Annotated in this window: 58 protein-coding genes and 1 tRNA gene (1 of these 59 cut by a window edge); 29 read left to right on the top strand and 30 right to left on the bottom strand. The window is 56.3% G+C overall.

Annotation, left to right across the window (positions count from 1 at the left end; translation table 11 throughout):
- The 3 genes from ACFO5Q_RS08530 to ACFO5Q_RS08520 all read left to right on the top strand — a co-directional run.
- Nucleotides 1-836, top strand: the 3' portion of a protein-coding gene (locus ACFO5Q_RS08530) for an adenylosuccinate synthase (protein ID WP_068152139.1). 457 nt of this gene lie to the left of the window's left edge; only the last 836 of its 1,293 coding nucleotides appear in the window; its start codon lies off the left edge, out of view; it ends in the stop codon at nt 834-836.
- A gap of 211 nt (nt 837-1,047) precedes the next feature.
- A complete protein-coding gene (locus ACFO5Q_RS08525; protein ID WP_068152144.1) occupies nt 1,048-3,075 on the top strand; it encodes a hypothetical protein in 2,028 nt (675 codons plus the stop codon).
- Nucleotides 3,076-3,109: 34 nt separating this feature from the next.
- Nucleotides 3,110-3,649: a hypothetical protein gene (locus ACFO5Q_RS08520; protein ID WP_068152152.1), complete on the top strand. Its 540-nt coding sequence runs from the start codon at nt 3,110-3,112 to the stop codon at nt 3,647-3,649.
- A gap of 20 nt (nt 3,650-3,669) precedes the next feature.
- Here ACFO5Q_RS08520 and rpoH read toward each other — a convergent pair whose 3' ends face one another.
- Both rpoH and ACFO5Q_RS08510 read right to left on the bottom strand, forming a co-directional pair.
- Nucleotides 3,670-4,566, bottom strand: coding sequence for an RNA polymerase sigma factor RpoH (gene rpoH, locus ACFO5Q_RS08515; protein ID WP_068152153.1), 897 nt, complete (start codon nt 4,564-4,566; stop codon nt 3,670-3,672).
- 85 nt (nt 4,567-4,651) lie between these two features.
- A complete protein-coding gene (locus ACFO5Q_RS08510) occupies nt 4,652-5,632 on the bottom strand; it encodes an RluA family pseudouridine synthase (protein ID WP_068152158.1) in 981 nt (326 codons plus the stop codon).
- 11 nt (nt 5,633-5,643) lie between these two features.
- Between ACFO5Q_RS08510 and ACFO5Q_RS08505 the strand changes: the two genes are divergently transcribed.
- The 3 genes from ACFO5Q_RS08505 to ACFO5Q_RS08495 all read left to right on the top strand — a co-directional run bounded on the left by ACFO5Q_RS08505 (nt 5,644) and on the right by ACFO5Q_RS08495 (nt 8,243).
- Nucleotides 5,644-6,063, top strand: a complete 420-nt coding sequence (locus ACFO5Q_RS08505) for a hypothetical protein (RefSeq protein WP_068152161.1) — start codon at nt 5,644-5,646, stop codon at nt 6,061-6,063.
- Nucleotides 6,048-6,491, top strand: coding sequence for a M67 family metallopeptidase (locus tag ACFO5Q_RS08500; RefSeq protein ID WP_068152164.1), 444 nt, complete (start codon nt 6,048-6,050; stop codon nt 6,489-6,491). The genes ACFO5Q_RS08505 and ACFO5Q_RS08500 overlap by 16 nt, the downstream gene beginning before the upstream one ends.
- 123 nt (nt 6,492-6,614) lie before the next feature.
- Nucleotides 6,615-8,243: a long-chain-fatty-acid--CoA ligase gene (locus ACFO5Q_RS08495; RefSeq protein WP_068152166.1), complete on the top strand. Its 1,629-nt coding sequence runs from the start codon at nt 6,615-6,617 to the stop codon at nt 8,241-8,243.
- Between the two features lie 58 nt (nt 8,244-8,301).
- Here ACFO5Q_RS08495 and ACFO5Q_RS08490 read toward each other — a convergent pair whose 3' ends face one another.
- Nucleotides 8,302-8,517 carry a DUF2842 domain-containing protein gene (locus ACFO5Q_RS08490; protein ID WP_068152168.1) on the bottom strand — a complete coding sequence of 72 codons (216 nt, stop codon included), beginning with the start codon at nt 8,515-8,517 and terminating at the stop codon, nt 8,302-8,304.
- A gap of 2 nt (nt 8,518-8,519) precedes the next feature.
- The gene (locus ACFO5Q_RS08485) at nt 8,520-8,990 is read right to left on the bottom strand and encodes an NUDIX hydrolase (protein WP_068152567.1); all 471 of its coding nucleotides are present in this window, start codon (nt 8,988-8,990) and stop codon (nt 8,520-8,522) included.
- Nucleotides 8,991-9,055: 65 nt separating this feature from the next.
- Between ACFO5Q_RS08485 and ACFO5Q_RS08480 the strand changes: the two genes are divergently transcribed.
- Together ACFO5Q_RS08480 and ACFO5Q_RS08475 are read left to right on the top strand one after the other, a co-directional pair.
- Nucleotides 9,056-9,748 carry an SOS response-associated peptidase gene (locus ACFO5Q_RS08480; RefSeq protein ID WP_068152170.1) on the top strand — a complete coding sequence of 231 codons (693 nt, stop codon included), beginning with the start codon at nt 9,056-9,058 and terminating at the stop codon, nt 9,746-9,748.
- Nucleotides 9,749-9,784: 36 nt separating this feature from the next.
- Nucleotides 9,785-10,597: an enoyl-CoA hydratase/isomerase family protein gene (locus ACFO5Q_RS08475; protein ID WP_068152172.1), complete on the top strand. Its 813-nt coding sequence runs from the start codon at nt 9,785-9,787 to the stop codon at nt 10,595-10,597.
- Here ACFO5Q_RS08475 and ACFO5Q_RS08470 read toward each other — a convergent pair.
- Entirely contained in the window at nt 10,594-11,439 is an 846-nt protein-coding gene (locus ACFO5Q_RS08470; protein ID WP_068152174.1) for a hypothetical protein, read from the bottom strand. The genes ACFO5Q_RS08475 and ACFO5Q_RS08470 overlap by 4 nt on opposite strands.
- Nucleotides 11,440-11,580: 141 nt before the next feature.
- Between ACFO5Q_RS08470 and ACFO5Q_RS08465 the strand changes: the two genes are divergently transcribed.
- Complete coding sequence (locus ACFO5Q_RS08465; RefSeq protein WP_068152178.1) at nt 11,581-12,378, top strand: SDR family oxidoreductase; 798 nt, start codon at nt 11,581-11,583, stop codon at nt 12,376-12,378.
- Nucleotides 12,379-12,474: 96 nt separating this feature from the next.
- On the opposite strand, the gene ACFO5Q_RS08460 is transcribed toward ACFO5Q_RS08465, so the two are convergent.
- The 7 genes from ACFO5Q_RS08460 to ACFO5Q_RS08430 form a co-directional block, all read right to left on the bottom strand.
- The gene (locus tag ACFO5Q_RS08460) at nt 12,475-13,113 is read right to left on the bottom strand and encodes a PAS domain-containing protein (protein ID WP_068152180.1); all 639 of its coding nucleotides are present in this window, start codon (nt 13,111-13,113) and stop codon (nt 12,475-12,477) included.
- 86 nt (nt 13,114-13,199) lie between these two features.
- A complete protein-coding gene (locus tag ACFO5Q_RS08455; protein WP_068152182.1) occupies nt 13,200-13,685 on the bottom strand; it encodes a nuclear transport factor 2 family protein in 486 nt (161 codons plus the stop codon).
- Between the two features lie 57 nt (nt 13,686-13,742).
- On the bottom strand, nt 13,743-15,188 hold the full coding sequence (locus ACFO5Q_RS08450; RefSeq protein WP_068152570.1) for an alanine/glycine:cation symporter family protein: 1,446 nt from the start codon (nt 15,186-15,188) through the stop codon (nt 13,743-13,745).
- 237 nt (nt 15,189-15,425) lie between these two features.
- Nucleotides 15,426-16,577 carry a TonB family protein gene (locus ACFO5Q_RS08445; protein ID WP_068152184.1) on the bottom strand — a complete coding sequence of 384 codons (1,152 nt, stop codon included), beginning with the start codon at nt 16,575-16,577 and terminating at the stop codon, nt 15,426-15,428.
- Between the two features lie 73 nt (nt 16,578-16,650).
- Nucleotides 16,651-17,181 carry a molybdenum cofactor biosynthesis protein B gene (gene moaB, locus ACFO5Q_RS08440; protein WP_068152186.1) on the bottom strand — a complete coding sequence of 177 codons (531 nt, stop codon included), beginning with the start codon at nt 17,179-17,181 and terminating at the stop codon, nt 16,651-16,653.
- Nucleotides 17,168-18,964 carry a lytic transglycosylase domain-containing protein gene (locus ACFO5Q_RS08435; protein ID WP_068152189.1) on the bottom strand — a complete coding sequence of 599 codons (1,797 nt, stop codon included), beginning with the start codon at nt 18,962-18,964 and terminating at the stop codon, nt 17,168-17,170. Before ACFO5Q_RS08435 ends, moaB begins: the two co-directional genes overlap by 14 nt.
- The gene (locus tag ACFO5Q_RS08430; RefSeq protein WP_068152190.1) at nt 18,961-19,782 is read right to left on the bottom strand and encodes a uracil-DNA glycosylase; all 822 of its coding nucleotides are present in this window, start codon (nt 19,780-19,782) and stop codon (nt 18,961-18,963) included. The genes ACFO5Q_RS08435 and ACFO5Q_RS08430 overlap by 4 nt, the downstream gene beginning before the upstream one ends.
- A 323-nt stretch (nt 19,783-20,105) precedes the next feature.
- On the opposite strand from ACFO5Q_RS08430, the gene ACFO5Q_RS08425 reads away from it, so the two are divergent.
- The 5 genes from ACFO5Q_RS08425 (at nt 20,106) to ACFO5Q_RS08405 (ending at nt 25,643) form a co-directional block, all read left to right on the top strand.
- Nucleotides 20,106-21,761, top strand: a complete 1,656-nt coding sequence (locus ACFO5Q_RS08425; RefSeq protein WP_068152192.1) for an electron transfer flavoprotein-ubiquinone oxidoreductase — start codon at nt 20,106-20,108, stop codon at nt 21,759-21,761.
- 23 nt (nt 21,762-21,784) lie between these two features.
- On the top strand, nt 21,785-23,509 hold the full coding sequence (locus tag ACFO5Q_RS08420) for a tetratricopeptide repeat protein (RefSeq protein WP_068152195.1): 1,725 nt from the start codon (nt 21,785-21,787) through the stop codon (nt 23,507-23,509).
- Nucleotides 23,506-24,414, top strand: a complete 909-nt coding sequence (locus ACFO5Q_RS08415; protein WP_068152197.1) for a 4-(cytidine 5'-diphospho)-2-C-methyl-D-erythritol kinase — start codon at nt 23,506-23,508, stop codon at nt 24,412-24,414. The genes ACFO5Q_RS08420 and ACFO5Q_RS08415 overlap by 4 nt, the downstream gene beginning before the upstream one ends.
- 113 nt (nt 24,415-24,527) lie before the next feature.
- Nucleotides 24,528-24,602 (top strand) — tRNA-Gln (locus ACFO5Q_RS08410).
- 93 nt (nt 24,603-24,695) lie between these two features.
- Nucleotides 24,696-25,643: a DUF1835 domain-containing protein gene (locus tag ACFO5Q_RS08405; RefSeq protein WP_197421295.1), complete on the top strand. Its 948-nt coding sequence runs from the start codon at nt 24,696-24,698 to the stop codon at nt 25,641-25,643.
- An 11-nt stretch (nt 25,644-25,654) separates the two neighbouring features.
- On the opposite strand, the gene ACFO5Q_RS08400 is transcribed toward ACFO5Q_RS08405, so the two are convergent.
- The 5 genes from ACFO5Q_RS08400 to ACFO5Q_RS08380 all read right to left on the bottom strand — a co-directional run bounded on the left by ACFO5Q_RS08400 (nt 25,655) and on the right by ACFO5Q_RS08380 (nt 29,574).
- Entirely contained in the window at nt 25,655-26,485 is an 831-nt protein-coding gene (locus ACFO5Q_RS08400; protein ID WP_068152204.1) for a hypothetical protein, read from the bottom strand.
- 71 nt (nt 26,486-26,556) lie between these two features.
- The gene (gene kynU, locus ACFO5Q_RS08395; protein WP_082720063.1) at nt 26,557-27,798 is read right to left on the bottom strand and encodes a kynureninase; all 1,242 of its coding nucleotides are present in this window, start codon (nt 27,796-27,798) and stop codon (nt 26,557-26,559) included.
- A complete protein-coding gene (kynB, locus tag ACFO5Q_RS08390) occupies nt 27,795-28,433 on the bottom strand; it encodes an arylformamidase (RefSeq protein ID WP_068152206.1) in 639 nt (212 codons plus the stop codon). Before kynB ends, kynU begins: the two co-directional genes overlap by 4 nt.
- Nucleotides 28,430-29,290 carry a tryptophan 2,3-dioxygenase gene (locus ACFO5Q_RS08385; RefSeq protein WP_068152208.1) on the bottom strand — a complete coding sequence of 287 codons (861 nt, stop codon included), beginning with the start codon at nt 29,288-29,290 and terminating at the stop codon, nt 28,430-28,432. Before ACFO5Q_RS08385 ends, kynB begins: the two co-directional genes overlap by 4 nt.
- A gap of 80 nt (nt 29,291-29,370) precedes the next feature.
- Nucleotides 29,371-29,574, bottom strand: coding sequence for a hypothetical protein (locus tag ACFO5Q_RS08380; RefSeq protein WP_068152212.1), 204 nt, complete (start codon nt 29,572-29,574; stop codon nt 29,371-29,373).
- A 155-nt stretch (nt 29,575-29,729) separates the two neighbouring features.
- On the opposite strand from ACFO5Q_RS08380, the gene ACFO5Q_RS08375 reads away from it, so the two are divergent.
- Nucleotides 29,730-30,383: an MBL fold metallo-hydrolase gene (locus ACFO5Q_RS08375; RefSeq protein ID WP_197421297.1), complete on the top strand. Its 654-nt coding sequence runs from the start codon at nt 29,730-29,732 to the stop codon at nt 30,381-30,383.
- A 77-nt stretch (nt 30,384-30,460) separates the two neighbouring features.
- Complete coding sequence (locus ACFO5Q_RS08370; RefSeq protein WP_068152217.1) at nt 30,461-31,930, top strand: DUF3667 domain-containing protein; 1,470 nt, start codon at nt 30,461-30,463, stop codon at nt 31,928-31,930.
- A gap of 39 nt (nt 31,931-31,969) precedes the next feature.
- Here the strand turns inward: ACFO5Q_RS08370 and ACFO5Q_RS08365 are convergent, their stop codons facing one another.
- The 3 genes from ACFO5Q_RS08365 to sppA form a co-directional block, all read right to left on the bottom strand.
- Nucleotides 31,970-32,572, bottom strand: a complete 603-nt coding sequence (locus ACFO5Q_RS08365; protein WP_068152218.1) for an FMN-dependent NADH-azoreductase — start codon at nt 32,570-32,572, stop codon at nt 31,970-31,972.
- Between the two features lie 114 nt (nt 32,573-32,686).
- The gene (gene msrB / locus ACFO5Q_RS08360; RefSeq protein WP_068152219.1) at nt 32,687-33,085 is read right to left on the bottom strand and encodes a peptide-methionine (R)-S-oxide reductase MsrB; all 399 of its coding nucleotides are present in this window, start codon (nt 33,083-33,085) and stop codon (nt 32,687-32,689) included.
- Between the two features lie 2 nt (nt 33,086-33,087).
- Nucleotides 33,088-34,929: a signal peptide peptidase SppA gene (sppA, locus tag ACFO5Q_RS08355; RefSeq protein ID WP_068152220.1), complete on the bottom strand. Its 1,842-nt coding sequence runs from the start codon at nt 34,927-34,929 to the stop codon at nt 33,088-33,090.
- A 147-nt stretch (nt 34,930-35,076) separates the two neighbouring features.
- Here sppA and ACFO5Q_RS08350 point away from each other — a divergent pair, with 147 nt between their 5' ends.
- Together ACFO5Q_RS08350 and ACFO5Q_RS08345 are read left to right on the top strand one after the other, a co-directional pair.
- The gene (locus ACFO5Q_RS08350) at nt 35,077-35,928 is read left to right on the top strand and encodes a TIGR00266 family protein (protein WP_068152221.1); all 852 of its coding nucleotides are present in this window, start codon (nt 35,077-35,079) and stop codon (nt 35,926-35,928) included.
- A 54-nt stretch (nt 35,929-35,982) separates the two neighbouring features.
- On the top strand, nt 35,983-36,435 hold the full coding sequence (locus tag ACFO5Q_RS08345) for a PaaI family thioesterase (protein WP_068152226.1): 453 nt from the start codon (nt 35,983-35,985) through the stop codon (nt 36,433-36,435).
- On the opposite strand, the gene ACFO5Q_RS08340 is transcribed toward ACFO5Q_RS08345, so the two are convergent.
- The 3 genes from ACFO5Q_RS08340 to ACFO5Q_RS08330 all read right to left on the bottom strand — a co-directional run bounded on the left by ACFO5Q_RS08340 (nt 36,432) and on the right by ACFO5Q_RS08330 (nt 40,366).
- Nucleotides 36,432-37,757, bottom strand: a complete 1,326-nt coding sequence (locus ACFO5Q_RS08340) for an FAD-dependent oxidoreductase (RefSeq protein WP_068152227.1) — start codon at nt 37,755-37,757, stop codon at nt 36,432-36,434. The genes ACFO5Q_RS08345 and ACFO5Q_RS08340 overlap by 4 nt on opposite strands.
- A gap of 139 nt (nt 37,758-37,896) precedes the next feature.
- Nucleotides 37,897-39,489 (bottom strand): hypothetical protein, encoded by a 1,593-nt coding sequence (locus ACFO5Q_RS08335; protein WP_068152230.1) that lies wholly within the window; start codon nt 39,487-39,489, stop codon nt 37,897-37,899.
- Nucleotides 39,490-39,622: 133 nt separating this feature from the next.
- The gene (locus ACFO5Q_RS08330; protein WP_068152233.1) at nt 39,623-40,366 is read right to left on the bottom strand and encodes a methyltransferase family protein; all 744 of its coding nucleotides are present in this window, start codon (nt 40,364-40,366) and stop codon (nt 39,623-39,625) included.
- A 174-nt stretch (nt 40,367-40,540) separates the two neighbouring features.
- Here ACFO5Q_RS08330 and ACFO5Q_RS08325 point away from each other — a divergent pair, with 174 nt between their 5' ends.
- The 6 genes from ACFO5Q_RS08325 to ACFO5Q_RS08300 all read left to right on the top strand — a co-directional run bounded on the left by ACFO5Q_RS08325 (nt 40,541) and on the right by ACFO5Q_RS08300 (nt 47,189).
- Nucleotides 40,541-41,182: a hypothetical protein gene (locus ACFO5Q_RS08325; protein ID WP_156432061.1), complete on the top strand. Its 642-nt coding sequence runs from the start codon at nt 40,541-40,543 to the stop codon at nt 41,180-41,182.
- Nucleotides 41,183-41,189: 7 nt separating this feature from the next.
- Nucleotides 41,190-41,948 (top strand): class I SAM-dependent methyltransferase, encoded by a 759-nt coding sequence (locus ACFO5Q_RS08320; RefSeq protein WP_068152240.1) that lies wholly within the window; start codon nt 41,190-41,192, stop codon nt 41,946-41,948.
- A gap of 58 nt (nt 41,949-42,006) precedes the next feature.
- A complete protein-coding gene (locus ACFO5Q_RS08315; RefSeq protein WP_068152243.1) occupies nt 42,007-43,197 on the top strand; it encodes a TraB/GumN family protein in 1,191 nt (396 codons plus the stop codon).
- Nucleotides 43,198-43,339: 142 nt separating this feature from the next.
- Nucleotides 43,340-43,627, top strand: coding sequence for a co-chaperone GroES (gene groES / locus ACFO5Q_RS08310; RefSeq protein ID WP_068152246.1), 288 nt, complete (start codon nt 43,340-43,342; stop codon nt 43,625-43,627).
- 63 nt (nt 43,628-43,690) lie between these two features.
- On the top strand, nt 43,691-45,337 hold the full coding sequence (gene groL / locus ACFO5Q_RS08305; RefSeq protein ID WP_068152247.1) for a chaperonin GroEL: 1,647 nt from the start codon (nt 43,691-43,693) through the stop codon (nt 45,335-45,337).
- A gap of 568 nt (nt 45,338-45,905) precedes the next feature.
- Entirely contained in the window at nt 45,906-47,189 is a 1,284-nt protein-coding gene (locus ACFO5Q_RS08300; RefSeq protein ID WP_068152253.1) for an OprO/OprP family phosphate-selective porin, read from the top strand.
- 89 nt (nt 47,190-47,278) lie between these two features.
- Here ACFO5Q_RS08300 and ACFO5Q_RS08295 read toward each other — a convergent pair whose 3' ends face one another.
- Nucleotides 47,279-47,437 (bottom strand): YqaE/Pmp3 family membrane protein, encoded by a 159-nt coding sequence (locus tag ACFO5Q_RS08295; RefSeq protein ID WP_074519490.1) that lies wholly within the window; start codon nt 47,435-47,437, stop codon nt 47,279-47,281.
- A gap of 271 nt (nt 47,438-47,708) precedes the next feature.
- Here ACFO5Q_RS08295 and ACFO5Q_RS08290 point away from each other — a divergent pair, with 271 nt between their 5' ends.
- The 5 genes from ACFO5Q_RS08290 to ACFO5Q_RS08270 all read left to right on the top strand — a co-directional run bounded on the left by ACFO5Q_RS08290 (nt 47,709) and on the right by ACFO5Q_RS08270 (nt 51,049).
- Entirely contained in the window at nt 47,709-48,266 is a 558-nt protein-coding gene (locus ACFO5Q_RS08290; RefSeq protein WP_068152264.1) for a GNAT family N-acetyltransferase, read from the top strand.
- Between the two features lie 81 nt (nt 48,267-48,347).
- Nucleotides 48,348-48,920: a DUF1285 domain-containing protein gene (locus ACFO5Q_RS08285; protein WP_068152266.1), complete on the top strand. Its 573-nt coding sequence runs from the start codon at nt 48,348-48,350 to the stop codon at nt 48,918-48,920.
- Nucleotides 48,917-49,540, top strand: a complete 624-nt coding sequence (locus ACFO5Q_RS08280) for a CoA pyrophosphatase (protein ID WP_068152269.1) — start codon at nt 48,917-48,919, stop codon at nt 49,538-49,540. Before ACFO5Q_RS08285 ends, ACFO5Q_RS08280 begins: the two co-directional genes overlap by 4 nt.
- Entirely contained in the window at nt 49,537-49,896 is a 360-nt protein-coding gene (locus ACFO5Q_RS08275) for a hypothetical protein (RefSeq protein WP_068152272.1), read from the top strand. Before ACFO5Q_RS08280 ends, ACFO5Q_RS08275 begins: the two co-directional genes overlap by 4 nt.
- On the top strand, nt 49,877-51,049 hold the full coding sequence (locus ACFO5Q_RS08270) for a CCA tRNA nucleotidyltransferase (RefSeq protein WP_197421301.1): 1,173 nt from the start codon (nt 49,877-49,879) through the stop codon (nt 51,047-51,049). Before ACFO5Q_RS08275 ends, ACFO5Q_RS08270 begins: the two co-directional genes overlap by 20 nt.
- Nucleotides 51,050-51,091: 42 nt before the next feature.
- Here ACFO5Q_RS08270 and ACFO5Q_RS08265 read toward each other — a convergent pair whose 3' ends face one another.
- The 6 genes from ACFO5Q_RS08265 to ACFO5Q_RS08240 all read right to left on the bottom strand — a co-directional run bounded on the left by ACFO5Q_RS08265 (nt 51,092) and on the right by ACFO5Q_RS08240 (nt 54,458).
- A complete protein-coding gene (locus ACFO5Q_RS08265; protein ID WP_231727343.1) occupies nt 51,092-51,652 on the bottom strand; it encodes a lipid-binding SYLF domain-containing protein in 561 nt (186 codons plus the stop codon).
- Between the two features lie 74 nt (nt 51,653-51,726).
- Nucleotides 51,727-52,182 (bottom strand): nucleoside deaminase, encoded by a 456-nt coding sequence (locus ACFO5Q_RS08260; protein WP_068152277.1) that lies wholly within the window; start codon nt 52,180-52,182, stop codon nt 51,727-51,729.
- Nucleotides 52,183-52,230: 48 nt separating this feature from the next.
- Nucleotides 52,231-52,677: a YqaA family protein gene (locus ACFO5Q_RS08255; protein WP_068152281.1), complete on the bottom strand. Its 447-nt coding sequence runs from the start codon at nt 52,675-52,677 to the stop codon at nt 52,231-52,233.
- A gap of 6 nt (nt 52,678-52,683) precedes the next feature.
- Nucleotides 52,684-53,109 (bottom strand): bleomycin resistance protein, encoded by a 426-nt coding sequence (locus ACFO5Q_RS08250; protein ID WP_068152282.1) that lies wholly within the window; start codon nt 53,107-53,109, stop codon nt 52,684-52,686.
- Nucleotides 53,110-53,113: 4 nt separating this feature from the next.
- On the bottom strand, nt 53,114-53,980 hold the full coding sequence (hemF, locus tag ACFO5Q_RS08245) for an oxygen-dependent coproporphyrinogen oxidase (RefSeq protein ID WP_068152285.1): 867 nt from the start codon (nt 53,978-53,980) through the stop codon (nt 53,114-53,116).
- Nucleotides 53,981-53,984: 4 nt separating this feature from the next.
- Complete coding sequence (locus tag ACFO5Q_RS08240) at nt 53,985-54,458, bottom strand: tRNA (cytidine(34)-2'-O)-methyltransferase (protein ID WP_068152288.1); 474 nt, start codon at nt 54,456-54,458, stop codon at nt 53,985-53,987.
- Between the last annotated feature and the right edge of the window lie 252 nt (nt 54,459-54,710).

Genomic DNA, 54,710 nt, shown 5'->3' with positions numbered 1-54,710 from the left:
AGTCCCGCGAGATGGTTGAGGCGCGTCTTGAAGTGGCACTGACGCATCATAACGCTGTTCGTCGCGGCCTTGGCCATGACGAGATCGACGGCAATGCTATCGCTGACGAGCTGATGGAAATGGCGGCTGAGATTCTGCCCTATGTAACCAACGTATGGCGCACGCTTGATGATGCCGACAAGGCAGGCAAGAAGGTTCTGTTTGAAGGCGCGCAAGGCACGCTTCTGGACGTTGACCACGGTACGTACCCCTTTGTGACGTCGTCCAATACCATCGCAGGCCAGGCTGCTGGCGGTTCCGGCATGGGGCCGTCGTCACTGGGATATGTTCTCGGTATCACCAAAGCATACACAACCCGCGTTGGCTCGGGCCCGTTCCCGAGCGAACTGAACGACGAGATTGGTCAATATCTGGGCGAAAAGGGCCACGAGTTCGGTACCGTTACCGGCCGTTCCCGCCGCTGCGGTTGGTTCGATGCCGTGCTAGTTCGTCAGAGCCTGACCATTGGTGGTGTGACCGGTATCGCTCTCACCAAACTGGATGTGCTTGACGGACTTGAGGAACTCAAGGTCTGCGTGGGGTACAAGCATAAGGGCGAAGTGATTGATTATCTGCCATACGGCATGGAAGATCAGGCCGAGGTTGAGCCTGTTTACGAGACGCTGGAAGGTTGGCAGGAAAGCACGTTTGGCGCCCGCAGTTGGGCGGATTTGCCGGCGACCGCAGTGAAATATATTCGCCGTATCGAAGAGCTGATTGGTGTGCCTGTGGCGCTTTTGTCCACAAGTCCTGAGCGGGATGACACCATTCTGGTGCGCGATCCATTCCTGGATTAATGCGTTTGCTGCATTTCCCAGCTTAAGCGAAATAGACACAAAACGCCGCTAACTCCCCGGAGAGGCGGCGTTTTTTTTGTGGAACTATTGCATCTAAAGGTAATATGATTTTAATGTTAACTGTATTCCCGCATAACGGGGTACAGAATAGAAGTCTAGCGCTGTCATGGGGCACGAGAGCGCCGGCTTTTGCATGTAAGGGGATTTGGGCTTGAGTGGTGATAATACACCAGTTCCGGGCGGTCAGAGCGCTTTCGGTGACCGGTACGACGTGAAGACGTCTGCGCCGCTGCCCGAATTCACCACGTATGGCGGCGATGCCTTCATGGCTGTCGACAAGGAGCGACCGGGCAAAGATATCTATGCCCTAGTGCAGCACCCCACCATTCCTGTTCGGAATGAAGTCTATAAAAGCTTGAAAAGCCGCCCCGTTGCCAATGTGGTGAACCCCATTGATCGCGGCCTGATGAACTTGGATATGGGCGGGCAGCGTCAGCGATTGGTTACTATCTTTGAGCGTCCAACCGGTGGTGCCTTGTTCGGACCGGATGGCAAGGTGCATCCGCGCGTCAACACCAACAAGCTAAGGCAGAGCATCGTCCTTTCAGCGCTGAAGGCAATTGCGGCGGTTCACAAGCGTGGCTTTACCCATCGCAGTATCAAGCCTACCAACCTGTTTTTTGCCGCGCCCGATGGTGACGAAGTCTGTATCGGTGAATGCTATAGCGCCCCGCCGGGTTTCAAACACCCTTTTGCGCTGGAGCCGCTGAAGCTTGCGCTCGCGGACGAAACTGCGCGTGGCGATGGCGATATCGAAAGCGATTTTTACCAGCTGGGCGCCTGCCTGCAGAGCCTTTATTTCGGTGAAGCGCTTTGGCAAGGCAAGGACCGGGACAGTCTATTGATGGCACGGGTCAACCAGAGTTCATTTTGGGCGTTGGGGGGTGGCCGTGAAATACCTGGCGCTCTGGGGAACCTGATCCGGGGCCTCATGGCGGATGATGAAGATGAACGATGGGGCGCGGAAGATATCCTTGACTGGTTCGAGGGCGTAGGCAAACCGAAGCGGACAAGCATGAAGGCCTGGTCCATGAACCGGCCCACCAGCTTCAAGGGCGTGGCCTATGTGGACCGAAGGCTCCTGGCCGATGCTTTCGCACGTGACCCGCGGGAGGCAGCAAACTTTCTGAAGGGAATCGATTTCCCGGCTTGGGTGCAATTGTCCTTCCGTGACGAGATATTGACCGAGCGGCTCGAAGCGACGCTCAATGTCGTGCCAGGCGGCGGGCTTGGTGGCACACGGCCAGATGACTATAAAATGGTTGCCCGGGTCTGTATGTTCCTGCACCCTACGGGGCCAGTCCGTTTCAAGGGGCATTCTTTCTTTCTTGATGGATTGCCGTCTGCCCTTGCTGACGCCTTTTCCCGCGAAGACCGTGATCTGATTGGTGTGATCCTGGACTTGTTCGATGAAAGGTTCCTCAACGCACTGGCGGAAATCTGTGGTGAGCGCAATGAGCGCTTCATGACACAGGTGCGTGGCCTGCGGCCAATCATGATTCATGGCAGCAGCAAGTCGCTCGGACGTGGCATGGAGCGGGTTCTTTATGCCATGAACCCGATTTTGCCCTGCGTCAGCCAGCGCTTCAACAATGTCTGGATCGGGTCTATCAAGCAGATGATGAGGGCGCTGGACCGCCTTGCCGCAACGGGGCAGCTGAAAAGCGTATTGTTGGACCGTCACATCGCTGCATTCTGTACAGCACACGGCAGTGACCTTGAGCGAGACTTCAACAAGATTGCAGCTGCGCAGAATGACCCGGTGCGACTGAACAGCCTGAGTGCCGAGTTCTTCGGTATGTTGCAGCGCCGTTTCAAGCTTGAGCCCTTGCATAATCTGACAGAAAAAATGGTTGATGGATTGTCCACATCGGTGAAGGCACTGAAGAACAAGAAACGCCGGGAGCGTGTGAGTGCACTCCTCGAAAAGGTGAAGAAAAGTGGTGACGTACACAAGTTGACCAGCGAGCTGAACATGTCGCGAATTCAGGTTGAGGATTCTCGGGAGTTCGCCCAGGCGAGAACTGCCCTCATGAAACTGGACCGGGAAAAGGCCAGGCTTACGCGCAAGATTCAGCCTACTGACCCAGATGCGAGGGTGAAAGGGCTGCGCGGCAGTCGTTTAGTTGCCCTTGTTGTCATGTTATTTGTAGGATTTATGTCCTTCTTCTCTGGATAGACGCGACCCAGATAAGGAACCTGTGGGAAAAAGAATGGCGAAGAAGAAAAAGCAACCTACACCAATGCGGATGCGCCGGCGGATCAACCAACGCCAGGAGGTGAGCGCGTTCGGGCCGCTGTTGGTCGCAGGCCTGATTGGCCTTGCTATCTTCAGTTTGCCAGCCGTTGGTGTTGCCATTGTCGGCTTGGCACCAACTATGGTGCTGGGCCTGACTGCCAAGGGAGTCAATAAGGCTGAACGCGTGCAATGCGTTGGCTTTATGAATATTGCGGGTGTGTTGCCATTTGTTGCCGCTGTCATGGATCAGCCCAGGGAGTTGATGTTCATTCTGGCCAATCCGATCAACCTAGCCACTATGTATGGTGCTTCTGCTGTTGGGTACGCGCTCGTTCATGTTGGACCTATGGTTGCTGCCATCGTGTTGCAAAGTCTGGCGCAGGAGCGCATCAAGTCATTGAATCAGCAGCGCCAAGGCCTTATTGAGCTTTGGGGTGCGGACGTGCTTGGTGATAAGGACGGGCCCGAGGAAGAGCCTGCCTGGGCTCAGCAGGGGCGCCGCCCTGGTGCCTAAAGGGCTATTATGGCCGCTTGCTAGTGTGTGGGCGGATTGCCAAGACCGGCTTCTGAGGCCGCAAGACGCATGGCTTTCTGAACCTTTTCAAATGCCCGTACTTCGATCTGGCGCACACGTTCGCGGCTGACACCATATTCCTGGCTTAGTTCCTCAAGCGTTTTCGGTGGTTCCGCCAAGCGGCGTTCCTGGAAGATGTGCCGCTCGCGATCATTGAGGTCCGCCATGGCGTTTTCCAGAAGCTCAAGCCGCTGGTCTCGCTCTTCCTTGTCAGCAACGAGTGTTTCCTGGTCTGGGTTCTCATCCACCAGCCAGTCTTGCCATTCGCCTTCTGCGTCGGCACGCAGCGGTGCGTTTAGGGAATGGTCCATCGCCGACATGCGACGGTTCATGCTGATGACATCGTCTTCCGGCACATCAAGTTTCTTGGCGATCTTGGCTACATGCTCTGGTGTCAGGTCACCTTCCTCGACCGCTGCGATCTGTCCCTTGGTGCGGCGCAGATTGAAGAATAGCTTCTTCTGGGCAGCCGTGGTGCCGATTTTCACCAGCGACCAGCTGCGCAGGATATATTCCTGGATTGCGGCCCTGATCCACCACATGGCGTAAGTAGCCAGACGGAAGCCTTTTTCGGGGTCAAAGCGTTTTACAGCCTGCATCATCCCCACATTGCCTTCTGCGATCAGGTCTGCGACAGGCAGGCCGTAACCGCGGTATCCCATGGCAATTTTTGCCACAAGGCGCAGGTGACTGGTTACCAGTTTGTGGGCAGCCTCGCGGTCCTCATGCTCGGTCCAGGCCTTGGCCAGCATATATTCCTCTTCCTGCGCGAGCATCGGGAATTTCCGGATGTCCTGCAGGTATTGGCTCAGGCTGCCTTCAGGTGACAAAGTGGGCAAGTTACTTGGAGTCGACATATTCCTATCCCTAACCGCTTTTATTGTTTGCCGCTTAGTTTACTGCGGCTTTCTGGTCCTCGTCAAACACGCAAAAAAGAGGCACCTACACCCGGTAGGGTGCCAGTGTCTCCAAAAGCTCTTTCATGTCATATGGTAAGTCGCTCTCGAATTTAAAGGTCTCACCGGTGATTGGGTGCTGAAAACCGAGCAGGCGGGCGTGGAGCGCCTGACGCTTGAAGGACTGGAGCGCTGCACGCGCTGCGCCTTTGATGCTGCCCGGCACGGTTGAACGCGCGTAAACGGGGTCTCCCACCAGCGGGTGGCCAATATGGGCCATGTGGACACGCACCTGATGGGTGCGTCCGGTTTCAAGTTGGCATTCGATCAGGCTTGCGATGGCGATGCCGTTTTGGGCGAAGTGCGCCTGGGTGCGGTAATGGGTCGCCGCCCATTTGCCGCCGTGGTCCGTGACGGCCATGCGCTTCCTGTCGACCGGATGGCGCGCGATATTGCCTTCGATCCGCCCACTTGGCGGCACAGGGTGCCCCTTGCACACAGCAGTATATAACCGTTCGATGGAATGGTCGGCGAACTGTTCCGCAAGGCCGTTGTGGGCCTTGTCATGTTTGGCGACCACCAGAAGGCCGCTTGTATCCTTGTCGATGCGGTGCACAATGCCCGGGCGCTTCACGCCGCCGATGCCGCTCAGGCTGCCATGACAGTGGTGCAGAAGTGCGTTTACAAGCGTGCCGGATGGGCTGCCTGCCGCCGGATGGACCACCATGCCTGGCGCTTTGTTGACGACAATAAGGTGCTCGTCCTCGAATACGATATCAAGCGGGATGTCTTCAGCCTGCGGCTCTGGGTCCTCGGGTGCAGGGATATTGACCTGGTAGCTTTCACCCGCTTTTATCTTGCGCGATGCGCTGATCTTGCCGCCTGAATGCAGCTCAAGAACCTGGCCGCCTTCAATCAGGGCCTTGAGGCGGGAACGCGAAATGTCTGGCATTGCGTCCGCAAGCACTTTATCAAGGCGGCTGCCGACCTGGTCCGGCCCGATATCGATTTTGAATGTGTCGCTCATGGAGACATCTTATGATGCCACAAGACGAAAAAGTCACGCCCCAGAATGAAGGTGCTCCGGTTTCGGGGGCTGAAGAAGAGGCAGTGCCGAAGCATACCGGCATGAAGCTCTTAGTGATCGGGCTTGGAATTGCCATTCTCGCGATGGTTGGCTTGATGGTCTACAAAATCTCCGAACGTGCCGCTGAAAGCCTGATGGATGAAGGGGATGCCGGTCCCGTGGTTGCCGAACCTGCTGCAGTACCTGCGCGGTCTTACGGCGATTTCTCTGTTGAACGGCCGGTGGGCGCGACGCTTGTGTCCGTTAGTGCCGAGGGCGCTGAAATGATATTCCATTTCCGCTCTAACGAAGGTGACACCATCGTTACGTTGAACCGCCTGACGGGCGAACAGGCCAAAGTGGATGTGCCGCTGGTATGGCAGAAGCAGTAACGGTCCGGCTGAGCACCACCCTTGTGGAAATGCTGGAGCGGACGGCCTGGCAGGCTGAGCCCCATGAAGCGTGTGCCCTTCTTCTGGGGGAGGCGGCAGGAGGTGTTGTTACCATCACCCAAGCCGTTGTGACCGAGAATGTCACCGAAGGTAACCCGGAAACCAGTTTCGAGATTGATCCCGGTATGCACATACTGATGCAGAAGGCGGCGCGGGCAGGTGGGCCACAGATTGTCGGCGTCTGGCACAGCCACCCCAATGGCGTCGCCAGACCGTCCGATGCGGACAAAGCACAATCGGTTGAGCGGGGATGGGTGTGGTTGATCACAGCGGCAAAGGATGGTGTGGTCGATCATGCGGCGTTCCGCGCAGACCCTGATGACCCGCATCAGTTGGATAGCTGCACGCTTGAAGTCACCCAAGGCTGACGAAAAAGCGTCACAAAGCGTTTGAAAAGCGTTGGTGCAGACCTATAGTCAAACAAACGCCTGAATCTACCGCTGTTTGGGAAGGCAGCGGCGTTTTGTTTTCGATTATGGGGAGAAGTCTAAGTGCTTGGACAGATGCAAGACTGGCCGTTGCTGGTATCCAAATTCCTGGAGCATGCCGAAATAAACCATCCGCGCCGCGAGATTGTTGGGCTGCTGCCTGAGGGCGGAAAGTTTGCCTATACATACAGCGACTGTGCTGTGCGTGCGAAGAAGTGCGCGCAGGCGCTGGCGCGTCTTGGTGTCGGCATAGGTGACCGTGTGGCGACGCTTGCCTGGAACAGTCACCGGCATATGGAGATCTGGTACGGTGCTTCCGGTATGGGGGCAGTGACCCACACGGTGAACCCGCGCCTGTTCCCGGAACAGCTGATCTACATCATGAACCACGCAGAAGACAAAGTGCTGATGCTGGACATCACCTTTGTGCCGCTGATTGAAGCGATCCATGAACATCTCAAGACCATTGAGCATTATGTGATCATGGTTGGTCGCGACCACATGCCGGATACCAAGCTGCCGAATGCGCTGTCGTACGAGGAGCTGCTGGATGCGGAAGACGGCAACTACAGCTGGCCGACGTTCGATGAGAATACCGCTTGCGGTCTTTGTTACACATCCGGAACGACTGGCCACCCGAAAGGGGTTCTCTATAGCCACAGGTCTAATTTCCTGCATACACTGCTGGCAATTTCCGGGGATACGCTGGGGATTTCATCCCTGTCGACCATTTTGCCGGTTGTGCCGATGTTCCATGCAAACAGCTGGGGTATCCCATATGCGGCGGCGGCCACGGGCGCGAAGATCGCCTTTAACGGCCCGCACCATGAACCTGACGTGCTGCACAAACTGATCATGGACGAGGAAGTGACTGTAACTGCAGCAGTGCCCACCGTATGGTCCGGTATGCTCAAGTATCTTGAAACAACGGGCAAGGACATGGGTAAGCTGGGAATTGTTACAATTGGCGGGTCCGCCGTGCCCAGAAGCATGATCAAAACTTTCCAGGAAAAATACGGTGTTCGCGTGAACCACGCATGGGGCATGACGGAAACCAGCCCACTAGGCAGCCTAGGCAGTGAAAACGCAGCTGTTGCGAACCTGTCGCCAGAAGAAAAGCTGGATGTTCAGACCAAACAGGGCCGGTCGGTTCTGGGTGTTGAGATGTGCATCAAGGACGATGACGGCAACATCATGCCGCGCGACGGCAAGACCTCTGGCCGCGTGATGGTGCGTGGCCCATGGGTGATCGACAGCTACTATAAGGGCGACAGTGGCAAGATCTTGGATGACGACAACTGGTTCGACACCGGTGACATCGCCTGCATTGATGAATACGGCTATATGCAGATCACTGACCGCGCCAAGGATGTGATCAAGTCTGGCGGAGAATGGATCAGTTCAATCGATCTCGAGAATGAGGCCGTTGCGCATCCTGACGTGGTGGAAGCAGCTGTTATCGGTATGCGTCACCCGAAATGGGACGAACGTCCGCTGATGATCGTTGTGCCGGAAAAGGGCAAGACGGTCACTACCGAAGATATGAACGCCTTCCTTGAAACCCGTGTTGTCAAATGGTGGTTGCCTGATGATGTGGTGATGGTGGATGAGATTCCGCACACTGCCACCGGCAAGATTTCCAAAAAGGACCTGCGCGACCAGTTCAAGGATTATAAGTTCCCTGGCACCTAAAACGGGCCGGATCAAAACCAGAAAGCCGCGATACCAAGTGTCGCGGCTTTTATTTTGTCTATTCCGGTTTCTTGCCGCCCATCCAGTAGATGAGCTTTTTGGCGGGCCAGATCCACAAAAGGCCTGCCACAAGATAATAGACGCTCTGGATCGCGACTGAGCTTTCCGCCAGCTTGCCGCCTATGGCAGCCGCCAGGAAAGCATAGGCCATCAGACCGAAAATCAGGGCCAGCATCCCAATCGCACTGCGGGAGGATGGTTTATTGTCGGTCATGGTTAGTGCCTTTCGCTAAGCTGTCGCATCTTGTCTGCCGCCAGTTCGATCAGGCGGCGGGTTTCTGTCCATAGCGGAAGGGCAAGGGCTTCATCAAGAGGGAAAAAGCGGGCATCGACCGCATCTGTTCCCGCAACTGGGTGGCTGTCTGTCGTGAGCGCAAGATAATCAATCAACGTATAGTGAAATTCGAGCGAGCCATCAGGTGCCCGGTCGATATAATCGACCACGTCCAGAAGGCAGGTGGGCTGGATAACGAGGCCGGTTTCCTCCAGCACTTCGCGCGCAACTGCATCATAGGTGGTTTCGCCCAGCATCTGGGCCCCGCCAGGCAGGCTCCACTCATTTTTCTTGGGGGGCTTGCCCCGCTTAATCAAGAGCACATTGTCGCCGTTCATCACCACAGCGCCGACACCAACGATGGGGCGAGTGGGATTTTCCCTAACCTCCGGCTTTTCACTTGCTTCGGTCATAAGCATGCTATTTCTTTGGACATGGTCCCAACAATGGGTGCGGAAGGCAAAAGAGGCAAGGCTTTATGTGTGGACGCTATCTGATGACATCGCCCAAGGATGCGATGATAAAAACCTTCGGCGTGCGTGCAGATGCTCATATTCCCCCGCGCTACAATATTGCCCCCAACCAGCCTGTGCTGATTGTCAGGAACGCTGAGGGCGGCAGGCGCGAGCTTGCTGCCGTGGAATGGGGGCTGGTGCCGGAATGGAAGAAGGAGCGGGGCGACAAGCCGCTGATTAATGCGCGGATGGAAACGGTGATCGAAAAGCCATCGTTCCGCTCTCCAATGAAGCGGACGCGCTGTCTGGTGCCCTTTGACGGCTGGTTTGAGTGGAAAAGCCTGCAGGGACGAAAGCAGCCGTTCCTGATTACGCCGGTTGGCGGCGGCTTACAGGCTTTTGCCGGCATCTGGACCACCTGGCATGGCCCAACAGGCGACCATTGGCTGGAGACGATGGCGATCCTGACAGGTCCTACGCTCGGGCCAATGCGTAGTTTGCACAGCCGTATGCCGCTGGTGGTAAAGCCCGGCCAATATGATGCCTGGCTAAAGCCCCATGACCCGTTGCCGCGTGGCTTTCTTGAAAGTTTCGACTTCATGCCCGAGACCGCCTTTGAGTGGCGTATGGTCAGCAGCCGCATGAATGATGTCCGTTCCGAGGGGCCAGAATGTATTGAGGCACCTGAGCAGGAACGCCAGCACAGCCTGTTTTAAGGCCAGCAAAACTTGTTTCAAGGAAAGTAGAACCGCATGACCGACCTGAACGATCCAACAAGCCCAGTATTTCTTGAAAAGGATGGTGCCATCGGCCGCCTGGTGCTCAATCGGCCCGACAAGCGAAACGCCATGTCGGAAGCCATGTGGGCGTCTATCCCGCATGCTGTAGCGCAGCTTGACGCTGATCCGGATGTGCGGGTGATCATTGTATGTTCATCAAGCGACAAGGCTTTCTCTGCGGGCGCTGATATCGCGGAGCTCGAGCAGATCGGTGGCTCACCAGAGCGTCAGGAAAGCAACCGCCTGGCTATCCGGGATGCGCAGCGGACGCTGGCGCGTGCCAAGAAGCCGACCATTGCCCAGGTGTCCGGCGCCTGCATGGGCGGTGGGTGCGGCATTGCCATCCACTGCGATATGCGATTTGCCGCCAATACGGCGAGGTTCGGCATCACACCCGCCAAGCTGGGGCTGATATACCCGCTCAATGATACCAAACAGCTCATGGACCTTGTCGGGCCCGCGAAGGCAAAAAGCATGCTGTTCACCGGCAGGGTAGTGGACGCGGAGGAGGCTCTGCGCATCGGCCTGGTGGACGAAATTTTTCCGGCTGAAGAGCTATCGGAAAAGACCCTCGGCTTTGCGCACCAGATGGCGCAGGTGTCGCAATATTCGGTGCGGGGCATCAAGCAAACCATCCGTCTTATCCTTGACGGCCAGCACGACGACGATGGGGTTACTGCAAAAATGTTCAAGGACGCCCACAGCGCCTCGGATGCGGCCGAAGGGGTCAGAGCCTTTCTTGAGAAACGCAGCCCAGCGTTTCGCTGGAATGGTGAAACCGATTAAGAAGGGCGCAGGTCGCGAAAGTCAGGAACTTTGTAGAGTGCGGCGACATGCAGGGCTGAGGTCAGGTAGGCGACAAAGCCAGCCACAATTAGCGCCATACGAAATTCAAATTCTTCCGGAACCAGATTGATGGCCATGCTGCCCACTGTAAGGTAAAGCAGGGTGGTAAGCAGGAACAGGATCGCGAGTGACGCGGCGATAGGAACCATGAAAAGCCGGGCGCGCACAAAAGCGGACGGCAATGTTTCCCGCCGGTCGCGTGCTTCCGCCGCGATCGCGAGATGAGCTGTGCTGGTCAAGACAATTGAGGTCCACATCACAAAACCGGCAGCCACAATGGCCACAGCGTTTGTAAGCGGCCCTAGAGCTGCGGCGAGTCCCACAATCAGTGACAGGGCAAAAAAAGCTACCAAAATGCTGATGCCATTTGCAGCAACCATGTGAAGGAAGGACCGTAGCCCGCGGATCATGAAGGCGCGCATGCCGCCTGCAGCAGGGACAAGGTTGCCTGGGGCGGACGCCCGGGCAAAGGGGATTAACAAGAAAGTAGACACTGCTGTAGCCGCCAAATGGCCCAGCAACAGGGTAGATAACCCTTGATTGACAACAGAGGCAATTTCCTCATCTCTTTCGCTTGGAGTGCCCGTGTCTGGATAGACTTCGACCACATTCTCTGGATAGATTTCGATCAGATTCTCTAGAATTGTAGCAGCCGGCGCATAGACAATGCTGCTGCCGATACCCGCCAGCAGGGCCAGCAGAATCAACAGCTCTGTTCTGGCTTTTGCCGCCTGAAACGCGGCGCCGACAAGGCCTGTTATGGTCGGTGTCTGAAACTGCATATTGTCTGCTCCGATCCCCGCCTAACCTAAGGGAAGCTATTGGTTTTGCAAAGGGAATTTCCCTTCTTTAAGGTATAGGTCATTTGAAGCTGGCGGCTTTCGCCTTATTATTATTCCAAAGGTTCGCAAGGGGAGACAATCATGTTCGAGGGCCAAACAGTTTGGATCACGGGCGCATCGTCCGGTATTGGCGAGGCGCTTGCTCATCAGTTCGCGAAGGAGGGGGCCAAACTCATCCTGTCCGCTAGGCGCGCTGAAGAACTGGAGCGTGTGCGTGAAGCCTGCATCGCAGAAGGCGCACAGGGCGGAGACATGCTTGTACTCCCCCTTGATGTCACGGATGAAGCTTCGCTGCCGGGCAAGGTTGCTGAGGCCAAAGCCTTCACGAGCCGGATCGATATGCTGATCAATAACGCGGGCATTTCCCAGCGGTCGCTATGTGTCGATACGGAAATGGCAACCTACCGTCGCCTGTTCGAAGTAGATGTGTTTGGTCAGATCGCACTCACCAAACTGGTGCTGCCGGTTATGTTGGAGCAGAAGAGCGGCCACCTGGCTGTGACAGCATCGGTTGCGGGCAAGATTGGCGTATCACAGCGCACTGGATACTGTGCGGCGAAGCACGCCATGATGGGCTTTTTCGATGCGCTGCGGGCAGAGGTGGCGAAAGACGGTATTTCGGTTACCACCATCACACCGGGGTTTATCCGCACAAACATCGCCAAGCACGCCCTCAAGGGCGATGGTTCAGAGTTTGCGAAAGTGGACCAGAACATCGCCGGCGGCATGGACGTGGACGCCTGTGCCCGCGTGATTATGAAGGGCTTCAAGAAGGGGCGGAAGGAAATTCCTGTGGGCGAGGGCAGCGAGATGAAAGCGCTGTGGGTGAAACGCTTCTTCCCGAACCTCTTGTTCAAGATGGTGCAGAAAATGGGCTGAAGCCGCCCGAAGATGGCGCGGGAGCGTCAGTGTCAAAGCGAATATCCGTGGGAATATCCTTGGCACCTGTCTCCCGACCATCCTTCAGGAGGACCTTCAAGCATCCAGCAGGTTGTCGCTGCCGGGCCTTGGCTTTGAGGGCATGAATCGGTCCCACCAGCGGCTTTCCACGACGGGACGTGGGCGCGGTGCCGGTTTTTCAAATGTCACCAACGGCTTGCCCTGGCCGAGATCGATGAATTCAATGTTCGATACTTTCTGGTGGTCCAGCATCAGGCGGTCATTGATCCGGCCATAGCGTGGCTGTTTCAGGTAAACCGAACAGCCGATGATATATGTCGGGGCGCCGATCTCGTCCGCAAGCGGCAGATAGAGCGATTCCACTTCAGTGCTGTCGCCGTTTCGCCGCATGACGGTTTCCTGCATCTGCACGCCGCTGGGCTGGTCAAGAATGGCTTCATAGAGGCGGGCCGTGTTTTCGCGCATGTTGGGTGTTGTCAGGTCAAATGCATTGATACCTGCGATCGGCGTTTGCCACAGGCTGTCTTCGGACGTGCCGATCATGGACACCTGCACGTCATAGCGGTCAATACGCTTCATCAGCGAGATGCGTGGCAGCAACTCGTGCAAATCGGTTGGATGCAGCACACATTTTCTGGGCAAGGCCGCGCCTGCGTCGCGCGGCAAAGTGTGCCAATACTCAAGTAAACGCCCCAAAACACCGGAAACGGGCATACACGCCTCCTCTTCCCTCAGCTGGAACCCACTAGTGAAGAAATCATGAGGCGCGATTGCTGCCGGTTCAAGACAAGGCTGCTGACCTATTCTTGGCCTGCTTTTTGCCGCTCTTCAAATGCCTGAATCTGTTCAGTGATTCCCTTTGCCAGATCATTCGGCAGCGGGAAGGTGAGATGGTACTGAGAAATTTTCCAGCCGCCATTTGTGCGAATCAGCACACCTGTACCCCGGCTGGTGCCATATTTTGCGTTATCCAGCAGTTCGTCGAACCAGGCTGTGTTGCCGTCAGGCGCAAAATTGACGTGCCGCTCGCGAACCGTATAGGTCCAGCCGTTCGTTGGGCGGGCGTAAGCTTCAAAAGTTGGCTTGTCCCAGCGCTCAGATGCGTCTGTGCCCAGGAAGATGGCATCGTCGCTCATCAGGCCGAAATAGGTTTCCCAGTCAGCGCCTGCGGCTGCGTTGTGGAAGTTGTCCAAGGCGTTGTTCACAGCGATTCTGTCGGCTTCATCTGCTGCAAGCGGGGCAGAGCAGGCGGCCAGAAAGAGAAAACATACCATCAAATAACGCATGGACTTGCTCCAGAAGTTGGAAAGCCGTGCCAGCCCAAAACCGACGCGGCAGACCGATTAAGTGTTCGCTTTGATTTCGCCGGACCTCAGGCGCGCCAGATAATCCTTCAGGTCGCGCTTAAGCTCAGGGGCCATCAGATAGATACCGATCACATTGGGGACCGCCATCAGGAAGAACATGCTGTCCATCAGTGTATAGACTTCAGATACAGAGAACACAGCGCCCGGAACCAGAGCGACACAGAAAATGATTTTGAACAGGTTCATGGACTGATTGCTGCCCCCAAACAGAAACTCCCATACCTTTCCGGAATAGTAGCCCCAGCTGATGATGGTGGAGTAGGCGAACAGGAAGGCCGCAACAGCAAGTACCCATGGGAACCAGCTGATTACGCTGCCAAATGCTGTGGATGTCAGAGAAATGCCAGCCGCACCTGATTGGTCGAGGTAGACACCGGTGATAACGATCACAAGCGCGGTCATGGTGGACACGACAACGGTATCAACGAAAGGTTCCATCAACGCAACCATGCCTTCGGAGACGGGCTCGTTGGTTTTGGCTGCGGCGTGCGCCATGGTGGCGGACCCAAGGCCTGCTTCGGTGGAATAAACTGCACGCTGCATGGCAATGATGATCGTGCCAATCAGGCCACCCATGCCCGCCTCAAGCGAGAAGGCGGATTCAAAGATGGTAACGAATGCAGCTGGAACTTCCGTGATGTGTGAGCCAATGATGATCAGGGCGCCAACAATATAGATGCCTGCCATCGCCGGTACGAGGCGCGCGGTCACGCTTGCGATAGACTTGATACCACCAATAATAACGATGGCTGTAAGCAACGCCATGATAACGCCGAATCCCCACCGGCTGGGCTCGCTGTCGATGCCGGTAACAGCCGCAACAGCTTCAAAAGACTGATTCACCTGCGCCACTTGTAGCAGGGTTGGTAGCGCCAGAAGGGCATAGCTCCACGCCAGGAATTTGCCAGTTTTACTCCAGCCCGCGCCGCGCGTTTTCAGACCACGTTCCAGATAATACATTGGGCCGCCAGCCACGGTGCCATCAGCGCGTACGTCGCGGTATTTTACGCCAAGCGTACATTCCGCGAACTTCAGCGTCATGGCGCAGAAGCCAATCAGCACCATCCAGAAAGTGGCGCCGGGACCGCCGGTTGAGATGGCTACGGCCACACCGGCGATGTTACCCAAGCCAACAGTGCCCGAAAGGGCGGTGGCAAGGGCCTGGAACTGGGTCACTTCACCATCCGCGCTATCGTCGTGATAGTCGCCTTTTACAATCCGCCACGCGCGTTTAAAGCTGGTGACGTTCACAAAACCGAAATAGAGGGTGAGGATAATCATCGGCAGGGCGAGGAAGGCGACGATCCATTCCACTTCCAAGCCGAAGATATTGATCGTGCTGAAAACGAAGTCGCCGAGGGCGTTTATTCCGTCGGCCAACATCTGCACGAAACCGCTGCGGGTGTCGCTATCTTGAGCCATCAATGGTGCGGTGAATGCCAAGCTGGCCAGCGTGGCTGCCAGAATACGCTTTAACTGAAACACGTCCTCTCCCCAGAGTTATCTTGTGTTATTTGCCCGGCAGAGTAGGCGAGGGGGCACAAGGATGGAAGCCCAAAATTGGCAGACTGCCCTCAAACGGCGGATTCCCGCACGAAATTCTGTTCCTGCCGGGTGGTGCCACAGATTTGACTGTAGTCTGCCAGGGCGCAGTAACGCCTAATCAGCCAGATGGAACGCAAAGCGGTATTTGACCCCAGTTGTGTCTACTGGCTGACCATTTTCATGTCGCGCGGAGTATCTAAATTTTTTGGCGGCATCAATGGAGGCCTTTACGAAGGCATCGGGGCCATATCGTTCCATGACGCGAAAATCACTGGTGCGCCCATCCTTGGTGACGGTCAGTTCAAGCACCACTGTGCCCTCAAGGCCTCTACGTTGTGCCGATACAGGGTATTTGGGCTGGGCAAGGAACAGCGGCTCGTAACTTTCACCTGTTTCCACAGGATCCCGATTGGCTTCCTTGATGCGGCCAACGGCCTGGCAATGCTTGGTGGCCAAGTCGCTTTCGCCCATTTTTTCATAAGTCTCCACCAATAGCGCATGCATTCTTTGTGTCAGGCGTTCGTTAGGTGCGCCGCTATCATAGACCCTTACAGCGGCTTCCAGAAACTCTGCTGCATCATCATACCGCCTATCCAGCTTTTTCAGCTCGCCAAGGCGGTAGCTTGCCAAGGCTGTGCGGCCGTGATTTTCACCCAGTGTCGCCTGGAAAATCTTGTAGGCTTTTTTAAGATTGCTGACCGCCAGATTACGTTTTCCTGCGCCCATAACCAGTTGCTGCTCGGCCATCTCATAATAAAGCTGGCCGACGAGGGCGGAATCTTCCCCTTCCAGCTTTTCAGCTATTTCAACAGCGCGTCGATAATATTTCCCGCCCGTTTTCCCGCTCAGAAACTTTGTCTCTGCATGGCCGAGATCCATCAGTGGATCAATAACCTCTGGAGCATCATTTCCATACTGGTTCTGAAAAAGTACCAAGGCTTCCTCAAGGATTTCTTCAGCTTGTTCGCGCTTGTTTACAGACAAGAGCAGGCGACCATAATTCAAGCTGGCCTGCGCGAGATTTTTGGCATGCTTTTCGTCCAGGGCCGCTGCTTCTTTGAGCAATGAATAAACGCGATGTGCGTAGGGCTCGGCATAGTAACGCGACTCTTTCGTCACCCATTCCTCATAGGCTGCATAGGCTTCGCGCACCGTCATGGTTTTTGCACGTGCCTCATGTTCCTCGAGGCTGAGGCCCGCAAAAGCAGGGCTGGCAATACCAAGGGAAGCGAAAAGAAGCAACGCTACAGCAAAATGACGTTTCATGATAACAATCCCCCAAACGAAAGTCTCAAGGGCTTGTATCAAATACAATTACTGATGGCAATTGTGCGAGGCGCTATTTTTCGCCGTAACGGGGCATCATCTCAACGAAATTACAGGGGCGGTAGCGGTTGTCGAGCTGGGTAACCAGGATCTTGTCCCACGCGTCCTTTACAGCACCAGTGGAACCTGGAAGGGCAAACATCAGCGTGGTGTCCGCAAGGCCCCCTGTGGCGCGGCTCTGGATCGTGCTGGTGCCAATCAGTTCATAGGACAGCATGCGGAACAGTTCGCCAAAGCCTGGGATGGACTTGGTGTAGAGGGCCTCAAATGCTTCGGGCGTGACATCGCGCCCGGTCAGGCCCGTGCCCCCGGTGGCGATGATCACGTCAACGCCCTTGTCCGCGATCCAGGCATGCGCCTGTTCGGTGATCGCGGGGATGTCATCCTTGATGATCTGGCGATCAGCAACTTTATGCCCAGCTTCCGCAATCCGTGCGACGAGCGTGTCGCCGGACCGGTCGGTTTCCAGCGTGCGGGTGTCTGAAACGGTCAGTACGGCGATGTTCACTGGAATGAACGGGCGGCTTTCATCAATCTTCGGCAAGACGTGTGGTCCTTGTGGCAGTTCGGGTTTGCGCGCGCTTCATGGCAATGGCTGTCGCTTCGGTGTCAATATTGTCGAGGACTGGCCAGGCACCTGACGCCGTGGCATCAAGGCTCGGCGTTTCCTGCCCAAGTCGCATGCGGTACAGCCACAGGTTCGCCATGACCCGCTCAATATAGTTTCGCGTCTCATAAAACCCTATGGATTCGATGAACAGAAGCGGGTCTTGCTCGTAAATGACTTCCTTCTGCCATTCCATCAGGCTGCCGGGGCCACCGTTATAGGCGGCGAGCGCCATAAACAGGTTGCCTTCTGCATAGTCGGAATCGATCAGATATTCGATATATTGTTGCCCAAGCGCCATGTTGAATTCTGGCTCATAGAGCTTCTTGCGGTCGCGCCTCAGCCGACGGTTCTTGGAGATATAGCTGGCGGTTGCCGGCATCACCTGCATCAGGCCACCTGCACCTGCGTGGCTTCGGGCACGGATGCGGAAATCGCTTTCTTTGCGCACCATGGCGAAAATCAGTGCCCGGTCTACCGTGAAGCCGCCCGCGGGTTCCCAATCAGGCAGCGGGTAGCGCACGGCGGTTGAAGCCGGATGGCCAGTGCCGCCCACGCGGCCAAGCCTGATTTGAATGTTGGGCAAATTGAGTTTTGCGGCGAGCGGCAGAAGATCATCCTGTACTGCCGTTCCCTCGCGCCCCCACAGAAGGCGCAGTTCTTCATCCGCGATATGGTGCCAGCCGACTTCTGTCAGCGCGATAGCCCGCCGCGTTGCCGAATGCGGCATCAGGTTGTCTAGTGCCTCTTCGCTTAGCGTCGGTACAGACCAATCAATCCGGGGGCGAATGCCCAATTGACGTGCGGCGATCAGGCCGTAGAAGGTTTCCTGATAGGTCGCTGCGGCGCGCAGGTGTTCGGTGGCTGTGACCGGGTCTCCAAGCTGGTAGGCTGCGCGCGCAGCCCAGGCATGCCCACCAGAGGCCAGCCAGTCACCGGCGCGTTCGGCTTCACCGACATATTTGAAATGCTCATAAGCGCTCGCAAAGTCGCCGTCCCGCCAGTATGCCAGACCCGCGATCCAGTCCGCATGGGGTTCGATCTCCCGCGCAAGGTCTGCAGCAAGGGTCGACAGAATCCGCGCCTTGGCATTGTTGGATTTGTAATAATAGCTGGATGCGATGCGCTCAAGCGCTTCAGCCCGCTCATGAGGCACCAGCAGGCCGCGTGCTTCCATGGCCCAGTAGCGCTTTTCCGCGCGTTCGGGCAGGCCCTTGCGTACGTACCGGCGCACATTGGCAAAGAAGCGAGTCACTGCCGTGCGTTCAAGGCGGTCGCGCCGTGGCAGCGGCGGCTTGGGGGCAGCGGCTTGGCCGGTCACGCCCGGGTAGCGCGTGTCGATAGGGCGCCTGGGCGCGCGGGCATTGCCCTGCCGTTTGCGGGCCAGGCGGTATACCTGCCAGGCGTTCGGGTGGTCGGCGTATGATTTCAGCCAGCCTGCAAGCTCGGAATATTTGCTGCGGTACCCGGTGGGATGCATATAGCGCTGGAACCACACATGCCCCATCAGAATCGGGTTCTCGACATATTTGATCATGCGGTCCGCTTTTTCCCAGCGGGCCTGTTCCTGTAGCTCGAAGATTCTCTGGTAGCGGTTGATATCCTCGCGGCTCAATACCTTCGGGATGTCCACTTCGGAAGCCATTGCGGGCGCCGCGGCAGATACCGCAGAGAAAAGCAGGGAAGCAAAAAGCAGACGAAACACAGCGCGGACACTCATGACAGGGACAGTTTCCTCTTCACAGACAGGATATCGCGCCAAGCGTGGCCCTTGAGCGCGGGCTGGCGCAGCAGATAAGCCGGGTGATAAACCGGCAATGCGGCGATTTTCTGGCCGCCGACCTCCAGCTCTTTCCAGCGACCACGCAGTCGGGTGATGCCTTCCTCAGTGCCCAGAAGTGCCTTGGCGGAAACGCCGCCAACCATCAGGATCACTTGGGGTTTGGCAAGCTCAATATGGCGCTTCACGAACGGCATACACATGGCAATTGTTGCACTGTCCGGCGTGGCGTTCCCCAAAGGGCGCCAGGGCACCATGTTGGTGATATAGACGTTTTCATCGCGGGAGAAACCGGCGGCACCCAATATCTTGTCCAGCAATTGGCCGGAAACGCCGACAAAGGGTTTTCCTTCCCGGTCCTCATCAGCGCCGGGCGCTTCACCGATCACCATCACAGGCGCGCCGGGTGTGCCATCTGCAAATACTGTGTTTTTGGCCGAACGCTTCAGAAGGCCGCCGTCGAACGCTTCCATGGCGGCTTTGAGATCCTCAAGCGTGCCAGCTTCAGCTGCCACGCGGCCTGCAGCTTCGGGGCCAGCGCCAACGACCGCCTGCACAGGCTTTGCGGCCACCGGCCTTGGGCCTATTGGTTTGGCCGCTTTAGGTACCTGCTGGACGGGTTTGGAGGCAATCGGAGTCTGAACCTCCGTGGTGAAACGGTCGATCGGGTCGATGTCTATGGCTTCGTCCGCGCCCATGGCTACGTGCCATGCCAGAAGGGTTGCCGGGTCCAGATTTTGGGGCTCAGGAGAACTCATTTTCTACCAATATTGTTTAATCGTCGGCCTCATTTAAGCCCACTATAGTCGGAGGGTGGTAAAAATTGCATTGAATTTTTGTTCAAAATTTCTGCTTTTCCCACGTCTGAAAGAAAGTACAAAATGTCCGTGCCTGACGTCGCGGCATCAATGACTTATGTTGCAGTGCGAAAATAATCTGCCGCCAAGCGTTTGACCTTTGTTTCCTCGCGCGGCATAAACACTTGAAAATGATTGTATTCGGTCCAGTTTGGGACTGAGGCCGCATGCTATTGGCGGCGAAGTTAGGCACCGGACGTTAGGGAAGTTTGAAGGAGCGCAACATGGAACGTGAATCCATGGAATTTGACGTAGTGATCGTGGGTGGTGGACCAGCAGGTCTTTCAGCAGCGATCCGGTTGATGCAACTGGCCCAGGAGAAAGACCAGGAACTGATGGTCTGTGTGATCGAAAAGGGCTCAGAGATTGGGGCACATATCCTGTCAGGCGCCGTGGTTGACCCGATCGCGCTTGATGAGTTGATCCCTGACTGGAAAGAAAAGGGCGCGCCGCTCAACACGCCGGTTGTGGACAACCAGCACTGGGTGCTTTCTGAGACCGGCCACAAATCCCTGCCGCATTTCATGATGCCGCCGCTTCTGTCAAACGATGGCATGTATACGCTGTCGCTTGGCAACCTCACGCGCTGGCTGGCTGAACAGGCTGAAGCTTTGGGCGTGGAGATATACCCGGGCTTTGCCGGTTCTGAAGTACTCTATCATGAAGACGGACGTGTTAAAGGTGTGGCCACTGGTGACATGGGTGTTGGCCGTGATGGTGAACAGAAGGCCGGCTATACACCAGGCATGGAACTGCACGCCAAATACACACTGTTCGCTGAAGGCTGCCGTGGCTCGCTCTCAAAAGAGCTTGAGGCCAAGTTTGCTCTGCGTGAAAACGGCCAGTTCCAGACCTACGGTATCGGTATCAAGGAGCTGTGGGATATTGACCCATCGAAGCATGTGCCGGGCCGAGTGATCCACACGCAGGGTTGGCCGCTTGGCAACACTGCGGGCGGTGGTTTCATCTATCACCAGGAAAACAACCAGGTGGCCATCGGTTTCGTGGTGACGCTGGATTATGAAAACCCGTATCTGTCGCCGTTTGATGAGATGCAGCGCTTCAAAACGCACCCAGAAGTGCGCAAGATTCTGGAAGGTGGCCGCCGCGTGGCTTATGGCGCACGGGCAATCAACGAAGGCGGGTTACAGTCTGTGCCGAAGCTTTATTTCCCAGGCGGTGCGCTTGTGGGCTGTGCAGCCGGTTTCGTGAACGTGCCGCGTATCAAGGGCACCCATAACGCCATGAAGTCAGCCATGCTGGCGGCGGAAAGCGCGTTTGACGCCATTGTGGCGGGTTCGAATGGCGAAACAGAGCTGAGTTCCTATGAAGATGCCTTCAAATCCAGCTGGATTTACAAAGACCTTCATAAGGTGCGGAATGCCCGCCCGGCGCTTGCCAAGTTCGGCGCCAAATGGGGCACGCTTTATGCCGGCTTCGACATGTGGATGAACACCATCGGCCTTGGGTTCATGATGCCGACGCTGAAGCATATCCACAAGGATAACGAAGCGACCAAAAAGGCAGCAGACTGCCAGCCGATCGATTACCCGAAGCCGGACGGTGTGATCAGCTTCGACAAGCTCTCAAGCGTGTTCCTGTCGAACACCAACCACGAGGAAGACCAGCCGATCCACCTGCAACTGAAGGATGAAAGCATTCCTGTCAGCGTGAACTGGGCGGATTATAACGGGCCGGAGCAGCGCTTCTGTCCAGCCGGTGTCTATGAATATGTTGGTGAAGACGGCGAGGAAAAGCGTCTTCAGATCAATGCTCAGAACTGTGTTCATTGCAAAACCTGTGATATTAAGGATATTACACAGAATATTAATTGGGTGGTGCCTGAGGGCGGCGGAGGCCCGAACTACCCCAACATGTAACGTTTTGAGCACAAAGGGCAGGCATGCAGCCTTTCAAATCATTGGCTTTCGCCTTGGCGCTGGTGGGATGCGCAGGGCAGGGTTCAGGCCCTGCCACGCTGGCCCCGGCGCCTTCGGCACTTCATAGCGAATTCAATGCGGTGGATGCGGACAATACCATGTATGGTCCGTTTCTGGCCGCCACGCTTGCCCAGCAGAATGAACAGCACGCCTCTGCGGCACACTATTTCCTTGAGGCCCTGAACGCAGATCCGGAAAGCGGCTTCGTTGCTGACCGCGCCTTTTTCCAGCTTCTGTATGCAGGTCGGATGGACGAGGCGGCATCGCTTGCGGTCAAGATGCAGCATTCGCCGAATCCAGCGCAGGATGACCTGTTGCACCTGATGTATGTGCTGGAAGCCTACAAAAATGAAAACTGGCAAGTTGTTCGTGAACGGCTGAAGGAACAGCAGGGGGCGGGCTATGGCTTTCTTGTCACGCCGATCCTGGAGGCTTGGAGCTATGCCGCCGAAAATAACCTGGTTGCTGCCAGCAAGGCCTTGGCGCCGCTTATTAACGATCCGCGTCTTGGCGTGATCGGGCAGGAGCATTACGCCTATATTCTTGATCACCTCGGTCGGTATGACGCCGCATCGACCGCCTATCAGACGCTGGCGGATGACGAGCGCCCAGCCTCCCTGCAGCCTTTGGTGGCTTATGCCGATATGCTGACCCGCACGGGCAAGGAACAAGCGGCACGGGAGTTCCTGGGCGAACAAACCAAACGCTTTGGTGACAACCGCTTCCTGCTGCGCGAAGGCATGCGTATCACGGGCGGTTTCGGCCCCAGCCAGGATGCCACCAATCCACGTGGTGCTGCGGGCCTCGTCTTCTACCGCCTGGCGACCGAGTTTGCCCAAAGTCGCTCCCAGCAGGCTGCGATTGTTTACTTGCGTGTCGCGTCCTACCTGACGCCCGAAGTATCTGAAATCTATTTCCTGCTTGGGAACCTTTTGGAGCAGATCGACACGCCGGAAAGTGCTGTGTCGGCCTATGCCACTGTGCCGCAAACAAGCCCCCTGAAGCCGCTGGCGGAGCTCAGGCGCATTGGCGCTCTCAGGTCTGCCGGGCGCGACGGTGAGGCTGAGGCCCTGCTGCGTGCCGCCCTGAGGGACGCGCCGCATTCCAGCGCGCATTTGTCTGCGCTCGCCGATCTTTTGCGCGACGCGGAAAAGTTCGAAGAAGCGGTTCACTATTACAGTCAGGCAATCGGCCAGATTCGCTCAGCCGAACAGTCTGACTGGTTCATCTTTTTCGCCCGCGGTGTCTGCTATGAGCGGCTTGGTAATTGGCAGCAAGCGGAAGCTGATCTGAAGACAGCGCTCCAGCTCAACCCGGGTGAGGCCAGCGTGCTCAACTATCTGGGCTACAGCTGGATTGACCGGGGTAAGAATATCGATGAAGCCAAAGCCATGATCGAACAGGCGGTGGAAGAGCAGCCTGACGATGGCTTTATCATCGACAGCCTGGGGTGGGTGCACTATCTCACTGGCGATTATCATGCGGCCGTGGAGTATCTGGAACAAGCTGTGCGCCTTGAGCCCACTGATCCAACGATCAACGATCATCTGGGGGATGCCTACTGGCGCGTTGGGCGCAGGATCGAAGCCCGCTTCCAGTGGCGTCATGCCATGGATAACGGCCCGTCTGATGATGAGCGAAAAACGCTGAAGGAAAAGCTCGAGCTGGGGCTTGAAGAGCCGTCATGAGCATGCCTCTGTGGGCAGCCCAGCCGCCAGTCAGTGTAACGGCGCCGGCCAAGGTCAATCTGTTCCTGCACATCACCGGGCGCCGTGAGGATGGATATCATGAACTGGAGAGCCTGTTTGTCTTTACCGAAAAGGGCGATCGGATCACGGTAGCGGCGGCACCAGAGTTCACCTTTCACCTTGAAGGTCCTTTTGCGGGCGCGCTGGAAGCTCTTGGCGGGGCAGGGGACGATAACCTTGTGGTCAAGGCTGCGATGCTTCTGGCAGCCCGCGTGGGCCTTGATCCACAGGTTTCAGTAAGGCTTGAGAAGAACCTGCCCGTGGCGGCGGGCATCGGGGGTGGTTCGTCTGATGCGGCCGCGGCGCTTCTTGCGCTCAACCGGCTCTGGAAACTGAAGTTGCCTATGACCGAACTTGAGGTAATCGCTCTTCAGTTGGGCGCTGACGTCCCTGCTTGCCTGCACCAGTCGCCCTTGATGGTACGCGGTATCGGCGAGGAGCTGACGCCGGTTAGCCTTCCTTGGCAAGCGGGAATTTTGCTGGTGAATCCGTTGGAGTCACTGCCAACGCCGGCAGTGTTCAAGGCATATCACGCCGCAGGAACAGTCTTTGATGCGCCGCTTGAGGACGCTGAAACGCTTTGTGCCAATATAGGTGGCCTTTCAGCAGGAAGCCGTAACGCGCTAGAAGGCGCGGCGCGGGTAATCTGCCCGCCAGTTGCCGATGTGCTTGATGAGCTGACCCGTCAGCGCGGCGTAACAATGGCGCGCATGTCCGGGAGCGGGGCGACCTGTTTCGCCCTTTTCGAAAGCTTAGAGGACGCTCAGTTTGCCGCTCGGAAAATTAGCGAAGGCCGCAGAGACTGGTGGGTTATGGCGGACCATGTGGGTGCAGGCCGCGCCTGAAAATGACGCTTGAAATTTTGTGAAGTTGATCCGTCACGGAAAACCCAAAAAAAGTACAAAAAAAAGTCTTTACAGTCCGGGGCGGTTCTACTAAAACCGCGCCACGAACCAGTTGGGGCGTCGCCAAGCGGTAAGGCACCGGTTTTTGGTATCGGCATGCGCAGGTTCGAATCCTGCCGCCCCAGCCAGTTCTCTCCTCTCAAGATTTTCCAGAAAATTTATCAAGAAAACATAATGCTGATGCGTTGTGTTTAAACATGTTTTCTGCAAGTGTGGCGCGCATGGACACTCAGGAAACATTGCATATCCGGTGCGGCAGCGACATAGAGGTTGCGCTCAAGGATGCTGGAATCGAAGGGGCCTTCCTCGATTTCTCCGATCCCTTCTGTCAGGGGCCGGTTCTTGACCTGCCACAGGAAGCTTTCCTGGAAAAGCGGCTCGACTTCGTCGTTGGCGCTTACGGGCTTGATCCAGTGGACGCTCGCAAGAAACAACGGTTAAGATACGCCCGGCTTGCCAATGCAGCGGCCTTTGCCCGTATCGTTCTGTGGTTTGAACACGATAGCTATGATCAACTGATCCTGATGTTTCTGCTGAAGCATTTTTCTGGCCTTGATGAACGCCCAGTGCTTGATCTTGTCTGTGTTGGGGACTTCCCGGTTGAGCCGCGTTTTATAGGCCTTGGCCAGCTTAGTCCCGCCGACCTCAAAGGCCTATATGACAACCGCCAGCGGGTTACCACTGACATGCTCGCGCTCGGGCAATCAGTTTGGGCTGCTCTTGTCGAAGAGACGCCGCATAATCTTGTACGCCTCGCCCAAAGCGACACGCCAGCCTTGCCCCTGTGTGCGCCAGCGATCATGCGCCACCTGAAGGAATTGCCCGCGCGGTCAAGTGGTCTCAGCCTGACCGAAGAGCTCACGCTGAGGGTGCTCGCCGCAGAGGGCGCCCGGACCGGCGGTAAGCTCTTCAAAACCCTGAAGTTGGAGCGTGAGCCCCTTCCGTATCTTGGGGACCAGATGTATTGGTATGATCTTGACCGGCTGCTGGCTGGCGGGGCGATTGAAAGGTTCGGGGATGATTGGCCTGCTGCGAGCGTGGCCATCACCCATCTTGGCCGAGCCTGCCTTGAAGGACGCGAGGACTGGATGGAGCATGTGGTCGCTGAGCGCTACGTGGGCGGTATCCGCGTGGCGCCAGATGGCAAGATCTGGCGCCGACAGGGTTGATTGGCGGCCCTCTATTCCAGAATGTCCTCCAGGGACTTTTCTGGTTCCTTCATTGCTAGGTTGCCTGTCTGCTTGAAAATCCAGAACAAGACCATGCCCAGCGGGAAATAAAGGTTCAAAACCAGCGGCGCATGTGGGCCTGGAGAGAGGAAGCCGGCGCCAAGTAGGCCGAACTTCAGTGGCTCGAATGCCGTCTCGCCAGTCGTCCAGTTCATTGTAAGGCCACCAGCTCCTATCAGAATGAACAAGAGCCAACGCTTGGGCCTTTTCAGCGATTTGCGCATACGGAAGGCCGCCACAAATGTCGTGATGATCAGAATTGGAGTGATGATCACAGCCAGGAACATCATGTGTTTGCCAAAGGAGGCCTGCCCCAGGTTGAAGGCGTTGATTTCCCGTAGGTCTCCAACGAGTGGGGTAAGGTGCAAATTGATCATGCTGACGGCTTCATCCTGTTCCCTGAAAACCATCTGAACATGAAGCCAGCCTTCCTCAAAACCGTATTGATATTGAAAGCGGTAATCCGTGTAGGAGACGCCGTTTTCCCACCGACTGGATGTGTTTACACCGGCAAGGCTGGTGTCAATGAGGTCCCCACCCGGGAGCTGGGCCCACATGTTGGCTGCTGCCATGTCGAAATCCGGGCCAATCGCGCTGGGATGGAGCACGCCCTTGATGCCTTCGGTATCGCGGGAAACGACCATTTCCCTAACCTGAGCAGCAAGCTCCTGAATATGCTCTGGAGCGAGTTTCTCGGCTGCCTCATCGAGCATGGCTTGGGAATCGCATCCAGCAAGGGTCAGGCACAGAACGCCTGCGAGAAAAAGGTGAAATGATCGCATGAAAACCCCCATCATATTGTCCGAAACACTATAATGAGGGCTGAGGCTAAAACAAGCAAAAGGGCTGAGGTCTAGGTCACGGCGCCTTTTTCGCTGAAGCGGGCTTCTCTCCAGAAGCCGGTCTCGAAAATGTCGGCCATGATCTCCACGGCGCGGTAGACATCTTCAAAGCCCAGATAAAGCGGCGTGAAGCCGAAGCGCATGAAGTTTGGCGCGCGGAAATCGCCGATGACGCCGCGTTCGATCAGCGCTTGCATCACGGCATAGCCGTTCTCGCACTTGAGTGACACATGGCTGCCGCGTTTTGAGGGGTTTTCGCTGGTGGCCAGGCCAACGCCATGGTCAGACAGCTTTTCCCGGCAAAGGGCGATGAAAAGGTCCGTCAGCGCTTGGCTTTTTTTCCGGACGACGCTCATGTCGACGCCCTCGAACGCATTCAGCGCTTCATCAAGCGCGCTGGCCGCCATCACGCTGGTAGTGCCCACCAGCATGCGGCGGATGTCGCCTGCGGGTTCATAATCATCAAGGAACTCAAACGGTGTCTTGTGGCCGAACCAGCCGGTGAGAGGCTGCTGGGCAGACGCCTGATGGCGCTCCGCCACATAAAGGAAGGCTGGTGCACCCGGGCCGCCGTTTAGATATTTATAGCCGCAACCCACGGCAAAATCGGCACCGGCGGCATTGAGGTCCACCGGCACCGCACCGGTCGAGTGGCTGAGGTCCCAGACCATCAGCGCGCCTTTCGCGTGCGCCGCTTTGGTAACGGCTTCCATATTGAACATATCGGCGGTGACATAATGCACGTGGGTCAGCACCACTACAGCCGTATCGTCATCGATGGCGTCGATAATCTTGTCGCGCTCCACGACCTGCAGCACCACATCGGGGCCGAGGAAATCAGACAGGCCTTGCAGCATATAAAGGTCAGTTGGGAAATTGCCGGGTTCGGAGATAATTTTCGTGCGGCCCTTGTTCATGCGGCAGGCGGCGGCGGCAACCTTGAAAAGGTTCACCGATGTGCTGTCGGCCATCACCACCTCACTAGGCCGCGCGCCCACAAGCGGCGCGATCTTCTTGCCAACGCGGGCAGGCAGATTGATCCAGTCAGCCGTGTTCCAGCTTTTGATCAGGTCCTTGCCCCATTCCTTGGTGACCACGTCTGCGATGCGCTCGGCCACACCTTTCGGCAGCACGCCAAGGCTGTTGCCGTCCATGTAAATCACGCCTTCGGGCAGATCGAAACGGTCTTTCATGGGCGCGAGTGGATCGCCCGCATCCTGTTGCTGGCACCAGTCAAGTGAAGTTGGAATCACGGTATTTCCCTCAGTATTGCACGAACGGGGCTGCCGTCGGCGCCCTCTATCTTGAGCGGTAGGGCGATCAGCTCATAGTCGCCCTCAGGTACATCGTCGAGCACAAGGCCTTCAAGGATAGCGATGCCTGCCCGGTACACGGCAAAATGGGCGTCCAGTGTTTTGCTGTCTTGCGGGTCCAGTGAAGGCACGTCCACGCCGATCAGTTTGCAGCCGCGTTCCGCGAGCAGGTCGATCGCCGCCGGGCTGATGGCAGGAAAGTCAGGGTCCCAGCCTTCGTGTGGGAAGGCTTTGAAAAGTTTGAGCAACACGCGGTCAACACGGTCCGGTAGCCTGTTTGCCAGGTGCGCCGCGTCCACGAGGTCATTTGCTACGACATCGCCGGACAGGTCGATCAGGGTTGCTGGCCCAACATAAGAATCAAGCGGTGTTTCAGCACAGTCTATCCCCTCTTCATCAAAATGAAGGCGGGAGTCGGCATGGGTGCCCGTGTGGGTGGACATCTTCATCTTGCTGACATTCACCGGGCATTCTTCTTCGATCACCCAGGTGCGCTTGAGCTTGAACTTAGCGTCACCGGGCCACACGGGAATGCCGGGGCGGATGGTTTGGCTGATGTCGTAAATCCTGTTCAAAGACTTGTCCTCAGTGTCCACAGTTCTGGGAAGAACCTCAGGTCCAGCGCCTTCACAAGGTAGGAGACCCCGCCTGTCCCGCCGGTGCCCTTCTTATAGCCGATGATTCGTTCCACGGTTTTCATATGGGCAAAGCGCCAAGCGTGGAAATGATGCTCAAGATCCACCAGCTTCTCGGCAAGCTCATAAAGGTCCCAATATTTGGTGGTGTCCTGGTAAATTTTGAGCCAGGCATCCTCTACGGCCTTAGATGCTTCATACGGCTCGCGCCAGTTTCGCTCAAGCTTGTCGGCCGGAATGTCGAAACCCCGTTTTGCGAGAAGCTGCAGGCACAGGTCATAGAAGCTTGGGCTATCGAGCACGTCTTGCAGGTGCTGGTAACGCGCAGGCGCGCCTTTGTGGGCTTCGGCCATGCGGGCGTTCTTGTTGCCAAGCCGGTATTCAATTTCGCGGTACTGGAAGCTCTGGAAGCCGGAGCTTTGGCCAAGATCATCACGGAAGGCGGCATAGTCCGCCGGCGTCATGGTGGACAGGATCTCCCACGACTGTTGCAGGTTCGCCTGAATTTTGGCCACGCGGGACAGCATCTTTTGCACGGGGCCAAGGTCATCCGCCGCCAGATGCTTCATTGCAGCGCCCAGTTCGTGGATGCAGGCTTTCATCCACAGCTCAGATGCCTGGTGGATGATGACAAACAGCATCTCATCATGCTGGTTCGAGAGCGGGTTCTGGCATTCGAGCAGGCGGTCCAGCTGCAGGTAGGAACCATAGCTGATGTCCTGGTTCCAGTGGATGTCTTCGCCTGAGACATCAACGGAGGTTGCTGGGCCCTGGTCTTCTTTGCGGTCGGTTGCCATCTTCTCACCTGCATTTATTTTAGGTCTAAACTAAATGCATCATATCTCATAAATCTGGGGAGTTCAACAAGCCTGAGCCGTCAGTTGCGCGCCACGTCTTCGGCTTTTTCTGCGACTTCCTTGGTGTCTGCCGCAAGGTCAATCACCTTGCCGGTCACGCGCACCACGGTGCTGGCTGTGTCCACCGTGGTCTCAACGGCTGCAGCTGCCACCTTCACCGGTGCGGTAACCACAGAGCAGGCGCCCAGCCCAACTGCCAAGCATATCATCAACAGATGTTTCACCCCTGTATCCTCCCCACATTGCCTAAGCAGTGTGTCCATCTTGAATCCCGGTGGCAAGGACATAATTCATGGGGAACGGCCATTGCATGCACGGCTTGCACCTGCTTTCCCTGCGGGGTAGGGTGCAGCCGAAATGGCGCCACAAGGAGTAACTGATGTTAAAAGCGCAAATTGTTCCGGTCACAGGCTTCCAGCAGAACTGCAGCATCATCTGGTGCGACGAAACGATGGAAGGTGCCTTCGTTGATCCGGGCGGGGAGGCGGACAAGCTTCTGGATGCGGCCAAGCAGTTGGGCGTGAATGTGAAACAAATTTTGCTCACACACGGCCATCTGGACCATGCGGGCGGCGCGAAGGACATCAAGGAAAAGCTGGGCTTGCCAATCATCGGCCCGCATAAAGATGACAAATTCTGGCTCGACCAGATCGAAGAGCACGCTGCCAACTATAACATGCCGGGCCTGCGTTGCTGCACCCCTGATCAGTGGCTGGATGACGGCGACGGGGTCAAGGTGGGCAATGTGACGCTGCAGGTTATTCATGCACCCGGCCATACGCCTGGCCATGTGGTGTTCTTTGAGCCCACGCACAAGGTGGCTTTTGTGGGCGATGTTCTCTTCAAGGGCTCCATCGGGCGGACGGATTTCCCGCGTGGCAATATGGATGACCTTGTGAACGCCATCACCAAAAAGCTTTGGCCGCTGGGGAACGAGGTGACGTTTGTACCGGGGCACGGGCCACTGTCCACCTTTGGGGCAGAGCGGCAATCCAACCCCTTTGTGGGTGACCGGGCGCTCAAGAGCGCCTAAAGGTTCTTCGCTCATAAGGCTGGCCTCCCAAAAACTCTTTCGGTATAAAGGCTTTAAGGGGCAAGAGAGGCAGCTTTATGAAAAAGCTTATCCAGAAATGGATTCTGCATTTCAAACGCAAGCGCTATCACAAGCAGCTGCGGGCTGAAGGCAATTATAAGACACTGGAAAATTCCATCCGCGAAACCGGGACGCTGTGTAGCAACTGTAATGCACCGCTTACCGGACCATTCTGCCACATTTGCGGCCAGAAGGATGACGACCTGAAGCGCCCGATCTGGACGCTGCTCAGGGAAATCCTGGATGATGTGATCTCGACTGACAGCCGGCTATTCAAAACACTGATACTACTGGTGCTGGTGCCAGGCGGGCTGACGCGGGCGTTCCGCGACGGGAGACGTGCCCGATTTGTGCCACCGCTTCGGCTTTATCTGGTGATCTCGATCATGTTCTTTGTGATTCTGAAGGTCGCCGACATCCTGATTCTGGATATCCATGTGACGCCGATCGACCGACCTGAAGAGGTGGCGGCACCGGCCGATCCTTCTTCCTCAGACCTGGCGCTTGGCGAAAAAGAGACAGGCGTGCCGACGCCCATGCCGGATGAGGCGATAGAAGCCCTGCCTGAGGCCGCTGATGGTACGCAAGTGGCCGATGCGGGGGAGGTTGTCGCAGGTGAGGCACGCGCGGCAAAAGCAGATAAGCCGGTCGCCAGGGAAGGGCTGTCGAGAGAGGATCTTGCAGCGCTCGGGCGGGATGATATGACGCCGGAAGAAAAGCTGCGATTGGTGTTGGGCGACGCAGGATTTGAAAGGCTGCCGGAAGAGACCAAGCAGGAAATCCGGACAGCCGAAAACGGTCAGGCCATCAATATCGATGGCGATGACCTGATCGGGTCTTTGATCAGCAATGACTCTGGCAGTGAGGGAGACGATGTCAAAATAGACACTGACTGGCCTTATGACGTCGATATCGCCATGTTTGTCAAAAACTCAAAAGAGCCTCGGGAAGGCCTTAAGCAGGAAGACATTGATGAAATCCTCAATGACCCTGACAGGCCTGTTTTCCTCAAGCGCGCCACGAGCGGGTTCGCTGAAGCCCTCAAGAACCCGGAAGCCTTCAATGAACTGTTCAACGATTGGCTACCGCCCGCGCTCTTTGTATTGATGCCGATTTTTGCCTTTATCCTGCGCATCTTCCATTGGGGCAAAGACCGAGTCTACCTGCAGCAATTTGTCTTCTCGCTGCATTTCCACACCTTCCTGTTCTTGTTGATGACAGCCATGACGGTGATTGTGCCAACCTATGGCGGGGACCTGAGCGTTTCCATCTTCTGGTGGGGTACGTCGCTTTACCTGATCATCGCGCTGAAGGTGGGCCAAGGGCAGGGCTGGCTGAAGGCCTTTTTCAAGGCGGGGCCTATATGGGTGACCTATTCCGCGGTGATGGTGGTCGTGATGCTATTCATTGTCTTCGCAGGCCTTGGCGATATCGATGTGGTTGACCTGTTGATGGGCGACACGTCCGCGTTTGAGGCCGAAGCCTGACCCCTGCTATGTTAACAGCAGGGGCGTATAAGTGGGGGGCTAGGCGGCCAACGCTTCGCTGATCTGGGACTTGGCGCGGGCCAGGCTGGCGTCGGCATCCATGGCCATCTGGTCAGCGGCGATGACAGTCACATCGGTAATGCCCACAAATGCCAGCATATGCTTCATATAGCTGGTGGCAAAATCGATCTCCGATCCCACAGGCGTGCCACCAGAAGCTACGAACAGATAAGCCTTCTTGCCAGTGAGCAGGCCTTCCGGGCCATTTTCCGTATAGCGGAAGGTAACTCGCGCGCGGGCGATCAGGTCCACCCAGGCCTTGAGCCCTGCGGGAATGCTGAAGTTGTAGACCGGTACGCCAATGGCGATGATGTCAGCGGCCTGAAGGTCCGCGATCAATGCGTCGGACTGTTCCAGTATCTGTTTTTGGGTGTCTGTGCGGTCTTCTTCCGGGGTGAAGTTGGCACTGGTCCAGGCTTCGTCGATCAGTGGCAGGCCACTCGCCAGATCATGGCGCAGCAGCGCGGTTTCCGTACCCAGGGTGAGGCTGTCGATAAAACGGGTCGTAAGGTCACGGGTGACGGAATCGCCGGTACGGACGCTGGCGTCAACGCGGAGGATGGTTTGGGTGTTCTTGGTCATGATCTCTTCCTTCAAATACTTCCAGAGTGTGGTGCGTTTGAAGGAAAGATAGGGTTGTGCGCGATGTTGCGGTAGGCCGATATGTGTCGATGCAGTGTTGCTTAATCGCGAACGCTAGTCATTACTTGGTTCCAGCCTGAGCGACGCGCTGTTGGTGCAATAGCGAAGGCCCGTGGGCTGCGGCCCGTCCGGGAACACATGGCCCAGGTGGCTGTCGCATTTGGCGCACAGGATTTCGGTGCGTACCATGCCGTGGCTGGTATCTGTCTTTTCCGCAACTGCGCCCGGTGCAATCGCATCCCAGAAGCTGGGCCAGCCGGAGCCGCTTTCATATTTTGTATCGCTTGAAAACAGCGGTGCATCGCACCCGGCACAGTGGTAGGTGCCGGGTGTTTTGGTGTCCCAATATTTGCCGGTGAAGGGCGCTTCGGTGCCGCCGCAGCGGCACACCGCATATTGTTCAGGCGTCAGTTCGGCCCGCCACTCTTCGTCTGTTTTCTCAATGTCTGCCACGGCTATTCAACCTTGCACAGCAGGCAAAGCGCGTAGCTGCCCATTGGGTCATTGAAGTTCAGAAGAAGCTCAGCCTCGCCCTTCAGTTTCATGGCGGTCTGCATCACAGGCGACAGGCCTGAGGGCGCGTCCGATTTGAAGCTTGAGCCAACGCTGGAATTCAGGATGTCTGCGATCATCTGGTCCCATTTGCTTGGTTGGTCGCGGTAGAAGACGACGTCATAGTCTTCGACGCCCGCTGCAGAGGCAGCGGCCGCCACGGCGTCTTCAAAGCCGCCCAAATGGTCAACCAAGCCGAGGTCTTTGGCTGTGGCCCCGATCCAGACACGGCCCTGCGCGATCTTGTCCACATCCTCTACCGACATGTTACGGCCTTCGGACACCAGCGACAGGAATTGGCTGTAGCCGTTCTCAATGGACTGCTGGATCACGTCTTTGGTCATGTCCGACAGGGGGCGTGCCGTTGAGAAGGCACCAGCCATCTCAGTGGTGCCCACGCCGTCTGTATGCACGCCGATCTTGGCCAGGGTGTTCTCGAAGGTGGGGATTACGCCAAAGATGCCAATGGACCCAGTGATGGTGGAAGGTGCCGCCCAGATTTCATCGGCGGTCGCGGAAATCCAGTAGCCGCCGGAGGCCGCAACCGGCCCCATGGAAGCGATAACCTTCAGGCCCTGTTCCTGGGCTGCCACAAGTTCCTGACGGATCAGTTCGGACGCAAAGGCCGAGCCGCCCGGGCTGTTGACACGAAGTACAATCGCCGCCGTATCCGGGTTGTTGCGCGCATTGCGGATATAGCCCACCAGCGTTTCCGCAGCGCTAACGGTAATCGGCCCGTCACCCATTACGATCTGGCCCTGTGCTGTGATTACGGCAATCTCGCTTGGGCCGCGATGCTTCTGCGGTTTGGCGGCCAGGTAGGTCTGATAATGGATTTGCTTGAAGGTGTTGCCGCCGCCGGGGTTGTCGCCAAACTCTTCTTTGAGCGCTTGACGCCATACAGTGCGGGGCGCCAGTTCATCCACCAGGCCACCATTCTGTGCCAGCTTGGCGAAATTGCCTTCGGCTTCGCGGAGGCGGTCAGGAAGGCTGTTGATGTTGTTCGTGAGCGCGCCTGCCTCAAGCCCGCGGGCTTCCACGACAGAGGTTTCATACTGATCCCACAGCCCGCCCAGGAAGGCGAGGTTCGCTTCCTTGGCAGCAGGGGACATGTCATCCCGGATGAAAGGCTCGACCGCGGATTTATAGGTGCCCACACGGAACACATTCACATTGGCCTCAAGCTTGTCGAGCATGCTTTTGAAATAGGTCGGGTAGAAGCCGTAGCCGTTAAGGAACACATTGCCGGCCGGGTTCATGTAAACCTTGTCTGCTTCGGCAGCCAGAAGATAGCCTGCCTGGCTGTAGGCCGTGGATAGGGCGTAAATCTTCTTGCCGCTCTCTTTGAAATCCCGAAGGGACTTGGCAATGGTGTGAAGGTGGCTGGGGCCGATGGGGCCGAGCGAGTCGGTAATCAGCGCGATGGCCGCGATCCGGTTGTCATCCTTCGCAAGCTTCAGTGCGCGTGTGATGTCATGGATGCTGGTTTGGGGTGGCCTGCGGTTGAATTCGGCCTCAAAAGCTGCCTCGATCGGGTCCTGATATTCCACCTGTTCCACAATCATGCCTGCTGGTTCCAGCACCAGGACGGCGCCGTTCGGCACGCTTGGGCGGGGCTCCCCGCCGCTGGACAGCGCCATCATGACCATGACGAGCAGGAATAGTGTGACAAGCCCCATAGTGAGGGTGCCCAAGCCCTGAACGAATTTGAAAATAGATTTAATGATTTCCCACACGCCCTTCATAAGGAGCTTCTCCAAACCTTGAAATATGCCTGCAAAAATGCCTTCTTAAGTATGAAAGTGCGATCTTCGGTCGCAAGCGTCAAGGGGCGCTCGCGAGAATGTGCCCGCATTTGACAATTTACAGATAAAAAAGAAGGAAGACAGCAGATGAATAGCCACGTCCCACAGGTGCCCGTAAGCCAGCATCATACCCGGTCGGACATGATCGCCGACGATGTGGATTTCGAGATCAAGGGTCACGAAATGCAATTTGTCGAAGTAGAGCTGGACCCGGGCGAGTCTGCCATCGCAGAGGCAGGCGCCATGATGTTCAAGGACCAGCACATTGGCATGAGTGCTGTGTTCGGTGATGGGTCGGGGCAGGAGGCTGGTTTTATGGACAAGCTTCTTGGGGCTGGCAAGCGTCTGTTGACGGGTGAAAGCCTGTTTACCACGGTCTTTACCCACGAAGGCAGCGGCAAGGCCCGCGTGGCCTTCGCGGCGCCCTATCCGGGCAATATCATGCCCATCAAGCTGAGCGACTATGGCGGGCGGCTGATCTGCCAGAAGGATGCTTTCCTGGCCGCCGCGCGCGGCGTGCAGGTGGGCATTCATTTCCAGAAGAAAATCCTGACCGGCCTTTTCGGCGGTGAAGGCTTCATTATGCAGCGCCTGGACGGTGACGGCTGGGCTTTTGTGCACATTGGCGGAACGCTTATTGAAAAAGAGCTGAAGCCCGGTGAAGTGCTGCATGTGGATACAGGCTGTCTGGCGGCCATGACCGATACGGTCGATATGGATATCGAACGCGTGGGTGGCATCAAATCCATGGTGTTCGGCGGTGAAGGGGTGTTCTTCGCTCGGCTTCAGGGGCCGGGCAAGGTATGGCTGCAAAGCCTGCCGTTCAGCCGCCTTGCGGGCCGGGTACTTGCCTGTGCGCCACAACACGGCGGCCGGGACAAGGGCGAGGGTTCCATCCTCGGCGGCGTGGGCCGTATCCTTGACGGGGACAATTTCTGATCAATGTCACTCAGGCGCGTCGCCTTTGGCGCGCCTAAACCTTAAGCGAGCTGTATGACTATCAAGACAAATCAAGACCTGCTGGCCAATGGCTATAGCACCTGGGGCGATGTTGACCCGTTCGAGGACCTGGTAGGCCCTTTCTACCTGAAGGACAATGGCGACGGAACAAATCGCGCAGCTTTCGTGGCTGAACGCGCGCGGCACTGCAACAATGGCGGTATGCTGCATGGAGGCCTGCTCATGAGCTTTGGTGACTTCGCCCTGTTCGCCATTGCCAAAGAAGTGCTTGAAGGCTCAGGCGTTACCGTGGCCTTTAACGGGGAATTCGTTTCAGCCGGCCAGCCTGGGGATCTGATCGAAGCAACTGGCGAGATCACCCGCAACACGCGGTCGCTGATTTTCGTGCGCGGCAAGATCTTCACCGGTGACCGGACCATCATGTCCTTCAGCGGCATCATCAAGAAGGTAAAGGGACCTGGAGAGCACAGCGGCGGGCAGACCTAGCTTTCTGCGATCTTCACCATTTCACTGATATCGGTGTGCTTGCGCCGGGGAGCTCCTCCCTCGGCCAGGGCTTCTTCTGAGGCTTCAATCTTCTTCCAGTCCTGGAAGGTGACGATGCGCAAGTCACGGTCCTTGATGAGCGCATCCAGTCCGGCCCTGCCAGGACGGCCGGCTGGCCGGATTTCCTCAAGGATTCTTTTGGCTACTTCGGCGCCATCCGGCTTGTTGGTGCCGATAGTGCCCGTTGGACCGCGTTTGGCCCAGCCGACACAGTAAAGGCGCGGCTCAATGAGGCCATCTTCATTTTCAAAGCAGCCGTAGCTTTCGTCATAGGGAACGTCCGGGATCGGGCTGGTGCGGTAGCCGATGCAGGGCACGACGAGCCCTGCGGGCAACACTTCTGTCTTGCCGGTGCCCACGCATTTGCCGTCTTCGACCTTGGTTTCCTCCAGCCTGAGGCCACACACGCATTCATCGCCCAGGATGGCCATGGGGCGCAGGAAGAATTTGATATGCAGTCGCACGGGCTTTGATGTCTGGTCATTTTCGGCCATCTGGCGAAGCGCTGACATATTCTTGCGCTGGGCGCCTGTCATCATGTCGTCTATTTCCTCGCCCGGCAGTTGCTCACCGGCCACAAGAGCGACACAGTTTTCAAGCTGGTTCAGTTCTCCCAGTTCCTTCGGCGTGAAGCTGGCCTCGAGTGGGCCGCGGCGGCCGATGATATAGATATCGCGGATAGGTGAGCCGTGGATGGATTTGGCGGCATGGTCTGCAAGGTCTGTCTCTGCCATCTCTCCGGCTGTCTTGGCCAGAATACGGGCCACATCGACCGCCACGTTACCGTTGCCGATGACGGCTACGGACGCCACGCGCAGGTCTGGGTTCAGGCCTTTATAGTCCGGATGGGCATTATACCAGCCGACGAAAGGGCCGGAGCCTATCACACCCTCAAGGTCTTCGCCGTCGATGCCCAGTGCCCGGTCCTTGGCGGCACCGGTGGCAAGCACGACAGCGTCGTAGATGTCCCTAAGTTCCGTCAGCGTGATATCCCGCCCCAGCGACAGGTTTCCGACAAAGCGAACATTTTCCCGTTGGTTTGTAGCTTCATACCGGCGGGACACATTCTTGATGGACTGGTGATCTGGTGCCACGCCTGCCCGGATCAGGCCAAAAGGCGTGGGAAGGCGGTCGATGATGTCAACCCGGACGTCTGCATCCGTTTTGGTCAGGGCTTCGGCTGTGTAGTAGCCGGCAGGTCCTGCGCCGATCACAGCCACCGATATTGTGTTCGACCCGTTCGCTGCACCGTCTGATGCCATATGTCCCTCCCTTATGACAGAGGGAAGAATGCCACGAATTGGCACTTGGGCCAAGAGCGGGCAAAAATAAGGCCGGTGGCAGCCGTAAACGTGAAAAGAGGGCCGATTGGCCCTCTTTTGTTACTCTTCGGAAAGATGCTTATTCGCTGGCAGGTGTGCCTGTGGGCTCTGCCGTTGCCATTTCCATGCCGAACACAGTGTGCCAGGTCTGCGGCGTGATGCCGGAGAGAGCCTCTTCCGTCATGGGGACGAGCGAACGCACGCTGACCCGCATCGGCTGTGAATCGGGCGCCATGAAGGCCTGGATGACCTCAGCAAGGTTCTCTGGTGCGCCTTCTCCCAATAGGGGGCCTGCCTGGGCGATTGCCATCATGGAAAACTGCTCGCGCAGCTGATCTTCCGGCATGCCGGAAAGCACAGAATATACCTTGAGACCGCGGGGTAGCAGGCCCTGGTCTTCAACACCAAGCGAGACGGAAACACCGTCATAGTATCCAGTGTAGACGCTAAGTGCTTCGGCTATCTGCGCGAATGGGTCCTGCTGCGGCGGTATCCCTTCCTCAGCCGCACGGAAGGTCTGTTCCATCTGATCCCTTTGGTAGGCGATCAGTTTTTCCGACATCTGAGCCGGCTTGAGGCCTGCTACAGAGCTTTCGCTTTCCAGGCTGATCAGCTTGTCCAGCTTGAGATCCATCTGGCTTGTAACATTGCCTGTGGTGTCGTCAAACTGGGTGCTGGAGGCCATGTCCAGACGAATGGTGTCCAAATCTGCCAGTGTCAGGATCTGCATTGCCTGAGGGGAGGTGTTCTGTACACCCTTCAGCTCAAAGGCGTCGATCTTCATCGTGCCGCCCAGAACGAAATCGGCCGGACGAACCAGGTCTTTCACCGACATTTCCTTTATCGATATGGCCATGCCCTGCATCGGTATGTCGAAGTTGAAACCCTCCAGGATGAAGCTGTCGATACCCATATAGTTGATGGATGTCTTGGCAAGCGAGAGCGCAGCAGCTTCGATAAGGGCGTCATCGGCGCCTTCTTCAGATTCCTCGGCCTTGCTCATGGCAACCATGTCGGTGATCCAGCCAATGTCGAGGCCATTGATCTGATACCGGTCGATTGCGATTGACGCTTGGTTCGAGACATCTACCACGAAGTTATCGATCAGCAAGTTGTCGACGCGCGTCTGGTCGTTATTGGTGGCGACGTGGGCGGTGTCCAGCGATATCAACACTTTCTGGGTTGGATTTTGGGGCGGTGACCCTTCCATATTCAAGCCACGAACGTCAATAAGGGTGAGGGGCCAGTTAGTGAGCTTTTCTTCCTTGAAGTCGTCTATGATGCCCACAAGGTCTTCGCCCCGAACTTCCATACTGTCCAGTGAGATTTTTCCCTGCGGCGTATCCATTTTAGCAGCAGTGACCCGAAAACCATCAATCGTTGCTGTACCTGAAAATGGGGAAAAACCGATATCCAGCTCAACCTTTTCGGTGCTGGTTGTGGCATCCGGATTGTCATGATCCTTGGTGGTGATCCCCTCAACGATGGCTGTGCCAGACAGCAGATCGACTTTCAGGCTTTGATATGTAAGGTCTGCCTTCAGGTCAGGATTGCTGATGAAGCTGTCAATTTGTGCCTGAACCTGGGTTTCGAAGCTGTTTGAAAGATAAAAATAGCCGCCAACTGCGGCGGCGGCGACCACGGCTGTGGTCACGACGGCTGTGCGTCCCATCTATAATACCCCCGAGAGATTTAATTTAATATAAGGCACCATATGAACTTGTCGGGGGTACGTAAACCTATGATTTATTCGGGTTCGCGTTTTTGGGGCAGCGACAGGCATCGCCGCCCCAGACCCGATATTATCAGCGCAGGCGCGGCAGCAGGCCGCCAACGCGCTTCTTATAGTCGCGGTACGTGTCGCCAAATTCTGCGATCAGGTCCCGTTCCTCATAATAAAGGCCAATAAGGATATAGACAATCATACCCAAGGCCAGCGTGGCCCGCCCCACTGTCATGTCCGGTGTGGCAAGCATAGCAATAAGTACGCCGGTCTGGATCGGGTGGCGCACCACCTTGTAGAACATGGGCGTGACGAATTCTTTCGCGCCCGCGTCCGGGTCATGCGGCTTGAAGCTCTGCTGCAGGCCGAACAGATGGTTGTGGTTCAGCATATAGGTTGCCGCCAGCGTGAAGGCCCAGCCGAAATAGAAAATGCCGGTGATCACCATGCGCGCGGTCTCGCCTTCAACGTGCCAGATGCTGCCGGTCATGGGCTGCCAATATTGAACCATCACCAGGATGACGACGGCTGTCATCAGCACATAGGTGCTGCGCTCCGCCGCTTGCGGCAAAAGCGCGACCAGGCGGCTTTTGAAGCTCTGGCGGGCCATAACCGTATGCTGCAGGCCAAACAGGGCAATAAGCCCGATATTTACCAGAAGCGGCATGGGCATGGGGCCTGTGTTGGCGTGGTCGATGCCCAGACTTGCATAATCCGGTAGCAATATGCCGATATGGTTGTTTGCAAATAGAATGAACAGCACAAGGCTGGCGACGCCGAGGACATAGCAGATCAGTCCATAGGCCATGATAAGTATACGTGACATGTTTAAGTTCCCCTTAGGAAGTGCTCCACTGGTTGCTCAAAACTGTCTTCCATATTTCCCCACCCCCGACTGTGCCCTAAATCACAGTAGCAGGCGAGAAAATTCTCAGCAGGGCTTTTAACGCGCCCTTCGAACACTTAGGTCTATTGGTACGGAAAATAGATGGGGGCCAGCGTGAAAACTTTCCTGAAGATTGCCGCGACTTTATTCCTGCTGTTCGCAGCCGTGGTCGCGTACGGTGTTTATGAGCTGTGGCCAGAACCCTATAAGCCGACCTACACAGTGGAACTGCCGATGCTGAATGGCGTGCCGGGCGTGGTGCTGGCCGTGGATGACCCCAAAAGTGAATTCGCCAAAAGCCTTTTCCGTGGCCCAGATGAAGTTCGGTTTCGTGGTAATCCAATTGATGGCTTTTGGCGGCCAAGCGAACCAGAGCTGGCCGAGTTTGAAGCAACTTTGAATTCCTATGTGTGGCAGCATCCCCCCTCGGATGCCATAGACGCACCTCACTTTATTCGTCCTATCCTTTGCTCCAATAACGAAGCGGATCAATTGAATGACCTTCTGACGAATAGCTTTCGGCAATATGTAGGCTTTTATGCTGACGGGCAGCGCTACCTGCAGGTCATTGCTGTTCCGCGCGCGACGGTGGAAAGTCTGGCACCGAACATCCCAAAAGAGGAATTGGAATGGAGACAATTTGGAACTGCTGATGCTGGTCCGACTTCCATTGCTGTCTACTATAGTTTCGATACTGGCCAGATTATCGAGTTGTTTTATGATGAATTTTTTGGTGGGGTTTCGCCCTACTGTTAGGTGAAGTATGACCACAAACGATTTCTATGACCCGATGGCGCCCTTTTATCACCTCGTGCATGGTGATTGGGAGGCCTCGATCGCGCGCCAGTCCGCGGCGCTCGACCAGATTATCAAGGATATCTGGGGTGGGGCAGGGACGGTTCTTGATGTCACGTGCGGTATCGGTACCCAGGCGCTGGGGCTTGCTGAGCTTGGCTATGACGTTACCGCAAGTGACCTGTCCGCGGATTCGGTGGCGCGCGCGAAGGCGGAAGCGGACAAGCGCGGGCTGAAGATCGATTTCAGCGTGGCGGACATGACCCGCGTGCATGAGATCCACCAGAATGCCTTCGATGTGGTGTTGTCCGCCGATAACGCGGTGACGCATCTGCTTTCCGAAGAGGCCATTCTTGGGGCGCTCAAGTCATTCTACGTGGCGGCCAAGCCTGGCGGGGGGTGCCTGGTTTCCATGCGCGATTATGACGCCGTTGACCGCGGCGGGGTGCAGCTGAAGCCCTTCGGTGTGCGCGATGTGGACGGTGTCCGATGGAGCGTCTATCAGGTGTGGGACTGGCGCGACGGCAATGACGTCTATGATTTTGCCATGTATTTCACGGCGGACGACGGGGCATCGGAGCTCAAAACCCACGTGATGCGCTCGGCCTTCTATGCGCTCAGGCCCGCCCGCATGGTGGACCTGTTCCATGAGGCCGGCTTCCAGGATGTGCGGCGCATCGACGATGTTTTCTTCCAGCCGGTTATTATTGGCACGAAACCTATATAGGTTGCCCTTGATAATCCCCTGGTAGTAATGTTGCGAGGCAATTGACGGTGGGGGTTCTATGAAACGCTTAGCCATTTTGGGCATGCTGTGTGTAAGCATGGGCGCGGCTGCCGAGGCAATCAATCATTATCAGGCAGTTTCGGGAAAGGCCTATGGCAGCTACTTCGATCAAATAGCAGCTTCGGCAGAACTGGGAAGTCGGGCGACCCAGCAGGCAGGGTGGTTATACGGCTTTGTGGGGCGATCAGACCTGATCCCGACACTGGGCGAAAGTTATATTGCACCTTCCCTTCAGCAATGTGAAGCGCCTCAAGATGCAATGGAAGTCGCCGACCCTCTAGGCGCAGTCCTTGATGCAAGTACAAACCACAGGGTGCTGCTGTTGAACGAGAGCCATACCCACAAACAGGCGCGATTGTTCCTTTATAACAATCTGGAGCGGTTATGGGCCGCGGGCTATCGCCATATTGGATTCGAGGCCCTTGGAAAGGCGCCTGTTAGCAGTATCGCTGACCTTGATGCCGGGGACGTGTCCCAAGGTTACTATCTGAATGACCCGCTATTCCGCGGCGCTGTCCGCAAGGCCTTGGCGCTGGGCTTCAAGGTGTTTCCATACGAATTTCGTGGCCCATACCCGGAAAGCGACGAGCCAGGCGCGCATGTGAAGGTGCGGGAGCATGGGCAGGCCCAGAATATCGCGGCCTATCTTCAAGAGCACGCTGGCGACGACAAAATTCTTATCTGGGCAGGCTACCGGCACATCGCCAAAAGCTGGAATGAGGAAGCTCCGAATTGGAACTGGATGGCCGCGCGCCTTGAGCATGAGTTCGGCATCAAGGGCTATTCAGTTGACCTGACAGCTTGCCAGTATGAAGGGCCGTCGCATGGCTCGGCGCGGCTCTACCGGAAAGATGGTCAATTTCTTGCCCTAGGGGCGCCGGGAACCCAGTGGGGTGTTGACGGGCAGTTCCATTTGCCAAGCCAGAAAGAGATAAAGCCTGGCTATTATCGGGCTGCCCTTGGACAGCCGGTTATGGTACCATCGTCGCTCCGCGAATCGTCTGCCTTTATGTATGTTGAGGCCTTCCGTGAGGGCCAGCCGCAAACGGGCTTTTCCTATGATTCGATCATGCTCAGGGATGGTGAGGACTTGCCCCTTTATCTGCCAGCCGGGGACTATGTTCTGGTGGCCTATGACAAGAATGGCCAAAGGCTTGGTGATCAAGCGGTTTCGGTTGCTGCCCAATAAGCCAAAAAAAATCACAAAAAATCTTCAGACTCCTCTTGAACCGTACCCGGCGCAGGCATACATAGGGACACGCAGTTAGCACTCCCTAGGGGTGAGTGCTAACAAACCCTAATTTTACGGTTTATCATTTAGGAGACAAACCATGGCACTTCGTCCGCTGCACGACCGCGTACTGGTCAAGCGTCTTGAAAGCGAAGCGAAAACAGCTGGCGGCATTATCCTGCCAGACACCGCACAAGAAAAACCATCCGAAGGTGAAGTGATCGCTGTTGGCGCTGGCGCCAAAGCTGAAGACGGCAAAGTGATCGCGCTCGACGTTAAAGTTGGCGACAAGATCCTGTTCGGCAAATGGTCCGGCACTGAAGTCAAGGTTGACGGTGTTGACCTGCTGATCATGCAGGAAAAAGACATCATGGGCATCATCGAGTAATCCACTCGGCTGACCCGTCTCGATTAGTTACATATAATCACACGAAATACAGGAGCCCAAATCATGGCTGCTAAAGAAGTTAAACTTCAGGAAGACGCGCGCAAGAAGATCCTCGCTGGTGTGGACACGCTTGCAAACGCTGTAAAAGTAACGCTCGGCCCTAAAGGTCGTAATGTTGTTCTCGACAAATCCTTCGGTGCACCACGCATCACCAAAGACGGTGTATCTGTTGCCAAAGAAATCGAGCTTAAGGACAAGTTCGAAAACATGGGCGCACAGATGGTGAAGGAAGTAGCTTCCCGCACCAACGACGTGGCCGGTGACGGCACAACCACTGCAACAGTTCTGGCACAAGCCATCGTTCGCGAAGGCATGAAGTCTGTTGCGGCTGGCATGAACCCGATGGACCTGAAGCGCGGTATCGATCTCGCGACCACCAAGGTTATCGAAGGCCTGAAAGCCCGCACCAAAGACGTGACCACCACTGAAGAGATCGAGCAAGTTGGTACGATCTCCGCTAACGGTGAAGTTCAGGTTGGTAAAGACATCGCCGCTGCGATGGAAAAAGTTGGCAAAGAAGGCGTGATCACTGTTGAGGAAGCCAAAGGCCTCGAGAGCGAGCTGGATGTTGTTGAAGGTATGCAGTTCGACCGCGGTTACCTGTCTCCTTACTTCATCACCAACGCCGAGAAGATGACCGTGGACCTTGAAAACCCACTGATCCTTCTGCACGAGAAGAAGCTGACGAACCTGCAGCCAATGCTGCCGCTTCTGGAAGCTGTTGTACAAAGCGGCAAGCCACTCCTGATCATTGCTGAAGACATCGAAGGCGAAGCGCTGGCGACCCTCGTTGTGAACAAGCTGCGCGGTGGCCTGAAGATCGCTGCTGTTAAGGCGCCTGGCTTCGGTGATCGCCGTAAAGCCATGCTGGAAGACATCGCAATCCTGACCGGTGGCCAAGTGATCTCCGAAGATCTGGGCATCAAGCTTGAAAATGTCGGCATCGATATGCTCGGTACCGCGAAGCGCGTGAACATTACCAAAGAAGACACCACCATCGTTGACGGTGTTGGCTCCGAGGACGATATCAAAGCCCGCGTTGAGCAGATCAAAGCTCAAATCGAAGTTACCACTTCCGATTACGACAAAGAGAAGCTCCAGGAGCGTCTTGCCAAGCTCAGCGGCGGTGTTGCTGTGATCAAGGTTGGCGGTGCCACTGAAACTGAAGTGAAAGAGCGTAAAGACCGCGTTGATGACGCCCTTCACGCAACTCGCGCTGCTGTTGAAGAAGGCGTTGTTGCCGGTGGCGGTACTGCGCTTCTTTACGCGACCAAGTCTCTTGAGGGCCTGGAAGGCGCAAACGACGACCAGAACAAAGGTATCGACATCATCCGTCGTGCCCTGCAGGCTCCGGTTCGTCAGATCGCTGCTAACGCAGGTGTTGACGGCGCTGTTGTTGCCGGCAAGCTACTTGAGCAAGACGACGTAAACTTCGGCTTCGACGCACAGAACGAAGTATACTGTGACCTGGTTGCCAAAGGCATCATCGACCCAACGAAGGTTGTTCGTACTGCGCTGCAGGACGCTGCTTCCATCGCTGGCCTGATGATCACAACCGAAGCCATGGTTTCCGAAATCCCAGAGGACAAGCCAGCCATGCCTGGTGGCGGTATGCCTGACATGGGCGGCATGGGCGGCATGGGCTTCTAAACCAGCCAACCAGCTACAAACTCAGTTACGAGTATCAAAACCCCCGGTGCGAAAGCGCCGGGGGTTTTCTATACAAATGGCCATGCGGTTGTTTGAGCCGGAGTGACGGCCTGCTGTGTATCTCCTGCCACCGGCAGGAACTTAGCTTGTCCATGGGTGCTTAGGGCGTGAGGTCAAAGTGCTGTGGAGCAAGCTGGAATGGGTAGGCACAGCTGTAGTCAACTGATTCCATTCTCGAGGTCACGGGCTGTCATTTGCATGACATCAAACGGGAACAATTGAGTCGCAAAGGCAGAATAGCTGTCACATTTCACCAACTCGGTAGTGTTGATATTTCGATCAATATACACAAAGCCTAATTAAAACAATGACTTAATGCTCATGTCAATTTTGTGTCACAGACTGTAATAAAATCGCAATATATTTGGCAGTATATGCGCACGTCACGAACGACAGGAGCCCGCATGGCTGTAACAAGCGTATGCAAGAAAAATAAGGCTTCGCGTTCTGGGACGAATAAAAGGCCGCAGTTGGGTGCGCGCCAAAAAAGATATGATAGGAAAATATGATGCTCAAAGGGAAACGTATCGCTGGCCTGATGGCCGCGACGGCCTTGGCCACGGCGATGTCCGCGCCTGTCGAAGCGCAATCCATTGAAGAGTTGAAAGCTCAGCTTGAGGCTCTTGCCAAGCGCATTGAAGAACTTGAGAAGAAGCAGGAAAAGGCGCCGAAGATCAAGAAGGCCGATCCGGCTTTCAGTCTTGCAAGCGACGATGGCCTGTTTGAATTCAATATCCGTGGCCGTGTACTGGCAGACTTTGGTTGGTCTTCCGACAGCGACGGCAGCATGGACAAGGATACCAGCGAGCTCCGCGCTTCGCGTATTGGCGTTGAAGGCAAAGCCTGGAAAGACGTGAAATACAAGTTCGAAGCCGACTTCGCTGGTAACGACGTTGAAGTCAAAGACGCCTACATGCAGTTCAAGACTGGCATGGGCAGCTGGACTTTCGGTCAGTTCAAAACGCCGAACTCGCTCGAGGAGATGGAATCGTCCCTGAATACGAACTTTGTTGAACGCGCGGCCTTCACCGACGCTTTCGCACTGGCGCGTATGATCGGTATCGGTTACGGCAATGGCGGCGACAACTGGACGTTCAATGCTGGTATTTACCGTGGCAGCAACGATGGTTCCGTTGATAACGAAGGTCAGGTGTTCGCGGCTCGCGCCACTTATGGCGACGCGTTCGATGGCGGTAACTGGATGCTCGGCGCGTCTGTTCGTTTCCGCGATGTTGGCGGCGACGGTGATCTGCTGCGCTACCGCCAGAAAGCTTACTTGCACACGGCTGACCGCCTTCTGGCGACAAGCCGCATTGCTGAAAAAGACAGCTTCTACGGCCTTGAAGGCGCACTCTCCTATGGTTCGCTGAACCTGACGGGTGAGTGGGCTGGCCTGACCGCGCAAAATGGCGGTGCTGGTGGCCGTGATGCCTTCTTCTATGGCGGTTATGTTGAAGCTGGCTGGTTCATCACAGGTGAAACCAAGACACTCAATCTGAAAAAAGCTGTCTGGAACCGTCCGAACATCAAGAATCCAGTTCACACTGGTGGCATTGGTGCATGGCAGGTTGCGGCGCGCTTTGACCGTGTTGACCTGACTGGCGACGGCGTCTATGGCGGCGAGCAGGACACTTATACCCTGGGTGTGAACTGGTACCTGAACCGTCACACGCGCTTCCTGGCCAACTATGCCCACGTCTCGATCGACAAGGCATTCGACGTTTCGGCCAACGGTGCCGACGGTAAAAATTCGGCTGATACGCTGGGCCTGCGCTTCCAGGTTGACTGGTAAGCCTTTTAATTCACCGTATGACTGGACTTCGGCGGCGGGCAGTGTCCCGCCGCTTTTTTTATGTCTGGTTTTGTTTTGGCGCCAAAGGGTCAGCGCTTGGCAATAATATAGACCGCGTGGATGATGCCGGGCAGGTAGCCACACAGGGTCAGGATAATGTTGATCCAGAAATGCTTGCCAAGCCCTTCCTGAAGAAAGACGCCAAGCGGTGGCAGAAGAATGGCGATAATGATGCGGATCAGGTCCATATGATGCTCCCTTGCTGGTTTAGAAAATTCAGCATACAGTGCATTTGACAGAATATTCTGCAGAAAAAGCTTGCCTAACAGAATAATTTGTTGTTTATGCGCATTTCTACTGCAACATATGTTCCGTATTTCGGACATAAAAGGATCATGTAAGGCATGGTAAAGACCACCCATATCAGACGGCATTGCCGAATGCGACGACGCTAAGCTTCTGGACTAAAAGCGTTATTTGTTCATTGGTGCTGTCTGCACCAGGATATGGGAAAAGCCGATGATCACAATTGATCGGGAACGGCCCTTCGATAAAGCAGCGATCGAGAAGCTGCTGGATGTGGCCTTTGGACCTGACCGGTTCAACAAATCTTCATACAGCCTTCGGGAAAACAACCAGCCGGTTGCCGGCCTGTCTTATGTCGCACGCAAGGCGGACAAGATTGTAGGCACCGTGCGCTACTGGCCGATCGAAGTGCGCGATCTTTTGGGCGGCAAGCCGGTGGAGGCTCTGCTTCTTGGGCCGCTCGCCGTTTCGCCTTCGGTACAGGGGCAGGGTGTCGGCGCCCAGCTGATGCACAAGTCCATGGCATCTGCAAACGGTGCCGGCCATGACCGGATTCTGCTTGTGGGCGACTATGCCTACTACCAGCGGTTCGGGTTTGAGCCAGTGCTGCCGCGGTACATTACGCTGCCGGGCGGCAAGGATGCACGGCGTCTTCTGGTGCGCCAGCCCGCGACGACCACGTCACTGCCATCGGTCGGTAAAATTGTTGTGCCGATGCCCGAGCCTGTGCTCGTACCGGTGGCTGGCGCCCTGCTGTCGGATGTTGCCTGAGGCACTCCAAAGCATATCTTTCTCACGCTGGAGCTTTTCTTTGCGCCACTATCTCCCATATAGTGGTGCAAGGAGGCCCGAATGACAGCAAATACCGATACCGGCTTGAAACTGGAAGATATTTTGAAACAACTGGAGGGCCAGAAGCGCCCGCCGGTCGAGAAATGGAACCCTGATTTCTGCGGTGATATCGACATGCGGATCGCCGCCGATGGTACCTGGTACTATATGGGCACCCCGATCACGCGTGAGCGCATGGTCAAGCTGTTCGCTACCGTTCTCAGGAAAGATGAAGACGGCAAGACATATCTGGTGACCCCGGTTGAAAAGATCGGCATCACCGTTGATGATGCGCCTTTTGTGGCTGTGCATATGGACCGGATTGAAGATGGCAGCCGCGTCGCCTTCAAATTCACCACCAATGTCGGCGACGAAGTGATCGCGGGGCCTGATCACCCGATCCGTGTAGAGGTGAATGAAAAGACCGGCGAGCCGCGACCTTATGTTCACGTTCGTGGCCGCCTTGAGGCGCTGATCGCGCGGCCCGTCTTTTATGAACTGGTGGAGCACGCGGAACTGAAAGGCGACAGGCTGCAGCTGACCAGCATGGGCGAACGGTTCAGCCTTGGCAGTGTGGAGGCCGGTGACGCATGAGGAATTGGCTTGCCGATGCGCTCAGTGAAGGCAACCCAGCGGCCCGTGGGCGCCGCAGCGACTATGACCTTAACCGAGACGCCAAGCTTCTGGAACAAAAGGGCAAGCCGGTGCGGGATGCCGCCGTGCTGGTGCCCGTAGTGAACCACCCGGGTGAGCCTACCATCCTGCTGACCAAGCGTACCGATCACCTGACCAAACATGCCGGGCAAGTGAGCTTCCCTGGCGGCAAGGTGGACGAGACCGACGCAGATGCCGTGGCAGCTGCCCTTCGCGAGGCGCATGAGGAAGTCGGCCTTGAACCACACCACGTTGAGGTGTGCGGGTTTCTGGACACATACCGTACAGGCACGGGGTTCGAGATTGTACCCGTGGTGGGGCTGGTGCGCCCGGGTTTTGAGCTGACACTTCAACAGGAGGAAGTTCAGGCCGCGTTCGAGGTGCCGCTGTCCTTTTTGCTGGACCGGGGGAACCATAAGCTTGAAAGTGCTGTCTGGCAGGGCATCCGGCGTGAATATTATGCCATGCCTTATGGGGACTATTTTATTTGGGGGGCCACGGCCGCTATGCTCGTTAATCTTTGTGATGTGATGGAAGCCGTGCGGGAGACTGCGACATGATTGCTGCAATTTTGCGGATAGTACTGCTGCTGTTGCCTCTTGTTGTCTTGTTGCTTTGGCTGCGATACCGCATGCGCACCAATCGCACAGAGGGCGAGCTGGAGCAGGAACGGGCAATGCTTCGCAAGGTGGTGATCACGTTGCTCATTGTCGGCGCCGCAGCCGGTATAGCCTTGAAGTTTGCCGACACCAACACAGGCGATGCCCGCACCAAATATATTCCGCCGCATACAGAAAATGGCCAGGTTGTGCCGGGCCGGTTCGTGCCTGTGGATGAAGCGGCGGATGAACCTGAGACAGCACACAAGGAAACCAATCCGGAAAGTGACGAGCCGCGTGAGCAAGATCCAAGCTAACTGGCTGAACTCCCCTTTCATTCAGGAAATCGCCGCCATTCTTGGGCCTGCCGATGTGCGGTTCGTCGGCGGTGCCGTGCGGGACACGCTTGTGGGGCGCACTATCAAGGATATTGATGCAGCGACCCGTTGGCTTCCGGAACAAGTATCGGAAAAGCTGCGCGATGCTGGCATCAAGGTGATTCCCACAGGAATAGATCATGGCACCGTCACCGCCGTCAGGGGCGCTGAAGTGATTGAAATCACGACGCTCAGGCGTGATGTGGCAACAGACGGCCGCCGCGCCACAGTCGCCTTTACAGACGACTGGCTGGAGGACGCCAAGCGCCGCGATTTTACCATGAATGCTATCTATATGGCGGTGGACGGCACGCTCTATGACCCGTTTGGGGGCGCAGAGGATGCCAAGGCTGGTCATGTGCGGTTCATTGGCGACGCGGCTGAGCGAATCCGCGAAGACGCGCTCCGTATCCTGCGCTTTTTCCGTTTTCATGCCCATTATGGCCGTGGCGCCCTGGACACGGATGGGCTAGCGGCGGTCGCTGCCAATGTCGTCATGCTTGAGCACCTGTCGGTTGAGCGCATCAGGGATGAGCTGTGCAAACTTCTGGCGGCACCTGATCCACGCCCGTGCCTGATGGCCATGACGGACGCCGATATCTGGTCGCACACGCCGGTGGTGGATATCGACATCAATGGTCTGGGCCGTATCATGGCGGCAGAGAAAGCATTGGGGCTAGACGCCGATATTCTTATGCGGCTTGTGGGACTTGTGGGCTCTCGTGCGGTCTCTGTGGGCAGGCTTCTCAAGATGTCCAACAGGGAAAGCAAGATACTGAAAGCCTTCAGCGCAGGTTTCACCGGCAGCCTGCCTGCGAACAGCAAGGCGATGCGGGTTTTTCTTTACCAGCATGGCCGCGACGCGGGGCAGGGGGCTGTGATGGCACATCCTGCATGTTGGGGTAGTGAACTGGCTGAAACGGCCTTGCGCTGGAGCATTCCTGAAATGCCGGTGCGTGGGCGAGACCTGATTGCTCGGGGCATGAATCCGGGGCCCGCTATTTCCGAAGTCCTGAGGCAACTGGAAGACATTTGGATCGACAGCGATTTCAGCCTGACGCCTGATCAGTTGCTGGAAACATTGTCAGCATAAGCCGTGCATAAAAAGAAGGGGCCTCGCGGGCCCCATCTTCATTTATTTCTTGTTCAGCTTCTTGTCCTGCCAGTATTTGGTGCCCTTGAGGGACGCCTGCAGGGCGAGACCTGTTTTGGTCATCTGGTAAACGCTGACCTTTTTGCTGAAGCCTGCTGCTTCGCCAATGTCACCGCCTTTTTCGTTCGATTTGGCAGCAGCGTCTGCCTCGCCCGAGAAATCCCAGCCTTTTTCGATAAAGTCGTTGAGGGCATCCCGGTCATGAAAGATAAAGACCGAGCGGAAGTCCTTTACGCCAAGGCCAAGGCCAACGCTGGCGTTGCCCATTTTCATGAAGGTGTCTTCACCAGTTTTCAGGTCACGAACCACACCACGACCGCCGCCGCCGCCAATCAGGAAAACCTGAACGCCGACATTCGAGAAAACGGCATAGCCTTCAGCCACGTCGATTTCGGCGCGGGTTTGTGGGCGTTCGGCAAACAGCTCGGCAAGCACCTGTTCCCGCATCTCCAAAATTTCTGCCCGTTTTTCATCCCGCGATTTTGCCGCAACCGGCAGGGTGAAGGCGCATACAAGCATCAGCGCCAGTACTGAACGGATCATGGTCATCATGTGCCCCTTTTTCTTTCAATCAATTCGTTGTTAGGCCCTAATCGTGGCAGCTCTGTGACACAAAATCACGATGCCGGGTCATTCCCTGCGATATCTTCGTCCCACAGCGTTGGTTTTTCACGGATAAAGCGCGCCATAAGGTCGGTGCAGCCCGGGTCGTCAAGGCGTATCACCTCAACGCCGTTTTCCCGCAGGAAGGCTTCATTGCCGTGGAAATTTTCTGCTTCGCCGATCACCACACGGGGAATGCCGAACTGCACGATGGTGCCGGCGCACATCATACAGGGGCTGAGTGTTGTGTATAGCGTAACACCGTCATAGCGGGGGCGCCTGCCGGCTGCGCGCAGGCAGGCCATCTCGCCGTGGGCTGTGGGGTCACCATCCTGCACGCGCCTGTTGTGGCCGCGTGCGATAACAGCGCCATTTTCCACCATCACCGCGCCGATGGGCAGGCCGCCCTCGTCATAGCTCTTCTGGGCCTGTGCCAGTGCCTCTGCCATGAAGGGTGCGTGGTTGGTCATTGGTAACTACCTGTAATAAAAGGAAACTTGATTCCAAGAATAGGCGTCTTAGGGTGCCAGCGCAAGGGCGTCAATGCCATACAGAATTGCGCCGTACCGGAAGGCTTTCCCGGCCGCTACCAGTGGGATGAACCACCTGAGCGGTACCCGGAAGGTGCCCGCGACAACGGTCAGCGGATCGCCGATCACCGGTGCCCAGGCAAGCAGGAGGGACCATCTGCCGTATTTGACAAAGAATCGTGAAACGCTCTCGAACTGTTGCGGTTTCACCGGGAACCAGCGGCGCTCCTTGAACTGGGCAATGCCGCGGCCGATCCACCAGTTCAGGATGGCGCCCAGCGTGTTGCCTAAAGTTGCCGCTATAAACAGAAGGCCTGGCTCACCCTTGCCAGCAGCCAGGAGGGCCGCGAACGTCACTTCGGAATAGGCGGGCAAAAGGGTTGCCGCCACGAAGGCGTTCAGGAACAGGCCGGCATAGATGGCAAGGTCGGGCATCGGCTGCTATTCCTTCGGCTTTTCGCCAAGAAATTCGGTGAACCGCAAGAGATAGCCGTCAGGATCCTGCACCAGGAACTCCTTTTGCCCAGACACTGTATCGCCGGTTTCGTACCATTCTTCGCTCATCTCTTCGAACAGTGGATAACCCGCTACCTGAAGCCGACCGTATATAGGCGCGATGGCTGTCAGCTCTAATTGGAAATTGACGCCACGCCCGAACGGAGGGGCGAGTTCCCCCGTTTGCCAGCTTTCAGCATGAAACTGTTCCAACATGATATGGACAGTTTCCTGTTCAAGATAGGCAAAGGGTGGCACTTCGCGTCGATTACGGACAGAAAAGCCCAGAAGGCCGGTATAGAATTCCAGTGATCGTCCGAAGTCGGAGACCGTCAGCTCTGGTACCATGCTGTTCCAGAATTTGCCTGCCATGCCCTTATGGCCACTTGGCTTCCGGCGGCAGGGACATCAGGATGGCCTCCACATTCCCGCCAGTCTTGAGCCCAAATGTGGTGCCGCGGTCATAAACCAGATTGAATTCGGCATAATAGCCGCGGTATTCAAGCTGCGTCTCGCGCTCTGCTGCTGTCCATGCTTCATTCATGTGCCGGCGCACCAGGGCTGGGTAAATCTCGTTGAAGGTGCTGCCTACATCCTGGGTGAAGGCAAAATCCGCCGCCCAGTCGCCACTGTTCAATTGGTCATAAAAGATGCCGCCTTCACCGCGCGCCCTGTTGCGGTGCTGGATATAGAAATACTCATCGCACCATTTTTTGAATTTGGCGTAATAATCCGGGTCGTGCCGGTCGCAGCATTCCTGGAAGGCTTTGTGGAAATCGGCCGTGTCCTTGGTGTTCGGCAGGGGGGCATTGAGGTCTGCGCCGCCACCAAACCAGCTTTTGGTGGTGGTGATGAAGCGGGTGTTCATATGCACCGCCGGAACGCGCGGGCTGTTCATGTGGGCCACAAGGGAAATGCCGGTGGCGAAGAAACTTGGGTCTTCGTCTGCGCCTGGGATGTTCTTGGCAAATTCGGGCGTGAAGGTGCCGTGAACTGTTGAGATGTTTACACCGACCTTCTCAAATACCCGACCGCCGCGCATCAAGGACATAGTACCGCCGCCACCCTGGGCACCATCGGCCTGGTTTGTACGCTCCCAGGTTTTGCGCTCGAATCGGCCCGCCGCGCGGTCCGCCATCGGGCCAGCATTATCATCCTCGATAGCCTCAAAACTCGCACAAATCTGGTCGCGCAGATCCTTGAACCAGTCAGCAGCTGCTTGCTTTTTTTCTTGTAATTCCATCGTGTTATCCCTGCTGCCCGCTTTTGGGCCAAGTGTCTGTTTGTCTAAGTGCTTCACCGAGAACCATTGCCAGAGAGACCGCCACATTAATTGATCGGGCGGCCTTTTGCATCGGAATGGTGATCCGGGCATCTGCCCCATGATGCACGAAATCCGGGGCACCGGCAGATTCGCTACCAACTATCAAAATGTCGCCGGGTTCAAAGGCGAACTCGGTGTAGGCGCTATCGGCCTTTGTGGTCAAGAGGACGAGTCGCTTTCCTTCAGCTGTCCGCCAGTCATCAAAAGCCTGCCAATCCTGGTGATGGTGCAGTTTGACGAGGTCTGCATAATCCATGGCAGAGCGCCTGAAAGCCTTGGCTGAGAACGGGAAGCCGCATGGCTCAATGACGTGCGCAGGCACGTCCACACAGGCCGCAAGGCGCAGCATTGTGCCGGTATTCTGTGGCTGGTCGGGTTGAAAAATGGCTATATCCATGGCGGCGAAGCTAATCGCTTGGCGCAAAAGGCGCAACGACAAGCAGGATGATGGGGCTAAAAACAGGTATTTTTTTTGGAAATATTCTGGATAAAGCCTTGCCTCTTTAGGCCCAGACGACTAAACAAATCCCAATTCGCTGGGCAGGGGCTGTCCGGCGATTGAATTTATGGTAAGCAAATGCTGCGACTTTGTGACGCGGGACTTTGCCACCAAGCTCGGGTAGAAATACGCGCGACTGGACATAAACTT

The organism is Kordiimonas lipolytica (assembly GCF_042651265.1).
GTDB classification, from domain to species: Bacteria; Pseudomonadota; Alphaproteobacteria; order Sphingomonadales; family Kordiimonadaceae; genus Kordiimonas; species Kordiimonas lipolytica.
This window is presented reverse-complemented; position numbering and strand designations above follow the sequence as displayed.

What these genes read in the sequence shown, in the direction of transcription:
- ACFO5Q_RS08475 (WP_068152172.1), top strand. Translation starts at nt 9,785, where the DNA reads ATGACCGACCTGAACGATCCAACAAGCCCAGTATTTCTTGAAAAGGAT.
- ACFO5Q_RS08345 (WP_068152226.1), top strand. Translation starts at nt 35,983, where the DNA reads ATGACTATCAAGACAAATCAAGACCTGCTGGCCAATGGCTATAGCACC.
- ACFO5Q_RS08250 (WP_068152282.1), bottom strand. Translation starts at nt 53,109, where the DNA reads ATGGCAGGCAAATTCTGGAACAGCATGGTACCAGAGCTGACGGTCTCC.
- ACFO5Q_RS08455 (WP_068152182.1), bottom strand. Translation starts at nt 13,685, where the DNA reads ATGCGTTATTTGATGGTATGTTTTCTCTTTCTGGCCGCCTGCTCTGCC.
- ACFO5Q_RS08445 (WP_068152184.1), bottom strand. Translation starts at nt 16,577, where the DNA reads ATGAAACGTCATTTTGCTGTAGCGTTGCTTCTTTTCGCTTCCCTTGGT.
- ACFO5Q_RS08420 (WP_068152195.1), top strand. Translation starts at nt 21,785, where the DNA reads ATGCAGCCTTTCAAATCATTGGCTTTCGCCTTGGCGCTGGTGGGATGC.
- ACFO5Q_RS08290 (WP_068152264.1), top strand. Translation starts at nt 47,709, where the DNA reads ATGATCACAATTGATCGGGAACGGCCCTTCGATAAAGCAGCGATCGAG.
- ACFO5Q_RS08415 (WP_068152197.1), top strand. Translation starts at nt 23,506, where the DNA reads ATGAGCATGCCTCTGTGGGCAGCCCAGCCGCCAGTCAGTGTAACGGCG.
- ACFO5Q_RS08425 (WP_068152192.1), top strand. Translation starts at nt 20,106, where the DNA reads ATGGAACGTGAATCCATGGAATTTGACGTAGTGATCGTGGGTGGTGGA.
- ACFO5Q_RS08465 (WP_068152178.1), top strand. Translation starts at nt 11,581, where the DNA reads ATGTTCGAGGGCCAAACAGTTTGGATCACGGGCGCATCGTCCGGTATT.
- ACFO5Q_RS08350 (WP_068152221.1), top strand. Translation starts at nt 35,077, where the DNA reads ATGAATAGCCACGTCCCACAGGTGCCCGTAAGCCAGCATCATACCCGG.
- groES (WP_068152246.1), top strand. Translation starts at nt 43,340, where the DNA reads ATGGCACTTCGTCCGCTGCACGACCGCGTACTGGTCAAGCGTCTTGAA.
- ACFO5Q_RS08505 (WP_068152161.1), top strand. Translation starts at nt 5,644, where the DNA reads ATGATGCCACAAGACGAAAAAGTCACGCCCCAGAATGAAGGTGCTCCG.
- ACFO5Q_RS08435 (WP_068152189.1), bottom strand. Translation starts at nt 18,964, where the DNA reads ATGAGTGTCCGCGCTGTGTTTCGTCTGCTTTTTGCTTCCCTGCTTTTC.
- ACFO5Q_RS08340 (WP_068152227.1), bottom strand. Translation starts at nt 37,757, where the DNA reads ATGGCATCAGACGGTGCAGCGAACGGGTCGAACACAATATCGGTGGCT.
- ACFO5Q_RS08480 (WP_068152170.1), top strand. Translation starts at nt 9,056, where the DNA reads ATGTGTGGACGCTATCTGATGACATCGCCCAAGGATGCGATGATAAAA.
- ACFO5Q_RS08260 (WP_068152277.1), bottom strand. Translation starts at nt 52,182, where the DNA reads ATGACCAACCACGCACCCTTCATGGCAGAGGCACTGGCACAGGCCCAG.
- ACFO5Q_RS08450 (WP_068152570.1), bottom strand. Translation starts at nt 15,188, where the DNA reads ATGGCTCAAGATAGCGACACCCGCAGCGGTTTCGTGCAGATGTTGGCC.
- ACFO5Q_RS08430 (WP_068152190.1), bottom strand. Translation starts at nt 19,782, where the DNA reads ATGAGTTCTCCTGAGCCCCAAAATCTGGACCCGGCAACCCTTCTGGCA.
- ACFO5Q_RS08280 (WP_068152269.1), top strand. Translation starts at nt 48,917, where the DNA reads ATGAGGAATTGGCTTGCCGATGCGCTCAGTGAAGGCAACCCAGCGGCC.
- ACFO5Q_RS08315 (WP_068152243.1), top strand. Translation starts at nt 42,007, where the DNA reads ATGAAACGCTTAGCCATTTTGGGCATGCTGTGTGTAAGCATGGGCGCG.
- rpoH (WP_068152153.1), bottom strand. Translation starts at nt 4,566, where the DNA reads ATGTCGACTCCAAGTAACTTGCCCACTTTGTCACCTGAAGGCAGCCTG.
- ACFO5Q_RS08275 (WP_068152272.1), top strand. Translation starts at nt 49,537, where the DNA reads ATGATTGCTGCAATTTTGCGGATAGTACTGCTGCTGTTGCCTCTTGTT.
- ACFO5Q_RS08240 (WP_068152288.1), bottom strand. Translation starts at nt 54,458, where the DNA reads ATGGATATAGCCATTTTTCAACCCGACCAGCCACAGAATACCGGCACA.
- ACFO5Q_RS08255 (WP_068152281.1), bottom strand. Translation starts at nt 52,677, where the DNA reads ATGCCCGACCTTGCCATCTATGCCGGCCTGTTCCTGAACGCCTTCGTG.
- ACFO5Q_RS08520 (WP_068152152.1), top strand. Translation starts at nt 3,110, where the DNA reads ATGGCGAAGAAGAAAAAGCAACCTACACCAATGCGGATGCGCCGGCGG.
- ACFO5Q_RS08330 (WP_068152233.1), bottom strand. Translation starts at nt 40,366, where the DNA reads ATGTCACGTATACTTATCATGGCCTATGGACTGATCTGCTATGTCCTC.
- ACFO5Q_RS08285 (WP_068152266.1), top strand. Translation starts at nt 48,348, where the DNA reads ATGACAGCAAATACCGATACCGGCTTGAAACTGGAAGATATTTTGAAA.
- ACFO5Q_RS08370 (WP_068152217.1), top strand. Translation starts at nt 30,461, where the DNA reads ATGAAAAAGCTTATCCAGAAATGGATTCTGCATTTCAAACGCAAGCGC.
- ACFO5Q_RS08375 (WP_197421297.1), top strand. Translation starts at nt 29,730, where the DNA reads ATGTTAAAAGCGCAAATTGTTCCGGTCACAGGCTTCCAGCAGAACTGC.
- ACFO5Q_RS08320 (WP_068152240.1), top strand. Translation starts at nt 41,190, where the DNA reads ATGACCACAAACGATTTCTATGACCCGATGGCGCCCTTTTATCACCTC.
- ACFO5Q_RS08365 (WP_068152218.1), bottom strand. Translation starts at nt 32,572, where the DNA reads ATGACCAAGAACACCCAAACCATCCTCCGCGTTGACGCCAGCGTCCGT.
- ACFO5Q_RS08300 (WP_068152253.1), top strand. Translation starts at nt 45,906, where the DNA reads ATGCTCAAAGGGAAACGTATCGCTGGCCTGATGGCCGCGACGGCCTTG.
- ACFO5Q_RS08295 (WP_074519490.1), bottom strand. Translation starts at nt 47,437, where the DNA reads ATGGACCTGATCCGCATCATTATCGCCATTCTTCTGCCACCGCTTGGC.
- ACFO5Q_RS08405 (WP_197421295.1), top strand. Translation starts at nt 24,696, where the DNA reads ATGGACACTCAGGAAACATTGCATATCCGGTGCGGCAGCGACATAGAG.
- ACFO5Q_RS08460 (WP_068152180.1), bottom strand. Translation starts at nt 13,113, where the DNA reads ATGCCCGTTTCCGGTGTTTTGGGGCGTTTACTTGAGTATTGGCACACT.
- ACFO5Q_RS08265 (WP_231727343.1), bottom strand. Translation starts at nt 51,652, where the DNA reads ATGATCCGTTCAGTACTGGCGCTGATGCTTGTATGCGCCTTCACCCTG.
- ACFO5Q_RS08470 (WP_068152174.1), bottom strand. Translation starts at nt 11,439, where the DNA reads ATGCAGTTTCAGACACCGACCATAACAGGCCTTGTCGGCGCCGCGTTT.
- ACFO5Q_RS08400 (WP_068152204.1), bottom strand. Translation starts at nt 26,485, where the DNA reads ATGCGATCATTTCACCTTTTTCTCGCAGGCGTTCTGTGCCTGACCCTT.
- ACFO5Q_RS08335 (WP_068152230.1), bottom strand. Translation starts at nt 39,489, where the DNA reads ATGGGACGCACAGCCGTCGTGACCACAGCCGTGGTCGCCGCCGCCGCA.
- ACFO5Q_RS08510 (WP_068152158.1), bottom strand. Translation starts at nt 5,632, where the DNA reads ATGAGCGACACATTCAAAATCGATATCGGGCCGGACCAGGTCGGCAGC.
- ACFO5Q_RS08485 (WP_068152567.1), bottom strand. Translation starts at nt 8,990, where the DNA reads ATGACCGAAGCAAGTGAAAAGCCGGAGGTTAGGGAAAATCCCACTCGC.
- hemF (WP_068152285.1), bottom strand. Translation starts at nt 53,980, where the DNA reads ATGGAATTACAAGAAAAAAAGCAAGCAGCTGCTGACTGGTTCAAGGAT.
- sppA (WP_068152220.1), bottom strand. Translation starts at nt 34,929, where the DNA reads ATGAAGGGCGTGTGGGAAATCATTAAATCTATTTTCAAATTCGTTCAG.
- ACFO5Q_RS08385 (WP_068152208.1), bottom strand. Translation starts at nt 29,290, where the DNA reads ATGGCAACCGACCGCAAAGAAGACCAGGGCCCAGCAACCTCCGTTGAT.
- ACFO5Q_RS08490 (WP_068152168.1), bottom strand. Translation starts at nt 8,517, where the DNA reads ATGACCGACAATAAACCATCCTCCCGCAGTGCGATTGGGATGCTGGCC.
- ACFO5Q_RS08500 (WP_068152164.1), top strand. Translation starts at nt 6,048, where the DNA reads ATGGCAGAAGCAGTAACGGTCCGGCTGAGCACCACCCTTGTGGAAATG.
- groL (WP_068152247.1), top strand. Translation starts at nt 43,691, where the DNA reads ATGGCTGCTAAAGAAGTTAAACTTCAGGAAGACGCGCGCAAGAAGATC.